46 protein-coding genes, 1 tRNA gene and 1 pseudogene (2 of these 48 only partly in view) are annotated in these 57,671 nt (G+C 62.9%); 23 read left to right on the plus strand and 25 right to left on the minus strand.

Annotated features, from left to right (window positions below; translation table 11 throughout):
* The 5 genes in view from HJ583_RS05630 to HJ583_RS05650 are tightly spaced (at most 23 nt apart) and all read right to left on the minus strand, a layout consistent with a single transcriptional unit that may run on beyond the window.
* Positions 1-785, minus strand: partial view of a cadherin domain-containing protein gene (locus HJ583_RS05630; RefSeq protein WP_170020987.1) — the start only. Its footprint begins 9,337 nt before the window's first position; the window shows 785 of its 10,122 coding nt (coding positions 1-785); its start codon is at positions 783-785; its stop codon lies beyond the left edge, outside the window.
* A gap of 12 nt (positions 786-797) precedes the next feature.
* A complete protein-coding gene (locus HJ583_RS05635) occupies positions 798-1,646 on the minus strand; it encodes an efflux RND transporter periplasmic adaptor subunit (RefSeq protein ID WP_170020988.1) in 849 nt (282 codons plus the stop codon).
* Between the two features lie 23 nt (positions 1,647-1,669).
* Positions 1,670-3,586: a preprotein translocase subunit SecA gene (locus HJ583_RS05640; protein ID WP_170020989.1), complete on the minus strand. Its 1,917-nt coding sequence runs from the start codon at positions 3,584-3,586 to the stop codon at positions 1,670-1,672.
* The gene (locus tag HJ583_RS05645) at positions 3,583-5,730 is read right to left on the minus strand and encodes a PqqD family peptide modification chaperone (protein WP_170020990.1); all 2,148 of its coding nucleotides are present in this window, start codon (positions 5,728-5,730) and stop codon (positions 3,583-3,585) included. The genes HJ583_RS05640 and HJ583_RS05645 overlap by 4 nt, the downstream gene beginning before the upstream one ends.
* A 3-nt stretch (positions 5,731-5,733) precedes the next feature.
* Positions 5,734-7,146 carry an efflux RND transporter periplasmic adaptor subunit gene (locus tag HJ583_RS05650; RefSeq protein WP_170020991.1) on the minus strand — a complete coding sequence of 471 codons (1,413 nt, stop codon included), beginning with the start codon at positions 7,144-7,146 and terminating at the stop codon, positions 5,734-5,736.
* 162 nt (positions 7,147-7,308) lie between these two features.
* Here HJ583_RS05650 and HJ583_RS05655 point away from each other — a divergent pair, with 162 nt between their 5' ends.
* The 8 genes from HJ583_RS05655 to HJ583_RS05690 all read left to right on the plus strand — a co-directional run bounded on the left by HJ583_RS05655 (position 7,309) and on the right by HJ583_RS05690 (position 21,719).
* A complete protein-coding gene (locus HJ583_RS05655; RefSeq protein WP_170020992.1) occupies positions 7,309-7,773 on the plus strand; it encodes a tRNA (cytidine(34)-2'-O)-methyltransferase in 465 nt (154 codons plus the stop codon).
* A 207-nt stretch (positions 7,774-7,980) separates the two neighbouring features.
* A complete protein-coding gene (locus HJ583_RS05660; RefSeq protein ID WP_170020993.1) occupies positions 7,981-8,925 on the plus strand; it encodes a sugar kinase in 945 nt (314 codons plus the stop codon).
* A gap of 225 nt (positions 8,926-9,150) precedes the next feature.
* Positions 9,151-10,659: a tagaturonate reductase gene (locus HJ583_RS05665; RefSeq protein WP_170020994.1), complete on the plus strand. Its 1,509-nt coding sequence runs from the start codon at positions 9,151-9,153 to the stop codon at positions 10,657-10,659.
* A 52-nt stretch (positions 10,660-10,711) separates the two neighbouring features.
* Positions 10,712-12,226 (plus strand): UxaA family hydrolase, encoded by a 1,515-nt coding sequence (locus HJ583_RS05670; protein WP_170020995.1) that lies wholly within the window; start codon positions 10,712-10,714, stop codon positions 12,224-12,226.
* A gap of 410 nt (positions 12,227-12,636) precedes the next feature.
* A complete protein-coding gene (locus HJ583_RS05675; protein WP_170020996.1) occupies positions 12,637-13,560 on the plus strand; it encodes a GGDEF domain-containing response regulator in 924 nt (307 codons plus the stop codon).
* Positions 13,557-17,684: a CHASE domain-containing protein gene (locus tag HJ583_RS05680; protein ID WP_170020997.1), complete on the plus strand. Its 4,128-nt coding sequence runs from the start codon at positions 13,557-13,559 to the stop codon at positions 17,682-17,684. The genes HJ583_RS05675 and HJ583_RS05680 overlap by 4 nt, the downstream gene beginning before the upstream one ends.
* Positions 17,685-17,760: 76 nt before the next feature.
* Complete coding sequence (locus HJ583_RS05685) at positions 17,761-19,998, plus strand: 3'-5' exonuclease (RefSeq protein WP_170020998.1); 2,238 nt, start codon at positions 17,761-17,763, stop codon at positions 19,996-19,998.
* A 113-nt stretch (positions 19,999-20,111) separates the two neighbouring features.
* Entirely contained in the window at positions 20,112-21,719 is a 1,608-nt protein-coding gene (locus HJ583_RS05690; protein WP_170020999.1) for a methyl-accepting chemotaxis protein, read from the plus strand.
* Positions 21,720-21,782: 63 nt separating this feature from the next.
* Here the strand turns inward: HJ583_RS05690 and HJ583_RS05695 are convergent, their stop codons facing one another.
* Positions 21,783-24,026, minus strand: coding sequence for a type IV pilus assembly protein FimV (locus HJ583_RS05695; RefSeq protein ID WP_170021000.1), 2,244 nt, complete (start codon positions 24,024-24,026; stop codon positions 21,783-21,785).
* Between the two features lie 383 nt (positions 24,027-24,409).
* Here HJ583_RS05695 and sucC point away from each other — a divergent pair, with 383 nt between their 5' ends.
* The 6 genes from sucC (at position 24,410) to HJ583_RS05725 (ending at position 31,452) form a co-directional block, all read left to right on the plus strand.
* Complete coding sequence (gene sucC / locus HJ583_RS05700; protein WP_101941110.1) at positions 24,410-25,570, plus strand: ADP-forming succinate--CoA ligase subunit beta; 1,161 nt, start codon at positions 24,410-24,412, stop codon at positions 25,568-25,570.
* 22 nt (positions 25,571-25,592) lie between these two features.
* Complete coding sequence (gene sucD / locus HJ583_RS05705; protein WP_170021001.1) at positions 25,593-26,486, plus strand: succinate--CoA ligase subunit alpha; 894 nt, start codon at positions 25,593-25,595, stop codon at positions 26,484-26,486.
* A 136-nt stretch (positions 26,487-26,622) separates the two neighbouring features.
* Positions 26,623-27,348 (plus strand): TerC family protein, encoded by a 726-nt coding sequence (locus HJ583_RS05710; RefSeq protein ID WP_170021002.1) that lies wholly within the window; start codon positions 26,623-26,625, stop codon positions 27,346-27,348.
* Between the two features lie 162 nt (positions 27,349-27,510).
* Positions 27,511-28,257: an FHA domain-containing protein gene (locus HJ583_RS05715; RefSeq protein WP_170021003.1), complete on the plus strand. Its 747-nt coding sequence runs from the start codon at positions 27,511-27,513 to the stop codon at positions 28,255-28,257.
* Between the two features lie 12 nt (positions 28,258-28,269).
* Entirely contained in the window at positions 28,270-29,043 is a 774-nt protein-coding gene (locus HJ583_RS05720) for a 3',5'-cyclic-nucleotide phosphodiesterase (protein WP_170021004.1), read from the plus strand.
* 60 nt (positions 29,044-29,103) lie between these two features.
* Positions 29,104-31,452 carry a GspE/PulE family protein gene (locus tag HJ583_RS05725; RefSeq protein WP_170021005.1) on the plus strand — a complete coding sequence of 783 codons (2,349 nt, stop codon included), beginning with the start codon at positions 29,104-29,106 and terminating at the stop codon, positions 31,450-31,452.
* Positions 31,453-31,513: 61 nt separating this feature from the next.
* Here HJ583_RS05725 and HJ583_RS05730 read toward each other — a convergent pair whose 3' ends face one another.
* Positions 31,514-32,686: a branched-chain amino acid ABC transporter substrate-binding protein gene (locus HJ583_RS05730; protein WP_235943703.1), complete on the minus strand. Its 1,173-nt coding sequence runs from the start codon at positions 32,684-32,686 to the stop codon at positions 31,514-31,516.
* Positions 32,687-32,817: 131 nt separating this feature from the next.
* Between HJ583_RS05730 and HJ583_RS05735 the strand changes: the two genes are divergently transcribed.
* Positions 32,818-33,744, plus strand: a complete 927-nt coding sequence (locus tag HJ583_RS05735) for a malate dehydrogenase (RefSeq protein WP_170021006.1) — start codon at positions 32,818-32,820, stop codon at positions 33,742-33,744.
* A 19-nt stretch (positions 33,745-33,763) separates the two neighbouring features.
* On the opposite strand, the gene HJ583_RS05740 is transcribed toward HJ583_RS05735, so the two are convergent.
* The 7 genes from HJ583_RS05740 to tsaE form a co-directional block, all read right to left on the minus strand.
* On the minus strand, positions 33,764-34,672 hold the full coding sequence (locus HJ583_RS05740) for a hypothetical protein (protein WP_170021007.1): 909 nt from the start codon (positions 34,670-34,672) through the stop codon (positions 33,764-33,766).
* Positions 34,672-35,241 (minus strand): LemA family protein, encoded by a 570-nt coding sequence (locus HJ583_RS05745; protein ID WP_170021008.1) that lies wholly within the window; start codon positions 35,239-35,241, stop codon positions 34,672-34,674. The genes HJ583_RS05740 and HJ583_RS05745 overlap by 1 nt, the downstream gene beginning before the upstream one ends.
* A 22-nt stretch (positions 35,242-35,263) precedes the next feature.
* Positions 35,264-35,968: a fumarylacetoacetate hydrolase family protein gene (locus HJ583_RS05750; protein ID WP_170021009.1), complete on the minus strand. Its 705-nt coding sequence runs from the start codon at positions 35,966-35,968 to the stop codon at positions 35,264-35,266.
* Between the two features lie 49 nt (positions 35,969-36,017).
* Positions 36,018-36,938, minus strand: coding sequence for an alpha/beta hydrolase family protein (locus HJ583_RS05755; protein ID WP_170021010.1), 921 nt, complete (start codon positions 36,936-36,938; stop codon positions 36,018-36,020).
* A 92-nt stretch (positions 36,939-37,030) separates the two neighbouring features.
* Positions 37,031-38,527, minus strand: coding sequence for a M48 family metallopeptidase (locus HJ583_RS05760; protein WP_170021011.1), 1,497 nt, complete (start codon positions 38,525-38,527; stop codon positions 37,031-37,033).
* Positions 38,528-38,733: 206 nt separating this feature from the next.
* Positions 38,734-40,032 (minus strand): N-acetylmuramoyl-L-alanine amidase, encoded by a 1,299-nt coding sequence (locus HJ583_RS05765; protein ID WP_170021012.1) that lies wholly within the window; start codon positions 40,030-40,032, stop codon positions 38,734-38,736.
* Positions 40,026-40,514 carry a tRNA (adenosine(37)-N6)-threonylcarbamoyltransferase complex ATPase subunit type 1 TsaE gene (gene tsaE, locus HJ583_RS18935; protein WP_217423265.1) on the minus strand — a complete coding sequence of 163 codons (489 nt, stop codon included), beginning with the start codon at positions 40,512-40,514 and terminating at the stop codon, positions 40,026-40,028. Before tsaE ends, HJ583_RS05765 begins: the two co-directional genes overlap by 7 nt.
* Between tsaE and queG the strand changes: the two genes are divergently transcribed.
* Positions 40,509-41,579 (plus strand): tRNA epoxyqueuosine(34) reductase QueG, encoded by a 1,071-nt coding sequence (gene queG / locus HJ583_RS05775; protein WP_217423266.1) that lies wholly within the window; start codon positions 40,509-40,511, stop codon positions 41,577-41,579. The genes tsaE and queG overlap by 6 nt on opposite strands.
* 53 nt (positions 41,580-41,632) lie before the next feature.
* On the opposite strand, the gene HJ583_RS05780 is transcribed toward queG, so the two are convergent.
* The 7 genes from HJ583_RS05780 to tgt form a co-directional block, all read right to left on the minus strand.
* Positions 41,633-42,082, minus strand: a complete 450-nt coding sequence (locus tag HJ583_RS05780; RefSeq protein WP_170021015.1) for a c-type cytochrome — start codon at positions 42,080-42,082, stop codon at positions 41,633-41,635.
* Between the two features lie 76 nt (positions 42,083-42,158).
* On the minus strand, positions 42,159-42,485 hold the full coding sequence (locus HJ583_RS05785) for a DUF2322 family protein (RefSeq protein WP_170021016.1): 327 nt from the start codon (positions 42,483-42,485) through the stop codon (positions 42,159-42,161).
* Between the two features lie 20 nt (positions 42,486-42,505).
* Positions 42,506-43,171, minus strand: a complete 666-nt coding sequence (locus HJ583_RS05790) for a cytochrome b/b6 domain-containing protein (protein ID WP_170021017.1) — start codon at positions 43,169-43,171, stop codon at positions 42,506-42,508.
* Between the two features lie 106 nt (positions 43,172-43,277).
* The gene (gene secF, locus HJ583_RS05795; RefSeq protein WP_101941092.1) at positions 43,278-44,216 is read right to left on the minus strand and encodes a protein translocase subunit SecF; all 939 of its coding nucleotides are present in this window, start codon (positions 44,214-44,216) and stop codon (positions 43,278-43,280) included.
* Positions 44,217-44,233: 17 nt separating this feature from the next.
* The gene (secD, locus tag HJ583_RS05800; protein ID WP_170021018.1) at positions 44,234-46,084 is read right to left on the minus strand and encodes a protein translocase subunit SecD; all 1,851 of its coding nucleotides are present in this window, start codon (positions 46,082-46,084) and stop codon (positions 44,234-44,236) included.
* Positions 46,085-46,187: 103 nt separating this feature from the next.
* Complete coding sequence (yajC, locus tag HJ583_RS05805; RefSeq protein ID WP_101941090.1) at positions 46,188-46,511, minus strand: preprotein translocase subunit YajC; 324 nt, start codon at positions 46,509-46,511, stop codon at positions 46,188-46,190.
* Positions 46,512-46,586: 75 nt separating this feature from the next.
* Positions 46,587-47,696, minus strand: coding sequence for a tRNA guanosine(34) transglycosylase Tgt (gene tgt, locus HJ583_RS05810; protein ID WP_170021019.1), 1,110 nt, complete (start codon positions 47,694-47,696; stop codon positions 46,587-46,589).
* Positions 47,697-47,881: 185 nt separating this feature from the next.
* Here tgt and HJ583_RS05815 point away from each other — a divergent pair, with 185 nt between their 5' ends.
* From HJ583_RS05815 to HJ583_RS05825, 3 genes are read left to right on the plus strand one after another with little or no spacing between them, the layout of a single operon-like run.
* Positions 47,882-48,379 carry a DUF3302 domain-containing protein gene (locus HJ583_RS05815; RefSeq protein ID WP_217423267.1) on the plus strand — a complete coding sequence of 166 codons (498 nt, stop codon included), beginning with the start codon at positions 47,882-47,884 and terminating at the stop codon, positions 48,377-48,379.
* A gap of 1 nt (position 48,380) precedes the next feature.
* Positions 48,381-49,604 (plus strand): HlyD family secretion protein, encoded by a 1,224-nt coding sequence (locus tag HJ583_RS05820; protein ID WP_170021020.1) that lies wholly within the window; start codon positions 48,381-48,383, stop codon positions 49,602-49,604.
* 13 nt (positions 49,605-49,617) lie between these two features.
* A complete protein-coding gene (locus tag HJ583_RS05825) occupies positions 49,618-51,033 on the plus strand; it encodes an efflux transporter outer membrane subunit (protein ID WP_170021021.1) in 1,416 nt (471 codons plus the stop codon).
* Between the two features lie 22 nt (positions 51,034-51,055).
* Here HJ583_RS05825 and queA read toward each other — a convergent pair whose 3' ends face one another.
* On the minus strand, positions 51,056-52,093 hold the full coding sequence (gene queA / locus HJ583_RS05830) for a tRNA preQ1(34) S-adenosylmethionine ribosyltransferase-isomerase QueA (protein WP_170021339.1): 1,038 nt from the start codon (positions 52,091-52,093) through the stop codon (positions 51,056-51,058).
* A gap of 50 nt (positions 52,094-52,143) precedes the next feature.
* Between queA and HJ583_RS05835 the strand changes: the two genes are divergently transcribed.
* Positions 52,144-52,228 (plus strand) — tRNA-Leu (locus tag HJ583_RS05835).
* A gap of 236 nt (positions 52,229-52,464) precedes the next feature.
* Here the strand turns inward: HJ583_RS05835 and HJ583_RS05840 are convergent.
* The 3 genes and pseudogenes from HJ583_RS05840 to HJ583_RS05850 form a co-directional block, all read right to left on the minus strand.
* Positions 52,465-53,005: pseudogene (locus tag HJ583_RS05840) on the minus strand (transposase); the annotation flags it as partial.
* A gap of 210 nt (positions 53,006-53,215) precedes the next feature.
* Positions 53,216-53,578: a pseudoazurin gene (locus tag HJ583_RS05845; RefSeq protein WP_235943768.1), complete on the minus strand. Its 363-nt coding sequence runs from the start codon at positions 53,576-53,578 to the stop codon at positions 53,216-53,218.
* A 235-nt stretch (positions 53,579-53,813) separates the two neighbouring features.
* Entirely contained in the window at positions 53,814-54,797 is a 984-nt protein-coding gene (locus HJ583_RS05850) for an AraC family transcriptional regulator (RefSeq protein ID WP_170021022.1), read from the minus strand.
* A gap of 231 nt (positions 54,798-55,028) precedes the next feature.
* On the opposite strand from HJ583_RS05850, the gene HJ583_RS05855 reads away from it, so the two are divergent.
* The 3 genes in view from HJ583_RS05855 to HJ583_RS05865 are tightly spaced (each overlapping or abutting the next) and all read left to right on the plus strand, a layout consistent with a single transcriptional unit that may run on beyond the window.
* Positions 55,029-56,135, plus strand: a complete 1,107-nt coding sequence (locus HJ583_RS05855) for an ABC transporter substrate-binding protein (protein WP_170021023.1) — start codon at positions 55,029-55,031, stop codon at positions 56,133-56,135.
* The gene (locus HJ583_RS05860) at positions 56,132-57,166 is read left to right on the plus strand and encodes a FecCD family ABC transporter permease (protein WP_217423269.1); all 1,035 of its coding nucleotides are present in this window, start codon (positions 56,132-56,134) and stop codon (positions 57,164-57,166) included. The genes HJ583_RS05855 and HJ583_RS05860 overlap by 4 nt, the downstream gene beginning before the upstream one ends.
* A protein-coding gene (locus tag HJ583_RS05865) for an ABC transporter ATP-binding protein (protein WP_170021024.1) crosses the window boundary here: on the plus strand, positions 57,163-57,671 show its 5' portion. The gene runs 295 nt beyond the window's last position; only the first 509 of its 804 coding nucleotides appear in the window; the start codon lies at positions 57,163-57,165; its stop codon lies beyond the right edge, outside the window. The genes HJ583_RS05860 and HJ583_RS05865 overlap by 4 nt, the downstream gene beginning before the upstream one ends.

The following is a 57,671-nucleotide window of genomic DNA, read 5'->3' on the forward strand; positions in this document are numbered from 1 at the left end:
AGGCTGGTGGCGCCGATGGTGTCGGTGGTGGCGGTGCTGGTGGTGCCGGTGACGATGTTGAGCGTGCCGCTCCAGGCCAGCTCTGCGCCGGTGCCGAGCAAACTGGCGGTTTCGATCCTGCCGGTATGCTGCTCCAGCACCCAGTCACCCCCGGCCGCGCTGCTGCCGGTGAGGTCATCGCTGCTGGCCACATCGGCGCCGGTGAGGCGTGCCAGCGCATCGGCCATCTGCAGGCCGGCCTCGCCGGCGGTGAAGTTGCAGCCGTAGATCAGCAGATCGGCCTCGGCACTCAGTGCCCCCTGCCAGCCGGCCAGTGCCTCGCTATAGCGGGCAAGGCTGCTGGCGTCGAGCAGGGTGTTGCCCAGTTGCAGGCTGCCATCACCGCCGTGCACCAGCAGGTGAATGGCCGAGATGCCAGTGCGCCCCTGCAGGGCTTCGCTGATCTGGGTGATGCCATCACGGTCGGCCGCCAGGAAGATGATCTCGGCGTCCGGCTGAGCACGCAGGATATCGGCCTGCAGGTTGGCGACGTCTTTGATCGAAGCGTCAACGAAGATCAGGGCCTGACTGCTCTGGCTACTCTGGGTGGTGGCGCTTGCATCTTCGTCAGGCTCGGCGAGGCGGATTTCTGCGACCTGTGCCAGCTCGCTGATGCCGGGGGCGAAGTCTGCCGAATACAGCAGGCGCGCCTCGACCTCTTCGAACACCGCCCGCTGCGGACGCGCGCGCGCCGGCCGGGCCGGTGTGCGGCCCAGCAACTGGCGCAGGAGCGGGGGCAGCCACATGGCGGGTGCCGCTCAGCGCGGCCCTTCTTCGAACACGACCTGACAGCGCAGGCCCGACGGAATCCGGTTACCGGGGTTGGGCAGCACGAGGCGCACGCGGAAGGTGTTGCTGGCTGCGTCGACCACTGCATCGATCCGGCTGATCCGGGCCTGGATCGGGCTTGCGCCCTGCATCTCCGGGCTCAGCTGGGCATTCTGGCCGACCCGGAGGCTAGCGAAGCGGGTGGCCGGCAGCACGATTTCGGCGTGCAGTGGATCGAGTTGCACGAGCTTGAGTACCGGCTTGTCTTCCACCCGTGCGCCCGGCTGCAGGTAGCGCTCCACCACGACGCCGGCGAAGGGCGCGGTGATGCTGCGCTGGCGTAGCTGGGCATTGGCCACCGACAGGTCTTCGCGTGCCACCATGCGCTGCTCCTGGGCCTGGGCGTAGCGCATGGCGGCCACCTTGGCTTCGGACACGGCCTGGTCGCGGGCCTGGGGGGAGATGAAATTCTGCAGCAGCAACTCCTCGGCGCGCTCGGCCTTGCGCTGGGCGAATTCGTAGGCAGCCTTGGCGGCGGCCACTTCGGCGCGATTCTCCGAGCGCTGGGTTGCGGCGGAGGCCGCGGCGCGCTCGACTTCATTCATCAGGCGGGCGATGACCTGACCCTTGCGGACGCTGTCGCCGCGGTCAACCAGCACCTGCTCGAGGATGCCCACCACGGGGCTGCCGATCTCGGCTTCAGCGGCCGGCGTGAGCAGGCAGCCGAGGATGTCACCGGTGCGGCTATTCGCTGGTGCGGCGGCCACACTGCCGCAGGCAAGGAGCAGCAACCCCGGGAGCAAGCCGCACAGGGGGCGTGAGTACGAAATTCTTGTCATGATTATTTTCTGCCTGTCGGCGCTCATTCACGGCGCGTGCCAAACAGTTGTCCTCCTCCTTGTTGCGTGTCGGCTACCCGTAAGCGCTGACGGGCATTGCGGGCACGACGTTCGGCTAGCCACTGGGTTACTTTCAGTAGCATTTTGCCTACTACTAAAGGCATAGTGTCGTCTAGCTTTGAGCTAAATAATTGCAATATTTTGTGCCACCTTGTGCCGAGGTAGCGTCCCAGCAAGCCTTCTTCCAGCGATAGCAGGGTGCGCGCGCTGCCCGGCTGGCCCAGGCGTGCAGCGCGGCCGAAGAGCTGGCGGTCGATGCGGCGCGCGCTGTTGTGCTGGCATGACAACACATGCAGGCCGCCGGCGCGGGCGACAGCCTCGTCGATCAGGATGTCGGTGCCACGGCCCGCCATATTGGTCGTGACGGTGATCGCACCGGCTTGCCCGGCCTGGCCGATGAGGGCGGCCTCAGCCGTGTCCTGGCGGGCATTGAGCACCTGATGGGGCAGGCCGGCGCTGCGCAGCAACTGGCTGATGCGCTCGGATTCGCGGACCGAATCGGTACCGATCAGCACCGGCCGCCCGGCCGCCTGCATCTGGCGGACTTCTTCAAGCAGCTTTTGCTGGCTGGCGCCGGCATGGCTGCACACCACCGGCGGCAGCAGGCGCAGGCCGGAGGGGCGACCGACCGGGATGCACTCCACCGTGAGGCCATAGACCTCGAGCAGTTCGCTGCGGGCTTCGAGCAGGGTGCCGCTCATGCCGCCGAGCAGGTGATAGCGGCTGAAGAAACGCTGGAAGGTGATCTGAGCGATCACGCGGGTCGCATGGGTGGGTTTGCAGCGCTCCTTGAGTTCCACCATCTGGTGCAGGCCGCGCGACCAGCTGCGCCCCTCCGCGCGGCGCCCGCTGTTCGCGTCGATGATATGGATCTTGCCCTCGCTGACCAGGTAATCGACGTTGCGACGCAGGATGTAGAGCGCACGTACGGCCAGCTCGGCCATTTCCTGACGGTAACGCGGCACGCCCCATAGCGGGATGTCGCCCAGGGTTTCGGCCTCGATCAGTTCCAGCCCCTGGTCGGAGAAGTGCACGCTCTGGTCGCGCCCGTCCACGCGGAAATCGAAGCCAGGCTTCATTTGCCCGGCCAGTCTCAGGGCCTGCACATAGAGCGCCTGCTGGGTGGATTCGTCGACGTTCTCGGAGAGGATGAAGGGGGTGGCCGCTTCGTCGATGAAAACGCTGTCGGCCTCATCCACGATGGCCATGCACAGGCCGCGCAGCACCCGGTCGTGCGTGCGGCTGCGGTCGCGCAGGTAATCGAAGACCAGTTCGCGCGCTGAGCAGAAGGTGATGTGGGCGGCATAGGCCTGGCGCCGGGCCTCGCTCTTCATGGCCGGATCGATGGCTGCCACGCGCAGCCCCAGCGCCGCGGCGAGCGGCTGCAGCATGGTGGCGTCGCGCGCAGCGAGATAGTCGTTGCTGGTCACCGCATGGACCGGCACCCCGGCAAGGGCGGCGACGCAGGCGGCGAGAGCACTGGCGAGGGTCTTGCCTTCGCCGGTGGGCAGTTCGGCGAGGCGCCCGTCGAGCACGCAAAGTGCGGCCATGACCTGGGCCGGGCGCAGACTACGACCGAGGGTGTTCTCGATTTCCAGGCACACCCGCGCACAGCAGGCTTCGGCGGCGGCCGAGGCGAAGCCGTCGCGGGCCAGCTCGGCCAGCGGCATGGCCGCCGGAGTCGCACGCAGACGCTTGCTGCGTTGAAGGATCCGCGTGGCGCGCTCACTCAGAAGGCGCCTGCGGGGATGGGCGAAGGGGGGCAGATCGGCGAGCAGGCAGCGCAGCCAGGGGAGGTCCGGGTGACGGGCGCGCTCGATGCGTTCGGGGTAGTGCCCCAGCAACAGCCCGGGCACCGGAGGGCGGCTTCGGCTCGTCATGCGCCGGCTCCACCAAAGTGTGGCTCGAAGGCCTGGCGCAGGCTGCGCCACCACTGCACGGCGAGCGGGCGCGGGGCATGGTAGATGTGTACCCGGGCGCGTTCGCCAATGCGTGGCAGGGCTTTGCCCGGGATTTCGAAATCGAGTGTGAATACAGGCTCGAGGGTTCGCAGGCCGTCCGGGTCAGCCGGGTCGGTCAGGAAAGGACCACCGCCGCGCTCGCCGAGCAGCGCGCTGGGCAGTTGGTAGCCGGCCGCAGGCTGCTCCGGCCGGCTGCGGGCTACGAGGCTCTCGCGTGGCCGGCCGGCGATACGGATCTCTACGCGCGGGTCTGTGGCCCGCAACAGCTCGATATCCTGCTGCCCCAGCACCGCGCGGACGGTGAGGGTGGCCGGGTTCAGCACGTTGGCGAGCACATTGCCGCGGGCAAAGAAGCGCCCTTCAAGGTCGCGTGCGTTGGGCATGCCGACGATGCCTGCAACCGGTGCACGCAGCAGCAGGCTCGCCAGCCGCTCTTCCATGCGTGCCTGCTCGGTCTGCAGGGCATGCACTTCTTCGGCCAGTGCGATGGCTTCGGCGGGATTGCTCAGCAGGGAACCTTGATAGGCCTGCTCACGGCTAGCCAGGCGGCTGGCCAGTTGGCTGGCGCGGGCCTTGAGTTCGCGGTTCTCGAGCTCCAGCAAGGGCGTGCCGGCACTGACCGACTGACCGTTGCTGACCAGGATGCGGCTCACGAAGCCCTCTTCCTCGTTGCGCACCCGGGCTTCGTCCGGCACCCACACGAGGCCTTCGGCGCGCGTGATCCAGGGCATCGGCAGCACGCCCAGCAGCACGACGCTCGCCAGCAGCAGGCCTGTGAGACCTGCGATCGCGCGGCCACGCGTGCTGTGCAGGCGGCGCCCGGCAAAGACCAGGCGCAGCAGGCGCCAGCCCGGCAGGAGTGCAAAATGCAGCAGCAGCCACAGGCCCAGCAAGGCGCCCAGCAGCAATTGCTTGCTGCCCAGCCAGAGCGCCATGCCCAGCAGCAGGCTGATGCGGTAAATCAGCGAGGCGGCACCGAATACGCTCAGCAGCAAGCGCTTGTGTTCGGTGCCGGGCGGTGCCGGCAACTCACGGTTACCGAGCAGCCAGCGTTCGCCGAGGTAGCGCAGCCAGGCATCTGCCCGTGCGGCGAGGCCCGGCATTTCGAGGGCGTCGGCGAAGACGTAGTAACCGTCAAATCGCATCAGCGGGTTGGCATTGACCAGCACCGTGGACACCCCGCCGATCAGCATGCAGGCAAAGGCCAGTTCGCGCAGTACACCATCGTTGAGATTGAGCCACAGCAGCAGGGCCAGCGAGGCGATGGCGACTTCGGTCATGACGCCGGCGGCGCTCACCAGAATCCGCCGGTGGCGCTCGGGGAAGGCGGAGGCGGAGGAGGCGTCCACATACGGTACCGGCATCACGAGGAAGAAGGTGACGCCCAGCTCGTGCACATCGCCGCCCCAGATCCGCACCGCCAGGGCGTGGGCAAACTCATGAACCAGCTTGATCGTGGGATAGGTCAGCCACAGCAGCAGCAGGTTGCGCGGGCTGGCTACGTGCAGGCTGGCGTAGGCACGCAATTCGGGCCAGTGCAGCTGGGTGAGGAGCAGTGCGCCGAGTGTCAGCAGCGTCCACAGCAGCACGGCCGGGCGAGTAAAGAGCCAGCGCGTGGCAGGGGCCAGCAGATCCAGTACGGGGGCCGGATTCCACAGCGGCAGACGGAAGGCTAGCGGGTTCAGGCGACTCGCTCCCTGCTGCCGTCGCCGCCGGGTGGCTTCGAAGATGCCGCCAAGATCCGGGCTGCTCTCACTGCGCAGCATGCCGGCACCGGCCAGCTCTGAGAGCACCCGCAGCACTTCATGCTGACTGGGGGCGTCCTGACCGAGTTCGCGGATCAGGCCATCCCAGATGTCCTGCACTGAATGCTGGCCATCGAGGCGGCCGATGAGCTGATAGCCGAGGCGATTGACGCGGAACTGGCGGCCGGAGGCCTGATTGCTCAGTACATACCACTGTTCGTCGCGGAAAACCTGACGGGTGATCCGGGTATTGCCGGCGAGCTGCGGATGCAGATGTGCGGCGCGATACCAGTAAGGGCTGAACAGCGACTCGCTCATGCTTCAGCCGAATATGGACCACAGGCGCAAGCTCAGCCAGTCCGCGAGACGGCTGCCCCAGATGGCCAACAGCGGGCGCCGGCCCATGTGGAGCTGGGCCACGCCTTCCAGGCCCGGGCGGACGGCCTGGCTGCGCCCCTCCAGGGCGGCCTCCACCTCGAAGCCGTTGCGCCCGTCCACTACCCGGGCGACCGGCGTGATGCGGCTCACGCGCAGCGCAAAGCGCTCGCCGGGCAGGGCCACAAAGCTCACTTCGCCGCGCTGGCCGGCGGCGAGGCGGGCGATGTCACGTTCATCAACCTGCAGGATCAGGCGCCAGGCACTGAGTGGCGAGATCACCAGCAGCACGTCACCGCGCTTGACCGGCGCACCGGCCTGCTGCTGCAGATCCCCCCGGATCACCACACCGGGGAAGGGCGCGGTGAGGCGTGTGCGGGCGAGCTGGTCGGTGATCAGATCGAGCTGCGAGCCGACCTCCTCGGCCTTGGCCTGGCTGGCCACCATGCGGGCGCGGTCCTGGCGCGCGAAGGCTTCGGCCAGTTCGCTGCGGTGGCGCGCATGCTCACTCTCAAGGCGGCGTTGCTCACTCTTCAGATCCTGGTCTGCCAGGGTCAGTAGCAACTCGCCTTCGGCAACGCTGCTGCCGGGGCGTACCAGTACATCCTGAATGAAGCTGTCGGCCGGGGCCGTGATGCTGCGTTCAATCTCGCCCTGCAGACGCGCTTCGGCCCGCACTGTGTCGGCCACCGGAATCAGGCCACCGGCAAGCAGACAGCCTGCCACGCCGAGCAGGCCCAGCCACAGGCGCAGGCTGCGCGGCCCCTGAAGTTTTTCCAGCAACTCGCCCGGCTGGCGCAGCAGGCGGCGGCGTAATGGCTCGTCCGCTTGCTGGCGCAGGAGCAGCACCGGGCCAAGCAGGCTGGCAATTTCCTCGGCCATGCTGCGTTCGGCATCGCTCCAGGGCTGTTTCTCGCCGCGCAGCAGGACCACACAACCCACCGCTTCCAGGCGAGCGGGCAGGGGGACGCTCAGGATCGCTGCTCCCAGATCCGCGCTGGCGAGCTCTGCGTGCATCAGGGTGATGCGTGGCGGGTCGCCGGCGGCGGCTGGATAACGCAGGCTGCAGCGCTGATCCACGCATTCATCCATTGCTGCGCCGATCTTGCGCCCGAGCGCCAGTGCTGCCTGCGCATCAGCCAGACCGGACCAGCCCAGCGGCCGCACACTGCGCCCGCGCAGCAGGCCAAGGGCAACCAGCTCGCAGCCAAATACCGCCTGCAATTCGCTGCATACGGCCGCCGCCGCTTCCTCGAAACGACTGTAGGCCAGGGCTGCGTTGAGACAGGCGAGCAGGCGCTCGCCCTCCTCGCGTGAGGCGAGCGGACTTTCGGCGAGGCGCTGGGGGAGGCTGTTCATTATTCCTTGCTTCGGCTCTTACTCGAACCAATTCAGATACTTAGATACGACTTTGGTCGTACTTTAATTGCTTTAACGGTTGTGCCGGTTGACAGCTTGATGGCCGGCACTGGATTGGCGACAGAACTGTCGTACAGGCGCAACCGGAGGGATAATGCCGGCATGATCGACATTGTCCTTTTCGAACCCGAGATTCCGCCCAATACGGGCAACATCATCCGTCTGTGCGCCAATACCGGCGCGCGTCTGCATCTGGTTGAACCGATGGGCTTCGAGCTCTCCGACAAGCAGCTGCAGCGCGCAGGCATGGACTACACCGAGCTTTCGGTCGTCACCCAGTACCCCGACTGGGCCGCCTGCCGGGCCAAACTCGCGGGACGGCGCTTCTTTGCCCTGAGTACGCGGGGCACGGTGCGCTATGACATGGTGGCCTTCCAGCCCGGTGACGTGCTGGTTTTTGGTCCCGAGTCGCGTGGCCTGCCCGCCGAAGTGCTGGCCGAGTTCGCCGCAGAGCAGCGTTTGCGCCTGCCGATGATGCCCAATGTGCGCAGCGTGAATCTCTCCAATACGGTCGCCGTGGTGACCTACGAGGCCTGGCGGCAGCTGGGCTTTGCCGGCGGGCTATGACCCCACTCGTCATGCTTCCTGCCCTTATGCTCGGTGGTCGGGTGCTGAATCAGCTTTGGCAATGGCACAATGGCGAAGCGATTGATTTAAGTCATCGCCCGGCAGCAAAGCCCCGGTGGCACGGCGTTCCGCAGTGCGAACTTGTTTAGAATTTTGATCGGGCGGCGACCCCCTCGTCGAACCCGCGAATCCAGCAGGAAAAAACACATGGAAAAGAAATGTCGGATCGCCCTTTTCGGCGAATGCATGATCGAGCTGCGCGGCGAGATGTTTGGCACCATGCAGCAAACCTTTGGCGGCGATACCCTGAACACCGCCGTGTATCTGGCCCGTCTTGGCGCGGATAGCGGCATCCAGGTTTCCTACGCCACCCAGCTTGGCACGGATGCCTTCAGTGCCAAGATGGTCGAAGCCTGGCAAAAGGAAGGTATCGATACGCGCATGGTGCGCAGGGTCGAGGGCAAGATGCCCGGCCTTTACACCATCCAGGTGGACGACACCGGCGAGCGCACCTTCTTCTACTGGCGCGACATGTCGGCGGCCAAGGACTTCTTCGTTGGCCAGGAGCACAACAGCCTGCTCGAGCAGAATATCGACGACCTTGATGTGCTGTACTTCAGCGGTATCTCGCTGGCGGTGCTGCCGGATTCCGGTCGCGAGACCCTTTTCGAGCTGGGCGATCGCCTGCGCAAGCGCGGCGGCAAGGTGTTCTTTGACAACAATTACCGGCCCCGCGTGTGGCGTGGCGATCCGCGCACGACCGAATGGTACGACCGCGCCTTCGCCAACGCTGACCTGACCCTGATCACGCTTGAAGACAATGCCGCGCTCTACGGTCTGGATGAAGAGTCCGCCCTGGCCCATGCCTACTCACTGCCCTGTGAGGAAGTGGTGGTCAAGCGCGGTGCTGACCCGACCCTGATCCGCGTGCGCGGCCAGGAGCCGATCATGGTGCCGACTTTCCGTGTGGACAAGGTCGTCGACACCACCGGCGCTGGTGACTCCTTTGCCGGCGGCTATCTGGCTGCCCGTCTGGCGGGCCAGCCGCCCGAAATCGCCGGCCGCTACGGCAACAAGCTGGCCTCCATCGTGGTCCAGTATCCGGGGGCGATCATCCCGCTCGCGGCGATGCCGGTTTTCTTCTTCGGCTAAGGACTATCCCTGCCCGACCAAACGGCCTGTTTCCTCGCGGAACAGGCCGTTTTTCGTTAGCGTCGGCGCTCATCTCGAGGCTTGTTGCCGGCCCGTGATCAGGGTTTACATCTGCTTGAGTTGTCAGACAACTTAAACTAATATGCGTCAAATTCTTCAATTTGTCAGGCGTATTGGCCGCTTTTGTGGCGCTGAGCCGCGTGACTTCATTTCGGGAGACAGTCCGTGCTTGCATTGAATCGTTCGACCCTTGCCACCACCCAGGTGCGCGCCGAGTACTCGCTGGAAGCTGGGGCGGGCAAGCCGCCGGTGAAGATCCTGCAGATCGGTGACGGCAACTTCTTGCGCGGGTTTGCCGACTGGTTGATCGATATTGCTAACGGAGCAGGGCATTTCAATGGCCGCGTGACTATCGCTCAGCCGCTGGCGCGCGGTATTGCCGACCTGATCAATGCCCAGGATGGTCTCTACACCGTGCTGCTGCGCGGCGTGCAGGGCGGCCAGACCTTCGAGTCGCGGCGCATCGTGAGCTGTGTGGACAAGTGCCTGAACCCGTATGCGCAATGGGATGAAATGCTGGCCCTGGCGGCTGATCCGGCGCTGCGTTTCGTGATCTCCAACACCACCGAAGCCGGCATCGCCTACGTGGCCGAAGCTCAGGGGGTTGCCTGTCCGGATAACTTTCCGGCGAAGATCGCCGCACTGCTGTGGGCGCGGTACCACGCTTTGGGCGGCACAGCTGCATCCGGCCTGGTCTTCCTGCCCTGCGAGCTGATCGAAGCGAATGGCAGCAAGCTGCGCGCCACCGTGCTCCAGCATGTTGAAGCCTGGGGGCTGCCGGCAGCGTTTGCCGAATGGATCAAGGCTCACAATCACTTCTGCAATACCCTGGTCGATCGCATCGTGCCGGGCTACCCGGCTGCCGAGGCGGCCAAGCTTTGCGAAGAACTCGGGTATGAAGACAAGCTGCTGGTTGCCGCCGAGCCCTTCCTGCTCTGGGTGATCGAAGGCCCGGCGCATCTGGCCGATGAGATTCCGATGCACAAGGCCGGGCTGGACGTGGTGTGGACAGATGATCTGCAGCCCTACCGCACGCGCAAGGTACGCATTCTCAACGGCGCACATACCGCGTCTTCACTCGCGGCTTACTGCGCCGGGCTGGATACCGTGCAGCAGATGACCGAAGACCCTGTGGTGTCGAAGTACCTCAAGCAGGTGATGTTCGAGGAAATCGTGCCCTTCGTGCCGCTGCCCGATGCCGAGCGCAAGGCTTATGCCGATACCATCATGGAGCGGTTTGCCAATCCGCATATCCGCCATGAGCTGATTTCGATTGCCTTGAACTCGGTGTCCAAGTGGCAGGTGCGGGTGCTGCCCACTGTTAAGGATTACGTTGCAGCGCATGGCAAGGCGCCCGCCGGGCTGTCTTTCTCGCTGGCTGCCTTGCTCAATTTCTATCATGGTCAGTTCGACACCAAGGGTGAGTTCAATGGCCAGCGCGATTCGGGCGGCTATCCTATTCGCGATAACCCCGAATTGCTCACCACGCTGGGTGAAGCCTGGCGCGGCTGGCAGGCAGGCGAAGATCTGGTAGCCCGCGTGCGCGGCATGCTGGGCGATGCGCGCCTGTGGGGTGAAGATCTGAACGCCGTCGCTGGTTTGACTGAACAGGTGACAACCGCACTGAGCGCCATCAAGGCCGGCGGTGTGAAATCTGCAATGGCTGCCATCTGATTGCCGGAGCGGCCTCTGGCCGCTCCACCCAACGTACAGCAAGGAATCAATCATGGACGCTTCCATCGCTATCCGCCTCCACGCCAATGATGACGTGGTGATTGCCACCCGTCAGCTCATGCCGGGCAACGCTATTCCGGGCGAAACCTGCACGGTGCGTGATCTCGTGCCGCCCGGCCACAAGGTCGCCGCGCACGACATCAAGCAGGGCGCGCCGGTACGCCGCTACAACCAGATCATTGGTTTTGCCAAGACCGACATTGCCGCCGGCCAGCATGTGCATGTGCAGAACCTCGCCGTGGGCGAGTTCGAGCGCGACTACGCGGTCGGCACCGCCCGCTTTGATCCGCCGAAAGTCGCTCAGCCCGCGCTGTTCAAAGGCTTCAAGCGCCCCAATGGCAAGGTTGGCACGCGCAACTACATCGGCGTGATCGCCTCGGTGAATTGCTCGGCCACTGTGGTGCGGGCGATTGCCAACCATTTCAGCCGCAGTGTGCTGGCGGCCTATCCGAATATCGACGGCGTGGTGCCAATGCCGCATCCGCTCGGCTGCGGCATGAACAGCTCGGGCGAGGGCATGCTGGCGCTCAAGCGCACCATGCTCGGCTATGCCCAGCATCCGAACTTTGCCGGCATCCTCTTCGTCGGTCTGGGTTGCGAGATGAATCAGGTCCAGCCGCTCGTCGAGCAGATCGGCGCCTATGAGCCGGGCATGCTGGAGAGCGTCAACATCCAGGAACTGGGCGGCACCTCCAAGGCCATCGCCAAGGGGATTGAACTGGTCGAAGCCATGCTGCCCAAGGCCAATGCCTTCCAGCGTGAAGACGCGCCGATCAGTCATCTGATCGTGGGTCTCAACTGTGGCGGCTCCGATGGTTACTCCGGCATTACGGCCAACCCGGCTCTCGGCGGTGCGGTGGACATGCTGGTCGCGCACGGCGCGACCGCGATCCTCTCCGAAACGCCCGAGATCTACGGCGCCGAACACCTGCTGACCTGCCGCGCGGCGACCCCGGCGATTGCCGACAAGCTGATTGGCCGCATCGCCTGGTGGAAGGACTACACCCACCGCAACGGCGGCGAAATGGACAACAACCCCTCTGTTGGCAACAAGGCTGGCGGGCTCACCACCATCCTCGAAAAGTCGCTTGGAGCCGTCGCCAAGGGTGGCACCACCACGCTGCAGGGCGTGTATGAGTACGCCGAGCAGATCGACGCCAAGGGCTTCGTGTACATGGATACTCCGGGTTACGACCCGGTCTCCGCCACCGGCCAGGCTGCCGGCGGCGCGCAGCTGATCTGCTTCACCACCGGGCGCGGTTCGGCCTTCGGCTGTGCCGGTGTGCCGACCATCAAGCTCGCCACCAACAATGCCTTGTGGAATCGCCAACGCGAGGACATGGACGTCAATTGCGGCGACCTGCTCGACGGCGTGCCGATGCAAGACATCAGCCAGCGCATCTTCGACGCGATTATTGCCTACGCCTCGGGCGAAAAGGCCCAGAGCGAGAAGCTGGGTTACGGCAACGACGAATTCCTGCCCTGGCAGATTGGCGCCGTCATGTAAAAAAGTCGGTGGCAAGCTAAGCGCGGCCCAATCTCGCGACTGCGCTTCTCGCCGTGCTTCAGTACGGCTGCGATGCTCCTCGCGACCTTGAGCCGCTCGCTACGCTTGCCACTCGATTTTTGCGTCGGGCGATGTTTGATTTAAAAGCTTCGCTCCGGTGGGCGTGATCTTGCAGGAGCGGCCTCTGGCCGCGAGCCTTCACGGCCAGGGGCCACTCCTACACAATCTGGCGCACCCAGCACCCAGCACCCAGCACCCAGCACCCAGCACCCAGCACCCAGCACCCAGCACCCAGCACCCAGCTCAGGCTGCCCATCCCGCCCTTCCATGCAGTTCAAGTCTCCCCGCTCGCATCCGATAAACCGCTAAGCAGCCTGTTTCGGGCTGCCGGCTTGGAGATGCATGCGCGCATGACTGCCCACCCGCTCGAACGCGAAGCGAAGATCCTGATCATCGACGATTCGCCCACCAGCATTCGTCTGGTGAGCCATTTCGTGCGTGACATGGGCAGCGTGCACTTCGCAACACGCGGCGACACCGGGCTCAAGATGGCCGTCGAGCTGTTGCCTGACATCATCTTGCTGGACGTCGAGATGCCCGGTATCGACGGGCTTGAAACCTGTAGCCTGATCAAACGAACGCCGGAGCTGGCTGATGTGCCGGTGATCTTCATCACCGCTCATACCGGTGTCGATCACGAGGTGGCGGGACTTTCCGCCGGGGCGGTGGATTTCATTCCCAAACCGCTTTCCGAGCCCATCGTGCGGGCGCGCGTCAAGACTCATCTCACCCTCAAGCGTCAGGGCGACCAGCTGCGCGAGCTGGCTATGCGCGATGGCCTCACCGGCATCCACAATCGCCGTGCCTTTGATGAACAATTGCTGATTGAATGTCGCCGCCATCGCCGCACGCCAGGCCCGCTGGGGCTGGCGATTGTGGATATCGATCATTTCAAGCCTTTCAATGATTTCTACGGTCACCAGGCCGGCGATGCCTGCCTGCGCCAGATCGCCCTGTGCATCGAGGAGTCGGCGCGCCGGCCTGGAGAGATGGCGGCGCGCTATGGCGGTGAAGAGTTTGCGGTGATCCTGCCCAGTACCGAACGCGAAGAGGCCTGTCGCTTCGGCGAGTTCCTGGTTGAACAGGTACGCGCACTGGCGCTGCCCCACGAAATTTCATCGTTTGGCATGGTGACCGTCAGCGTTGGCGTAGCCGCTGGCAAACCCGCTATCGACGGCTGCAACAATGAAATCGTTGCCGCGGCGGACTCCGCGCTGTACCGGGCCAAGGCCGAGGGGCGCAACCGGGTGGTGCTGGCAGGGAGTGGCGCATGAGACAGCTCTCAGGATCGTTGGCGGACGCGGAGGTCCGACGGCGCCTGAGGGATGCGATTCCCTGGGTGGTCCTGGTGTTCGGATTGATCTTGAGCCTGGTGGCCTGGCAGTCCTTGCTGCGCTATGTCGAGGGCGTGCGTCAGCACACCTTCGAGTTGCGGGTGGCGGACGCTCATCGTCTGATTGAGGAGCGTATTGATGCCTACCGGCAGATCCTGCTGGGTGCCACCGGCCTCCTGCAGGCCAGTGACGATGTAACCCGTGAGGAATTCTCAACTTACTACCGAGGCCTGGATCTGGAGCGACGCTATCCGGGAATCCTGGGGGTTGGCTATATCGAGCTGGTCCACCGGCATGAGCTGACGAATCATGAGCGGCTGATGCGCCAGAGCGGTCTGGGTGAGTATCGGGTCCGTCCTGAAGGTGATCGAGCGCGCTATGCCCCCATCGTGTTTGGTGAGCCTTGGTCGCGCGCAGCGCAAGAGCGCGTATTGGGCCTCGATCAATTCATCGAGCCGATACGCAGCGAGGCCATGGAGCTTGCTGTGGATACCGCCAGCAGTGTCATTACCGGCAAGGTCGAACTGTTTCTGGACAAGGGGGAGGGGAGGTCGAGCGCCATCATGTTCGCGCCCGTCTACCAGAGCGGCATGGCGCTTGAGTCGCTGAGTGATCGTCGTCGGGCGATCCGCGGCTTCATGTTTACGGCCTTTCACGTGGCCGAGCTCATGGAAGGGATTTTCGGTCATCAGGAGAATAGGTTGCTGCACCTGCAGCTTTTTGATGGCGCCAATACCAGCTCTGCGCATCTGCTCTACGCCTCTGACACGGGCAGGGAGCCGGCGCTGGCTGCACGCACGGATCTCCTGAGTAAGATGCAGCTCGAGCTGCCAGGGCGGCGCTGGCAGGCCGTATTTACGCCCAATGAAAATTTCATGGCCGAAACGGCGGACAAGTTGCCGGAAGTAGTGCTGGCGAGCGGCATCCTGACTTCCTTTTTATTGTTCGCCTTGCTGCTGTTGGGGGCGCGCTCTTCCCGCCTGGTGATTGCCCAAGCCGAAGCCAAAGCCCGCGAAATGACGCTTGATTTGCGCAAAAGCGAGGCGCGCTTCCGTCAGGTGATTGATGCCAGCCCCAGCGGCATCGTGATGGTGGATAGGCAGGGGCGCATGAGTTTGCTCAATGGGCGGCTCGAAGCCATGTTTGGCCACGCCGAAGGCACCCTGCTCGGACAGCCGCTGGAAACCCTCCTGCCCGAAGGCGCGCGAGCCTTGCATCAGCGCCTGCGTGAAGGTTTCGAGAAGGCTCCTGCGATGCGGCTGATGGGGCAGGGGCGTTATCTCACGGGGCTGCGCGCCGATGGCAGCGAGTTTCCGCTTGAAATTGCCCTGAGCCCAGTGGATACCTCGGAGGGACATCAAACCTTGGCCATGGTCAGCGATGTCACTGCTCGCTACAGCGCCGAGCAGCGCATCGAAGCTACCCAGAATCAGCTCCAGGCCATCATCAATGCGGCCAGTGAGTTCTCCATCGTGGCGGCAGATACCGAGGGCCTGATCACCGTCTTCAATACCGGCGCGGAGCGCATGCTGGGCTATTCGGCTGGCGAGCTCATTGGCCGTGCGACTCCTGCCATCTTCCATTTGCCAGACGAGCTGAGGCGTCGTGGGGCGGAGCTTTCGCAACAGACCGGTTTGCTCATCGAAGGTTATGAAGTTTTCGTGCACAAGGCCCGCTGTGGTGAAGCTGAAGCGCGCGAATGGACCTATGTGCGCAAGGATGGCTCCACGCTTGCAGTGATGCTGACCGTGACGGCCCTGCGCAATGTGCAGGGCGGAATCGCAGGCTTCATGGGGATTGCTTACGACATCAGCGCGCGCAAACAGACTGAACGCATGCAGCGCGAGGCACGCGAGGCCGCCGAATCGGCCAGTCGCAGCAAGAGCGAATTTCTTGCCAACATGAGTCACGAGATCCGCACGCCGCTCAACGCGGTACTGGGCATGGCCCAGGTGCTCGGCTTCGGGCGCCTGGATGCCGAGCAACGCGAGCAACTGCGCCTGATCGAAGTCTCCGGCAAGGCCTTGCTGGGCATCCTGAACGATATCCTGGACTTCTCCAAGATCGAGGCCGGGCGCATGGAGCTGGCTCCGGTGCCTTTCCACCTCAGTGATGTATGCGATGCGCTGGCTGGCATCATGGCCGTCAGCGCGGCGGACAAGGCCATTGATCTACATATCCAGGTCGACCCGGCGCTGCCACGCATCCTGCTGGGAGACCAGTTGCGCCTGCAGCAGATTCTCGTGAATCTGGCCGGCAATGCGATCAAGTTCACCGGCAACGGTGAAGTGTCGGTTGGCATCGGCCTGCTGCAGCGAGAGGGCAACGAAATCATCCTGCGTTGCGAGGTGCGCGACACCGGCATCGGTATGAGCGAGGAGCAGATCGGGCGCCTGTTTGCTCCGTTTACCCAGGCGGATACCTCCACCACCCGTCGCTATGGCGGTAGCGGGCTGGGCCTGGTGATCTGCAAACGGCTGGTTGAAATGATGGGCGGCACCATCGGTGTCACCAGCATGCCGGGGCAGGGCAGCCGCTTCAAATTCACCGTGCGCATGCAGGCTCTGGCCGAAGGGCAGGCCTCGCAGACGCCGCCGTTGCAGGGCTTGCAGATCCAGGATCTGCTGGTGGTGGATGGCAGCGATAGTTCCAGCGGTGCCCTGGTGGCGGCTGCCGAAGCTCTGGGCGTGAGTTGCGAGAGCTGCGCCAGCGAGTCCGAGGCCATGGCCCGTGTGATCACCCGTGGCCGCAATCCCGATATCGTGCTGATTGACTGGAACATGCCCGATCGCGGTCGGGGCCGCCTGCTCCAGCAACTGAGCCAGCGCAAGCCGGATGCCTTGCCGCCGATCGTGCTGGCCGTTTCCAGCGCGCACGGGCGGGACCAACTCAATGCCGATCCGCTGCTGGTGTCGCTTGATGGCGTGCTGATCAAGCCAGTCACCAGTTCCACGCTGCTCGATTCGGTGATGCAGGCCTGCTCACGCCGCGACAACAACCGCGATCTGCGCCGCATCATGCAGCTGCCCGAAGTGCAGTTAAGGGCGCGCTCCCTGCGTGGGGCCCGGCTGCTGCTGGTGGAAGATAACGCCATCAACCAGATGGTGGCGCGTGGCATCCTCCAGCAAGCTGGTGCCATCCTCGATGTGGCCGGCAACGGGCAGGAGGCGCTGGATCGCCTGCGGGCCCATCCGGAGTTGTACGTTGCCATTCTCATGGACGTACAGATGCCGGTGATGGACGGCTGCACCGCTACCCGCCTGCTGCGCAGCGAGCTGGGCATCAAGCTGCCGGTGATTGCAATGACGGCTGGCGTGCTGCAGCGCCAGCGAGAAGAATGCATGGCCGCTGGCATGAATGATTTTCTCAGCAAGCCGCTGGACGCTGTGCTGACCATCAAGACCCTCGAACGAGCCCTCGGCCACAGCCTTTCCCGCGCCGTGGCGGCGTCGCCCGAAGATGCGGGTGAATCCACGCCGGCCGGCGAGGTGATTGCCATCTCCGGTCTCGAGACGAGTGAGGCCCTGGCCCGCATTGGCAACAACCAGGCGCTGTTTCGCGAACTGCTGTTGCAGTTCTGTATAGAAGCGACTCCCTTGCCTGAAGCCTTGCGCCATCATCTTGAGCAGGGGCGCTTCAAGGATGCCGGGCGGATCTTTCACACCCTCAAATCGACAGCGGCCAATATCGGGGCGAATGCACTCTCTGAGCAGGCCAGGCTCGGTGAGGCCGGCATGCAGCAGGGCGATGCTGATGCCGCGCTGGCTGTGCTCAATGCGGTCGAGATCAGTCTGGATCTACTCCTCCCCGCCATTACCGCTCACCTTGAAACCCGCAAACAGGCAAGCAGCCCTGCCAGCGGAGCAGATCGTGTGGCGCTTCAGCAGTTGCTGCGTCAGCTGCATCAGCACGACATGGATGCCCTCGACAGCTTCGAGTACCTGCGCGCCGGCTTGCCGAGCGCATGCGGCGCCGAGCTGGCCGAGCAACTGACCGTACTGATCTCGGCGCTCGATTTCGATGCGGCCGCCCAGCTACTGGAGGGACGGCTGGCCGAGGCCTAGGGTGAAATCTTTGTCTGCGCCCCGGCTGTGGCTGGCAGCCCTGTAAAATGCGCGCTTCGTCTGAAGTTGCGCCTCCATGTCCAAGCTGCTCGAAAACCTCAACGCCGAACAATTCGCTGCCGTCACCCTGCCGCCGCAGGCCGCCCTGATTCTGGCCGGCGCCGGCTCAGGCAAGACGCGCGTGCTCACCACCCGCATCGCCTGGCTGCTGCAGACCGGCCAGGCCAACCCGGCGAGCATTCTCGGGGTAACCTTCACCAACAAGGCCGCCAAGGAAATGCTCACGCGCCTCGGGGCCATGCTGCCGATCAACACGCGCGGCATGTGGATCGGCACCTTCCACGGCCTGTGCAACCGCATGCTGCGCGCCCACTACCGCGAAGCGGCGCTGCCACAGACCTTCCAGATTCTCGACACCGCCGACCAGCTCGCCGCCATCAAGCGTCTGTTGAAAACTCTCAACGTGGATGACGAGAAATTCCCGCCGCGGGAACTCCAGCACTTCATCAACGGCAACAAGGAGGCCGGCCACCGCGCCGCCCAGGTCGAGGCCTGGGACGACTACACGCGTCAGCGCGTGGGCCTTTACAAGGAATACGAAGACCAGTGCCAGAAGGAGGGCGTGGTCGATTTCGCCGAGCTGCTCCTGCGTTCCTACGAACTGCTCAGCCGCCACGAGCCGATCCGCCGCCACTACCAGCTGCGCTTCCGCCACATCCTGGTCGACGAGTTTCAGGACACCAACCGCCTGCAGTACCTGTGGCTCAAACTGCTTGCCGCACACGGTGCCGAGACGCCGGCCGCCGTCTTCGCCGTGGGCGATGATGACCAGAGCATCTACGGCTTCCGTGGGGCGGAAGTGGGCAACATGCGCGACTTCGAGCGCGAGTTCGGCGTCGCCAACGTGATCCGTCTGGAGCAGAACTACCGCTCGCACGGCAACATCCTCGATGCGGCCAACGCGATCATCGCCAACAACTCCAAGCGTCTGGGCAAGAACCTGTGGACCGATCAGGGCAGCGGCGAGCCGATCCGCGTGTACGAAGCGCCGGGCGACATGGACGAGGCGCGCTGGATCGTTGAAGAGATCCAGCAACTGATCCGCGACGGTGCTTCGCGTTCCGATGTGGCCTTGCTCTATCGCAGTAACGCGCAGTCGCGCGTGCTGGAGCACCAGCTCTTCTCCAGCGGCGTGGCCTACAAGGTGTATGGCGGCTTGCGCTTCTTCGAGCGCCAGGAAATCAAGCACGCGCTGGCCTATCTGCGTCTGCTGGCGAATCCGGATGACGACACCGCCTTCCTGCGCGTGGTGAACTTCCCCACGCGGGGCATCGGCGCCCGCTCGCTCGAACAGTTGCAGGACGCCGCGCGCAGCTTCAACACCAGCCTCTACGCCACCGTGCCGCATCTGGCCGGCAAGCCCGGCGTGGCCATTGGCGGCTTCCTGCGCCTGATCGAAGAGATGCGCCGCGCCACCGATGGTCTGCCGCTCTACGAAGTGGTCGATCACATCCTCGACGCTTCCGGCCTGCGTGCCCACTACCGCGCCGAGCGGGAAGGGCAGGAGCGGCTGGAAAACCTCGATGAACTCGTGAGCGCTGCGCGCTACTTCATGAACGAAGCCGAGCAGCCCCCCGCCGAGGGCGAGGAAGCGCTGCCGGGGGACCCGCTGTCGCGCTTTCTGGCCCATGCCTCACTGGAGGCGGGAGACCATCAGGCCGAGGCCGGGCAGGACGCGGTGCAGCTGATGACAGTACATGCGGCCAAGGGCCTGGAGTTCGATGCCGTATTCATCACCGGCGTGGAGGATGGCCTCTTCCCGCACGAGCAGAGCATGAACGACCTCGCCAGCCTTGAAGAGGAACGACGCCTGATGTATGTGGCGGTGACGCGGGCGAGAAAGCGCCTCTACCTCACGCTGGCTCAGAGTCGCATGCTGCACGGCCAGACGCGTTACGCGATGAAGAGCCGTTTCTTCGACGAGATTCCGGAAGGCCTGCTTAAGTGGCTCACGCCGCGCGTGCAGGCCGGTTTCGGCGCAGGGGCTTATCACACCCCTTCGCGCAATGCCGCCTGGAACAGCCAGCACAGTAGCCCGGATGCAGCGAAGCGGAATCCGGGAGCCGGCGCCGTGCAGAAAAGCCGCGATCTCGCAGGCCTGCGCATCGGCCAGCTGGTGCGCCATGCCAAGTTCGGCGACGGCGTGATCATCGCCGCCGAGGGTAGCGGGCAGGATGCCAAGCTGCAGATCAACTTCGGCTCGGCCGGCGTGAAGTGGCTGCTGCTGAGCCTCGCCAAGCTCGAAGCGGTATGACAGGTTTGAATATGACCACTATTGTTGTGTGGCTATAAAGTCAGGCGGCATCGGGCCGTTAGGGTTGAAGGCGGGCGGATCAGACCCGTCATCGCAGCCAACCCGATGCCACCATGAACAAGAATCAGCCTGTCACTCGTCACGAAGTCAAACTTCCCGCCAACGCCTATCTCGTTTCACAGACCGACCTTCACGGCAAGATCACGGATGCCAACGAAGCCTTCGTGGCCATCAGTGGTTACGCCCGTGATGAGCTGATCGGTAGTCAGCACAACATCGTGCGCCACCCCGACATGCCGCGCGCCGCCTTTGCCGCCATGTGGGCCGATCTGAAGGCCGGTATGCCTTGGCGAGGCACGGTCAAGAATCGTTGCAAGAATGGCGATCATTACTGGGTGGATGCGCTGATCGTGCCGATCACGCGCAATCGCAGCACCGTCGGTTACATGTCGGTGCGCCGCCGTCCGACGCAGCAGCAGATCAGCGCCGCCGAGGCTGCCTATGCCGGCATGGATGCTGCGGCCCGCGGGGCCGCGAGGTCTTCGTCGCCGCTGAGCTTGGCCGCGCAGTGCTATGCCCTGTTTGCCCTTATCGCCCTTCCCCTTTTGCTGAGTCTTCTCGTGGGCGCATTGGCCTGGCCGGCCTGGACGGGCCGCGCAGCGACGCTGCTCGCCTTGCTGCTTCTGCCGGTCGGTGCGCTGCTGATGCGCCAGCGTCTGTTTAGCCCCTTGCAGCGGCTGAATGAAGCCATCGTGCCGATGAGTGAGGGCGATCTCTCGCATCGCTTCGATATCGCCCGAGCGGACGAAATCGGCCGCTTGAGCAATGCACTCTCGGTGATGCAGACACGCTGGCTGGTCAGCATCGATCATATCCGCGAAGCCATGCGCACCAGCCTGCACAACACTGGCATGGCCAATGCGCATGCCGATGCGATCAGCCAGCGTATCGACGAGCAGTACGATCGCATCTCGGCGGTGGCCGCGGCGACCGAGGAGTTCTGCCAGTCAGTGGTGGAGGTGGCTGGTAGTTCAGGTGAGGCGGCGCAGGCGGCAGGAGAGTCTCGTGAGCAAGTGGCGAGCGGACGCGAAATCGTGGCCAAGGGCATGTCCAACTCCGAGGCTGCGATGGCTGCAGTACATAGCGCACGCGCCGAGATTGGCGAGCTGAACGGGGCGGTGGCCGAAATCGGCAGCATCACTCACACCATCAAGGAGATTGCCGATCAGACCAATCTTCTCGCGCTCAATGCAGCCATCGAGGCGGCGCGGGCCGGTGAAGCCGGGCGCGGCTTTGCAGTGGTGGCCGATGAGGTGCGCAAGCTGGCCGAGCGCACCACGCGCAGCACCGCTGAGATCAACACCATGGTTGAGGACATTCAGCGCCTGACCGCTTCGGTGGATATGGCCATGGATCAGACTTCTCATGTCGCCCGGGCCAGCACTGAAACCATGCGTTCCAGCGTTGATTGTCTGCTGGCCGTCCAGTCCGCCAGCGATCGCACGCTTGATCTGGCTCGCCATATTGCTGGCGCCTCGGATCAGCAGACGCTGGCCGGGCAGGAGATTACCGGCAACATGGAGCAGATCTCGAGCCTGGCCCAGGTGAGTCAGGAGGGCTTGCGCGAACTCTGGCAATCGATGGAGACGATGACCCGCTCATCGCGCAAGGTTGATGATTCCCTGAAGGTTTTCCGGCTCTTTGGCGAGAGCACGGTCTGAGCCGCGCTGCATGTGTTGTTGGCCGCAAGACTGAGCCCGCGACACGGCAGAGCTTAGGCAGGCTTAGTGGCGTGATTCGTCCGGCGCGATGGTGTCGCCGCCGAGTTCGTCCAGATTGATGTGCAGGGTCTTGCTCAGATCGGTCATGTCCAGCTCGAAGTCGAGCTGCCCAAGGCTGTTGCTCGAGGAGAAAGGCAGTGCTTCGGGTTTGGCTAGCACCGCTGCGGGGGCCGGCTTGGGCTCTGGCTCACGTGGGGCAGGGCGGGTGGCCAGCTCTTCAGGCACGATTGACGGTACCGCCAGTGGGGCGGTCGGTGCAGTAAAGCTGGCGCTGCGCGACAGGGTGGCGATTGGCGTAAGGGTCGGGTCCCCCGGCTCTGGCCGGTAGGGGCCGATCTGGGTCTCAAGAATGCCCAGCAGGAGCAGGATCTCGTCGATGATGACAAGCGGGAAGCCTTGGCGAGTGCCCTGACGGTTGTCGCGCAGCAGTTCGTGGAGCAGAGCCTGGCATTCACGGCGGCCCCAGGTGTCATGCAGGCGCGCCAGAATGTGCGGCATGTGTTCCAGCGATTCCGGTGCCTGGCGGGCAATCTCGAATTCGTCCCAGGCCACTGTGCGTACGTTGAAGGTCTTGTTCAGCTGGCTGGTAAGCGCATCGAATTCGCTGCGCATGTCGGCCGCGCGATAGACCTCCAGCAACTTGATCCAGGGCTTCACGGCCTGCTTTGGATTGGCTCGGATGAAGTCCGCCAGAGTTTGCGCCGCACCCTGAACACGTCCAAAGGACATCATGATTTCGGCCAGTTCGACAGCTGAGTCATGCTCTTCGACATCGTCCTCCACAATCTGCAGCATCGAAGCTGGCCCCAGCCCGGAGACGGATAACTGGCCAAGTGCCCCCTCCATACTGGCAGCCAGGCGCGGATTGGTCCGCGGTGCACGGCCTTCTTCGTCCGGCCAGATGTCGGCTTCGGACAGCGGTTCGATCAGGTGCCCGGTCAGCCCAGCCTCGTTGCCGGCGGGTAGCGGCAGCGTTTCACCTTCAAGTGGACTGTGCCGGCGGCGAAGCCAGGCCCAGCGGGCGGCTATGAGTATTGCGGCAAGGCCGGCCGCTACGGCCAGCCACAGCAGCGGCTGGAGATACCAGGCGCTGTGCGTCCCGGCGGTGGGCGTCACGGCCGGTGTGGGGGCAGGCGGTGCGACGGGCACTGCGAGCGGTGTGCTGGCGGCGACTGGGCCGGATTGCTGCAGGGCGCGCTGGGCGCGCAATTCACTTTCCAGGCGATCCGCGTCTTCCTTGAGGCGGGCTTGCAAGGCTTCGAGTTGGCGCAGGCGATCAGCCAGTTCGAGCTGGGTGGCAATCTTTTCATCCAGCGTGGCAATCAGTTGCATCTCGGTACGCAGGCGGCCACGCTGGTCTTCATTGAGTTCGCGACGCTTGCCGATCGAGGTGGATAGCTGCAGCGCAGCTTCGTCACCCGCAGCACTGACAACCAGACGGTCGTGGCCCTTGCGCGGCGGAGGCTTGGGGGCTCCGGCAACTGGTTTGCGTTCTGCCATGGCAGCGCCCGGTGCAGGCGGCGTGCCAGGTTCGCGCGGAGGGGGCGCGGCGAGGCTGGCGGGCAAGGCCGGGATTTCAAGCGTGAGACCGGCAGGCAGGCGGTCGTAGGTGCCGCTGCGGCCATTCAGGCGACTCGCGTTGTGGGCCAGCAGCGCACGGGCCATGCGGCGCTGGGCAGAGCTGTCGGCAGGGTATAGGCGGTTGGCAATGCTGCGGGCCGTGTCGCCCTCGAGCGTCGTGAGCGTATTGCCTGTCGGCAGGCGGGGCGTAGCTGAGGCCTCCACGATGGGGGTCGAGCGCAGGGCTGGCGCCTGGATGTCGGGCTGCAGCTCAGGCGCCGGAGGCAGGATCAGCAGGGTGTAGTCGCGGCGCATCTCCATGCCACAGCTCACCTGCACGCCCAGCACCAGCGCCGGGTGGCTGTTGCTCGGTGCGCTGATCACCAGCAGGCGACGGCCATTGCGTTGCTCAATGCTCAGCGTGGCTTTGCTCAGCCAGGGCAGGTCATCACCGTAGTCCGACGGCCGGGAGGCCAGGCGCAGACAGGAAAGTTCGATGCGCTCGGCGTCATCCGCCTGAACCGGGATTTCGATCCGCAAGGGGCCGCCGACCCGGCTGGTGGTACTGGCAGAGCCTAATCCCATGGCCGATACCGGTACGCACATGGTGACCGCGCCCAGGCTGGCAAGCAGGGCTGGCAGCAGGCGTCGGGCGTGGGGCGTGATGCGGATGTTTTTATCTCTCATCAGTCCCTCATTTTAGGGGCTCAGGCGCCTGTTTGATACGGGGAAAAGCCCGGAAAAGGTTGCAATGCGTGGCTTATTACGCAGTCCTGCCTGTAAAGGGATTGTCATTGCCGTCAAATCCCGTGAAGACCGTCCGGAATCTTCCTGTAAGCGCATTCCCGCATTTGCTGCGCCGCGGCGTTTGCGTACTCTTATATAAGATTCGGTATAGAATCCAACTACCCTGCAGAGATACACGTGCCCTGATTTGATGGCCGCAGTCATGCGGACAGACGATGGAGGTCGTGAGCCCGGGGTTCCGTCGTGCGTTTCACTCCATAGACGACTCAAACCGTACCAGTACCCCGCTTGCAGAGGGTGCGGTGCGACACAAGGGCAAAAAAATGAAGATCCATGAGTACCAAGCAAAAGAAATCCTGCGCAAGTATGGTGTAGTCACTCCGCGTGGCATTCCGTGCTTCAGCGTTGAAGAAGCAGTCAAGGCTGCCGACGAACTCGGCGGCTCGATCTGGGTTGTGAAGGCCCAGATTCATGCCGGTGGTCGCGGTAAGGGCGGTGGCGTGAAGCTGGCCCGCTCCAAGGAGGAAGTGAGCAAGATCGCCGGTGAAATCCTCGGCATGCAGCTCATTACTCATCAGACTGGCCCGGAAGGCCAGAAGGTGCGTCGCCTGATGATCGAAGAAGGCGCCGACATCAAGAAGGAATACTACGTTGCAGCGCTGACTGATCGCGCCACCCAGAAGGTCGCCATGATGGCCTCCTCTGAAGGCGGCATGGACATCGAGGAAGTTGCGCACAACACCCCGGAAAAGATCATCAAGGTCTTCGTTGATCCGGCCACCGGCCTGACCGACGCGCAAGGTCTGGAACTGGCGAAGGGTATCGGCGTGCCGGAGGGCTCGCTGGACAAGGCTGTCGATACCTTCAAGAAGCTCTACACCTGCTACATGGAAACCGATGCCTCGCTGGCGGAAATCAACCCGCTGATCCTCGAAGGCAACGGCAACATCAAGGCACTGGACGCCAAGTTCAACTTTGATCCGAATGCGCTCTTCCGTCACCCGGATATCGTCGCTTACCGCGATCTGGATGAAGAAGATGCGGCTGAAATCGAAGCATCCAAGTTCGATCTGGCTTATATCTCGCTCGACGGCAATATCGGCTGTCTGGTCAATGGCGCCGGTCTCGCGATGGCGACCATGGACACCATCAAACTGTTCGGCGCCGAGCCGGCCAACTTCCTCGACGTGGGCGGCGGTGCCACCACCGAAAAGGTGACCGAAGCCTTCAAGATCATGCTCAAGAACCCGGCCGTGAAGGGCATTCTGGTCAACATCTTCGGCGGCATCATGAAGTGCGACACCATCGCTAATGGCGTGGTGACCGCAGCGCGTGAAGTCAAGCTGGCTGTGCCGCTGGTGGTGCGCATGAAGGGCACCAACGAAGACCTGGGCAAGAAGATCCTTGCCGACTCCGGTCTGCCCATCATCTCTGCCGACACCATGGCAGAGGCCGCCCAGAAGATCGTTTCCGCTGTCGCTTAAGCGATCGCGAGGAGTTCAAGACATGTCCATTTACATCAATAAAGACACCAAGGTCATTACCCAGGGCATCACGGGCAAGACCGGTCAGTTCCACACCGAAAAGTGCCAGGAATACGCCAACGGCAAGAACTGTTTCGTGGCCGGCGTGAACCCGAAGAAGGCTGGCGAGTCGATCTTCAATATCCCCATCTACGGTTCGGTGAAAGAAGCTGCCGCTGAAACCGGCGCCACCGTGTCCGTGATCTATGTGCCGCCGGCCGGCGCTGCGGCTGCCATCTGGGAAGCCGTCGAAGCTGATCTGGATCTGGCAATCTGCATCACCGAAGGCATTCCGGTCCGCGACATGCTGGAAGTGCGCAACCGCATGAAGGCCAAGGAAGCCGCCGGTGGCAAGCGCACTCTGCTGCTCGGCCCGAACTGCCCCGGCCTGATCACCCCGGACGAAATCAAGATCGGCATCATGCCGGGCCACATCCACCGCAAGGGCCGTATCGGCGTGGTGTCGCGCTCTGGCACCCTGACCTACGAAGCCGTGGCACAGCTGACCGAAATCGGTCTGGGCCAGTCTTCAGCCGTTGGTATCGGTGGGGATCCGATCAATGGTCTGAAGCACATCGACGTGATGAAGGCCTTCAACGATGATCCCGACACTGACGCAGTCATCATGATCGGCGAGATCGGCGGTCCGGACGAAGCTGAAGCTGCGCTGTGGTGCAAGGAAAACATGAAGAAGCCGATCGTGGGCTTCATCGCAGGCGTGACGGCTCCGGCTGGCAAGCGCATGGGCCACGCGGGCGCGCTGATTTCCGGTGGTGCGGATACCGCAGATGCCAAACTCGCCATCATGGAAGAGTGTGGCTTCAAGGTGACGCGTAATCCATCCGAGATGGGCAAGCTGCTCAAGGCTATGCTCTGATCCTCCCCGGGTGTCACAAAAGGCCGCGCAAGCGGCCTTTTGTTTTTCCGGGTGTTTGCCCTGTGTCAGATCAGCCGTTTGGCGGCAGACTCGGGTAAGCTCCGGCCTTCTTTGTCTTGTTACTCGCTGGAAGAAAATGGAGTTCTTTTTACACGCTGAATTCTGGCTCGCTGTGGGCCAGATCATCATGATCGACATCCTGCTCGGGGGCGACAATGCGGTGGTGATTGCATTGGCCTGTCGCCAGCTTGCGCCTGCGCAGCGCACCAAGGGCATCATCTGGGGCACGGTGGGCGCCATCGTATTACGCGTGATCCTGATCTTCTTCGCGCTGACCCTGTTGAAGATTTCCTTCCTGAAACTGATCGGCGCGGCCTTGCTGATCTGGATCGGCGTCAAGCTTCTGTTACCCGAGGGCGATGACGAGCACAGCAACATCCAGGCGAGTGACAGGCTCTGGTCTGCGGTGAAGACTGTGATCGTGGCTGACTTCGTGATGAGTCTGGATAACGTGATCGCAATTGCGGGCGCTGCAGAAGGTGCTGGGGGCGATCACAAGATGCCGCTGGTGATTTTCGGTCTGCTGGTGAGCATTCCGATCATCGTGTGGGGCAGCCAGATCGTGATCAAGTTGATGGAACGCTACCCGGTCGTGATCCTGCTGGGGGCCATGCTGCTGGGCTGGATCGCGGGCCATATGGCGGTGACCGATCCGGTGCTGCAGCCCTGGACAGCGGATGCGACCGGTGAGCCGATCAGTGTCATCAAGTACGCCGCCAGCGTTGGCGGAGCGCTGCTGGTGTGGGGCTTGGGGAAAATGCTCGGCGCGCGCAAACCCGAGGTCGGCAAGACCGACGTCTGAAGCCTGCTGGCCGTTTGCTCCCTGCAGACGGCTCGCAAAAGTGTGAAATCTGCCGGATTGCGTGCAGCGATGCCATACTAATGGCTAGGCTCCGCGCAAACTGGAGCGATATTCGCCCCGGCTCAAAAAGCCCGGGCGCATACAGGACGCAATGAGGACAAGATGCCGAAGCTGATTCTGAGCATGGACGGTCTGGTACTGAAGGAAATCCCGCTCACCAAGGAGCGAACCAGCATCGGCCGCAAGCCGCACAATGACATCCAGATTGATAACCTGGCGATCAGTGGCGAGCACGCGGTGATCGTCGCCATTCTCAACGATGCGTTTCTGGAAGACCTCAACAGTACCAATGGCACTTATGTGAATGGGCAGTCGGTCAAGAAGCACGTGCTGAAGGACAACGACGTCGTCGAGCTCGGCAAGTACCGCATCAAGTTCCTCAAGGATGTCGTGGACACCAGCCTTGGCAATTCCTTCGAAAAGGCTTTCATCAATCCCTCCGAAGCCAACAAGCTGGGTGGCGCGCCGCGTGCCCACACCGAAACCATGGTGGGTTTTGGCGCCGAGGCCTCGATTACCAATGGTGAGGACTGGAGCACCCAGAGCGAGGCTGCTCCGCTGTCCGGCAACGAGCCGATGGGCGTGGTGCAGATCATCAGCGGTCGCAATGCCGGGCGCGAACTTGAACTCTCCAAATCGCTCACCACACTGGGCAAGCCGGGCGTGCAGGTAGCCGTGATCACGCGTCGTCCGCATGGCTACTTCATCACCCATGTGGAAGGCGATTCTTTCCCTATCCTCAACGGCAAGCAACTCGATGCCCAGGCGCATCTGCTCGGCGACCATGACGTGATCGAGATTGCAGGCGTGAAGATGGAGTTCTACCTGCGTGCAAATGGCGCTGCCTGAGTCCTTCCCGGCATGAAGATCCGGGTTCTCGGCTGTAGTGGAGGGATTGGTGGCAAGGCCAATCTCACGACTTCGCTGCTCGTTGACGAGGATATCCTGATCGATTGCGGGACAGGCGTGGGCGAGCTTTCGCTCGAAGCGCTGATGGCGATTGATCATGTGTTCCTGACGCACTCGCATCTCGATCACCTGGCCATGTTGCCGATGCTGATCGACACCGTGGCGGACTTGCGTTCGCGTCCGATCACCCTGTATGCCAGTGAGGACACCCTGCGCATCCTGCGTGCGCATCTCTTCAACTGGCTGATCTGGCCCGATTTCACTGCCATTCCGGATCGCCTCCATCCCTTGCTGCGGATGCAGCCGGTGAAAGTGGGTGAAACCGTGCATCTGGGGGAACGGGCCATTTCACCGGTCCCGGCCCTGCACTCGGTACCGTCCCAAGGGTATGCACTGCGGGGGCGGCAGGGTACGCTGGCGTTCTCTGGCGACACCACGGTATGTGACGAACAGGTAGCCGCCCTGAATGCCATTGAAGATCTGCACTATCTTTTGATAGAAGCGGCGTTTCCGAATGCGCATCAGGATCTGGCGCACGCAGCCCGGCATCTTTCGCCGAGCATGCTGCACCGGGTGCTGGATAGGCTGAACGGAAGCCCGGAAATTTTCGTTACGCACTTCAAACCGGGCCATGCCGACTTGCTGGCCCGCGAAGTGCTGGCCTACGACGGGCGTTTGCGCCCGCATCTGCATCTGCTCGGGAACGGCCAGACTTTCGATCTCTAGAGGTCCGGAAGCACATCTTGGTGTGTGGCTTGGCTGCGTTCCCGGTACGGGAGGCTGGACATGAATACTTCCCTGAAATCCGGTACCGCCATTTCGCGTCGGCTGGCCTTCTTCAAGAGCCTGCAAGGGCTCAATACCCGCATCCACGACACCGCCAATATCGACGAGATCATTTTCGAGGTTTCCACCGATATCTGTGCGCTGTTCGGTGCCGAGCGACTCACGATCTATGTGGTGGATGAGGGCGGCACCAGCATCAGCACACGCGTGAAAACCGGCCTGCACATGGCCAAGAAGCTGCGCTTGCCGATTTCGGACAAGAGCATCGCCGGCTACTGCGCGCTGCATCAGCAGATGCTCAACATTCATGATGTGTATGACGCGGAAGAGCTCAGGCGCATCTCGCCAGCCATTGAATTCCGGCATGAGGTGGATGAACGCAGTGGCTTTCACTGCAAGCAGATGCTCGTGGCGCCGCTCGTGCAGCCGGGCAGGGCTGAGCTGCTGGGGGTGATCCAGCTCATGAACACCCAGGATGGCGACAGTTTCAGCACGGTCGAGGAGGAGGGCGTGCTGGCGCTTGCCCAGACCTTTGCCATCGCCTTCTCGCAGCGCCTGCACGAGACCGTGCCTCTGCGTTCGCGTTACCACTGGCTGGCCATCAAGGGCCATCTGCCGGTGGATGACATGGAGCATCTGGGCGAGCTGGCGCGGCAGCGGGGCATTACGCCGGAGCAACTGCTAATCGAAGACAGGCACTGCAAGCTTGCCGAAATTGGCGAATCCATGGCGCGCTTCTATGGTGTGGCCTATGAGCCCTGGCGGGCAGATCGCATCAAGCCGATGGATCTGCTGCGCCATATCAAGCGCGATTACGCGCTGCAGAATGGCTGGCTGCCGCTGGAGGAGACGCAGGAGGGGGTGGTAATCCTCGCGGTGGACCCGGAGCAGGTAATCGGCAGCCGGGTGGCCTTGAACGTGTTCCCAAATGTGCGTCTGGCCTATCGGGTGACGACTCAGGCCGAGTTCGAAAAAACTGTTGGCCAGTATTTCGAGCATACAGACGACGAGCTGAGCGTGGGCGACCTGCTCTCGGATCTGGCCGAAGAGGGCGAAAGCAGCACCAGCGAAGACATTACTGCGGCGGCCGACAACGAGCTGGTGAAGCTGGTCAATCGCATCATCATCGACGCCCATCGTCAGGGCGCCTCGGATATTCATATCGAGCCGCGCCCGGGCAAGGAAAAAATGCTCGTGCGCTTCCGCAAGGATGGCCTGCTGGTGCCTTACATCGAGGTGCCAGCGGCCTATCGCAACCCGATGGTGGCGCGCATCAAGATCATGTGTGATCTGGATATCTCGGAGCGCCGCAAGCCGCAGGATGGCAAGATCAAGTTCCGCAAGTTCGGTCCGCTCGATCTGGAACTGCGGGTGGCCACCATCCCGACTGCTGGTGGGCTGGAGGATGTGGTGATGCGCCTGCTGCAGCAGGGCGAGCCGATCCCGCTCGACAAGCTGGCCCTGTCGGCCTACAACCTCACGCGCCTTCAGACCACGGTTTCCAAGCCTTATGGCGTGTTCTTCGTGTGTGGGCCGACCGGCTCGGGCAAGACCACCACCCTGCACTCGATCCTGAAGTACATCAACAAGCCGGAAACCAAGATCTGGACGGCCGAGGACCCGGTCGAAATCACCCAGCGCGGGCTGCGGCAGGTGCAGGTCAATCGCAAGGCCGGGATGGACTTCCCGACCGTGATGCGTGCCTTCCTGCGCGCCGACCCGGATGTGATCATGGTTGGTGAGATGCGTGATGCGGAAACCATGCATATCGGCATCGAAGCTTCACTGACCGGGCATCTGGTGTTCTCCACGCTGCATACCAACAGCGCGCCGGAATCGGTCGTACGTCTGCTCGACATGGGCATGGACCCCTTCAATTTTGCGGATGCCCTGCTTGGGGTGCTGGCTCAGCGTCTGGCGCGGCGCCTGTGCCGCCATTGCCGGGCGCCCGAGGAGGCGAGTGACGAAGAGGTTACCGCCTTGCTCGACGAGTATTGCGAAGATCTGCGCAAGAGCCGCCAGTTCCGCGACAACCCGAACGAGGCGCGTAACGAGATCCTGGCGGACTGGCACGAGCGTTTCGCGGCGCCTGACGGGCGCATCGTGCTCTATCGCGCCTCAGGTTGCCCGGAGTGTAACCAGAGCGGCTATCGTGGCCGCATCGGCCTGCATGAGCTGATGCTGGGCAATGACGAGATCCGGCATCAGGTTCATCAGCGCGTGCCGGCCAGCGAGCTGATGGTGACGGCACTTGAAACCGGCATGCGCACCTTGCGTCAGGATGGCATCGAGAAGGTCTTGAGCGGGGATACGGATATTCAGCAGGTGCGTCGGGTCTGCATCCGTTGAGTGGCGCAGGAAAAGAAAAAAGGGCCGGCATTGCCGGCCCTTGGCATTTCTGTGGGGCGCCTTACTCGGCGATGGTTTCCAGCACTTCCCACTTGCCGCCTACGACCTTGTAGACCGTGATGCCGCCGTTGGCGAGATCGCCCTTGGCGTCATATGAAATCTTTGGCGCGGTCACGCCGGCATGTTCGATGGCAGCCAGCACCGGCAGGTATTTCGCGGCCTCGGTCGAGTCGGCCTTGAGCATGGCAGCGATCAGGATGCGGGTCGCATCATAACCATAGGGCGAGTAGATCTCGGGTTCGCCGAATTTGGCCTTGAAGCGGGTAATGAAGTCCGGGCCCCCCGGCATCTTATCCATCGGCAGGCCAGCCAGAGAGGCGATGCTGCCCTCGGCGGCGTCACCGGCGAGCTTCAGGAAAGTGTCCGAGCGGGTCATCTCGCCCGATAGCAGCGGGGCCTTGAGGCCGATCTGCTTGAGCTGCTTGGCGAGTGGGCCGGATTGCGCATCGGTACCACCGAAGAAGATCACGTCCGGCTTCTTGCCCTTGATGCTGGTCAGGATGGCCATGAAGTCGCTAGCCTTGTCGGTGGTGAACTCGCGCGCCACCACACTGCCACCGGCGGCCTTCACGGCCTTGTCGAACTCGTCGGCGAGGCCCTGGCCGTAGGCCGTACGGTCGTCGATGACGGCCACTTTCCTGGCGCCGAGCTTGGCTACCACGAACTTGCCCATCACCGAGCCCTGCTGGGTGTCGGAGGTCATCGAGCGGAAGGTGGTCTTGAAGCCTTGCTGCGTGAAGGCTGGTGCGGTGGCCATGGCGATCTGCGGCATGCCGGCGTCTGAATAGACCTTGGAGGCGGGGATCGAGGTACCTGAATTGAAGTGACCGATCACGCCTGCGATACCGGCATCCAGCACGCGTTGGGCGACCTGGGTGGCGGTGCGCGGGTCGGCCATGTCGTCTTCGGCCACCAGCTCGAACTTCACGGCCTGGCCGCCAATCTGCGGGTTCAGCGCATTGGCATCATCGAGGGCGAGTTGCACGCCGTTCTGATAGCCCTTGCCGTAGTGAGCCTGCGGGCCGGTAAGTGGGGCGGCGAAGCCGATCTTCACCACGCGTGCGCTGGTGGCAGCGTTGGCGCCTTCTTCCTGTTTCGGCTTACAAGCGCCCAGGGTAAAAGCTAGGGCGACGGTAGAGGTGGCGAGCATGAACTGCGAGAGGCGAGCGTGCATGGCAGGGGGTCCGGGCAGAGGATGCGTGAAAAGCCAGATCTTGCCGCATCCGTCTCCGTACGGCTACGGATAGGATCAAGCGACCTGCAGGTTTAGACTGCCTGCAGGGCACTCAGATGAAGGGACAGGGCATGAAGGTATCCGTGATCGGCATGGGCGCAGTGGGCACCGAGATTGTCGGTTTGCTGCTCAACATGAGCGAGGTGACCGAGATCGTGGCAGTCGACAAAAACCGCGGCAAGGCCGAGGCCGAGATCTGGGATTTCGCCCATACCACGGCCTTTACCTATGCCAAGAATCCGGCCCTGGTGGCCGGCGACTATCCGGATACGCGGGGCAGCGATATCGTGGTGATCACGGCTGGGGCCCAACTCCAGCAGGGGCAGACGCGTGACGACCTCACGCGCATCAACAGCGGCATCCTGCGCGGCATCATTGGCGAGGTGGAGCGCCATTCGCCCGGCGCAATCGTGATCAACGTGACCAATCCGGTCGACGTGATGACCCAGGTGATGCTGCGGGCATCCTCCTACCCGAGGGAACGCCTGATCTCGGCCGGCACCCTGATTGACACGGCGCGCCTGATCCGCATCGCGGCCGAGCATGTGAAGGTCGATCCCAAGAATGTGGTCGGCTATCTCCTGGGGGACCATGGCGCGACCGGTTTCGTGCCCTGGAGCCTGGTGAATGTGGCCGGGCTGGATATCGACAGTTACTGCCGCCTCAACGGCCTGCCGCCGCCGGATCATGCGGCGATCCGCCAGCAGACGCTGGATGCGGGTTTCCGCATCTTCGAGCGCAAGGGCAATACCAATCACGGCATCGCGGCCAGCGTGTTCCGCATCATCCGCGCGATCGAGGCCAACGAACACTCGGTGTTGCCGCTGGGGGTGCTGCTGCAGGGCGAGTACGGTGTGGAGGATCTGGTCATGAGTGTGCCTTGCGTGATCGGCCGTACCGGCGTGCAGCGGGTGCTCAACTACGAATTCACGCCGGCGGAGCAGATTGATTTCCGCCGTTCAGAGGCGCATCTGCGCGCCTTGCTGGCACTGACCTGAACTTCCCGTGTGAGCCTGCTCAGGCGTGGCTTGCCAGCCGGGCCGTGATCAGCAAAGCGAGGAAGAAGACGGCCAGCATCACTTGGTGGCGACGCTGCAGGCGGGCGATAACCTGTTCGCGCGGGTGATCGGAGATCACGAAAGGGCGGCCGTCAGCGGGTTCGCGCAGGCAGTGGTAGGGCGGGAAGTCGGCGGCCGCTTCGCGCTCAGCCAGCACTTCCGCGTGTGCGGCAGCCCGGGCGTGCTCCCATTCGGCCACATCCAGCTCGCCGTTGCGATCCGTATCGAACTGCATCAGGCTGCTGCGGTCCCGTTTCCAGTCACTGAGCTTGTCGCGCAGCTCGGCTTCGGCTGAGGCCCGGTCTTCAATCGGACGGCGGGATTCGAAATGACCGATGGCGAACAAGCGGGTGCCCGGGATCAGCAGCCACTGGGTGCTACGGCAATCATCGAGGCGGATCTCATCCTTGTGCACCGCCTCGATACGTGCATCGCGTGGATCGATGCTGCAGCGGCTGCCATCCTCGTCTTCGAGGATGAAGCTGGCGTCGCTGGTTTCATCGCGCTCCACATGCCAATGCCCTTGGCCATCCTTTCTCTGCTGCACGATGCGATACCACAGGCAGGGCAGGTAGTTGAGCGGTGAGCGCAAGGGCTCGCCCGGCAGGGCACGGCCAACGCCTTCGATGGCGATGTAGCCCTGGGGCGCGCTGGCGATCGGGGCGCCGGGCGTATCGGCGTAGTGGCGGTAGCGGCGATAGGCGCCCATCCACAGGCAGAGCAGGCTGGCGGCCAGCAGCAGGGCGAGCTGCCAGGCCTGTGGGCGTTGCGCTTGCAGCCCGAGCCACAGGATGTAGCCCAGCGCCGCAGCCAGTGCCGGCAGCAGATCGCGCAGGAGCGAGCCGAGTTCGGGAGGCGCCTGGCGCATCAGCCCTTGAAGAGCTGGGCGATATTCACGTCAGCCTTCTCGGCGGCAGCGAATTCGAGCAGAGGCTGCAGGCCGAAGCCGCACAGGCGGGCGATCAACAGGTCCGGCAACTGTTCGACGCGCACGTTGTTGAGATTGACGGCCTCGTTGTAGAGCTCGCGGCGGTCCGCAATGCTGTTTTCCAGCCCGCTGATGCGCCCCTGCAGCTGGCGGAAATGCTCGCTGGCACGCAGCTCAGGATAGGCCTCGGCGACGGCGAAGAGCTGGCCAAGGCTGGTGCGCAGGCTGTTTTCGGCGCTGCCCAGAGCGGGGATGTCGCGCTGCTCGCGGGCGCTGGCTACGCCGGCGCGGGCACTGATTACGCGCTCCAGGGTCGCCTGCTCGAACTGCTGGTACTGGCGGCAGACTTCGACCAGCTTGGGCAGCTCATCATGGCGCTGACGTAGTACCACGTCGATGTTGGCCCAGGCCCGGGCCACGCCGTGCTTGAGGTTGACCAGGCCGTTGTAGAGCAGCACGCCGTAGGCGAGCAGGAAGATCAGGATTCCAAATGCGATCCAGCCAGTCATGAAGGTTCTCCGGGTGCGGGGCTCAGGCAGCGGCCGGGCCGATGCGGGTCGTCAGGCGGCCGATGCCGGCAATTTCACCGACCAGCAGGTCGCCCGGCTGAATCGGCCCGACGCCAGATGGCGTACCGGTGAGGAGGATATCGCCCGCCTGGAGATCGAAAAAGGCTGAAAGGCGGCTGATGATCTGCGGCACATTCCAGATCATGGCTTTGAGATCCGAGTCCTGCTTGATTTCGCCGTTGACCGTGAGGTGGATGCGGCCGCTGTCCGGATGACCGACGCTGCTCGCCGGATGGATGGCCCCGCAGGGCGCGGAATGATCAAAGCCCTTGGCTACATCCCAGGGGGCAGCCTTGGCGCTGAGCTGTTTCTGGATGTCGCGACGGGTCATGTCCAGCGCGACCGCATAGCCGAATACGTGATCGAGAGCGGTGTTTTCGGGGATGTTGTAGCCACCGGATTGCAGCGCGACGGCGAGCTCCAGTTCGAAGTGATAGTTCTGGGTCGCAGATGCGTAGGGAATCGTTGCGCCATCCTGCTCGATGGCATCGCGCGGCTTGGTAAAGAAGATCGGGGGCTCCTTCTCGTCGTTGCCAAGCTCGCGGATATGCTCCAGATAGTTGCGCCCAACGCAGTAGATGCGGCGTACCGGGAAATGCGCATGGCTGCCGGCTACCGGCAGGGAAACGACGGGCGGGACGGGCAGAACAAACTCGGTCTGGCTCATGGCAGTTCCTGATTGGAGGCAGCCGCCATTATGCCTTGGCTGAAGGCGCTCAGCCTTCCTGGCCGGCTGTGGGCTGGCCGACGATGCGATGCTCGTGGCGCAGGCCGAGGCGGGCAAGGAAGTCGTCAAGAATGGGTTGCCAGATGTGCTCGCCGCGCGTGAAGAGGGCGTGGCCGTTATCGCCGAAGGCCGGCAGCAGGCGCAGTTCGGCCCGCCCGCCGGCGGCGGTGTAGGCGCCATGCCAACGCTGTGCCCATTCCGGTGCGAAGAGGCGGTCGTTCTCGGTGTATAGCCACAGGCTGGAGGTGCTGGCCTGGGCGCCGAACTGGCGAAAAGCCTCGGCGAGGGCTTCCGGGTTGCAGGGTTGGCCCGGGTGTTGTTCAGCATCTCCGCCATGACCACCGGCAAAGTTGATGGTGGCGGTGAGGTCCGCAATGCCGCGTGCGCTGCCGGCGAGGCTGCTCAGTCCGCCGACGGACTGGCCGAGCAGGATCAGGTGTTGCGGGTCGATCCAGCTTTCCTGACGCAGACGCTCGACGACGCGGGCGATCTGCGCCCCGGCAGCATCCAGAGCCGGTTCGTAGGTGCTCAGGGCGCAGCGGTTGCTGATGTTCTCCGGATCGCCTGCGGCGGCACTGGCACCGTAACCGAGACGGGTCGGCACGGCCACGGCAAAGCCACGGCTCAGGAAGTAGCGGCTGGCGGATTCGAAGCGATAGCGCTGAACGGCATCGCGACGCTGGCTGTCACGACCGTGATTAATTACGACCAGCGGAAAAGGGCCGGCGCCCTCCGGGCGGAACACCGTGACAAGAAGTTCGCCCTGTACTGCCCGCCCGAGCCAATCCTGGCTGCTGACCGGCTCGCGCAGCACGCTTTCGCTATAGCGTAGCTCCCCGGCTTGGGCGCCTGCACTGAGCAGGCGGCTGGCCAGAAGGAGGGCAGTGAGAAGGCGGAAAGCGAGGCGCATGGGCGACTCCGGGATTACATGCGAGCGACTCTAGCGCACAAATCGTATGCCCCGATGGGCAACAAATGAAAACTATGGTGTCGTACCCGCGCTCAGGCGGCTCTGTCGTTGAGGCGCTCGCCCCATAGCCGGGCACTGTCTTCATCGCCCCGCTGGCGGTAGAAGTGTTCGGCTTCCAGGCAGGCGTCGGCGCACAGTTCGCGGTTGCGTCGTACCGCGAGCTGAAGATAGTGGGTGAGGGCTTCGTCACCACGCTCGCGCAGTAGGCGGGCGGCGGCCATGGCGCTGTCAGCCGAGCCATGTGGATGGTCGGCCGCCTGGCAGAGCAGCGGCAGGGCTTCGTCCTTGCGACCCAGTGTGTCCAGCGCCAGCGCGTAGTGGCTCAGCTCTTCCGGGCTGAGGCTGGTGGCGTCGCGCCCCTGCATGCGCTGTACGGTTTCACGGGCCGAGGCGGCCGCGTGATGGTGCAGGCGCCAGGTTTGTTCGTTGTGGCTCAGCCAGAGTTCGTCGAACTGTTGCTGCAGGCGCGGCAGAAGGTCGCCGAGCAGGGACTGGGCCGCGCTGTGAACCGCGTTCGGCGGCAGTTCGGTGCCGGTATCGAGGGCCAGGATGCGGTCGCGCAGGCTCGGATGGGTGTCCTGGGCGCCGGTGTAGTGTTGCAGCGCTTCGTCGAACCAGCGCTGGGCGTCTTCCTGCGACAGGCCCAGATGCAGAGCGGTGCGCATTGCGGTGTGCGGCAGGTAAGGGGGGTGCTGCTTGCTGCTGGCCTGTGACCACAGGTCCTGCCAGAAGCGCTCTTCGATGAAGCGGCCGCGGATGGCCTGGGCGATCAGGGCATCCGCCATGGTCTGCGCGCCGACCACGCTGGCGGCCAGGCGATCGGCCTCGTACTCGTCGCGACGGGCCTGGACCAGGCTGTAGGCCTGGAAGAGCGGGATATAGCCACGCAGGAAGCGGGTCAGCATGGCCTCGATGAGACTGCTGTCGTGGCGGAAGGAGGCCTGGACTTGCGACCACAGCAGGCGGGTGTGGTAGATCCAGGTATCCAGGCGGCCGTGCTGGCGCGAGAGATGGGCGTATTCGTGCGCCAGGATGGCGGCGAACTCCTTGCGCGACAGCGCCTGCATCAGCGGCAATCCGATGATCAGGGTATTGCGGTGCCAGCCAAAGATGCCCAGCCGAGGCGCCTGGAAGATGGCCGCGTTGAAGAGGTCATTCACCACCACGCGGTGGATTGGCGGGCCGCCGAGCTTGCGACGGATCTTTTCGATCACCCCGAAGAGTTGCGGCGCATCGGCGGGCAGCAGCGCCTGGCCTTGCGGTGCCGGCAGGTTGATACGGGTGGAGCGCCACAACATGATGGCGGCAATGCTGCCCAGTAGCAGCAGCTTGGCCCCCTGGAGGGCTTCGTCATGGGCGAGCTCGGTCAGCCCCCACAACAGCAGCAAGGATGACAGCAGCAGCAGCGCAAGGATGTAGAGATGACCCAATGCCGTGAGGGCGAGCAGCTTGATCCGGTAGAGTTCCGGGCGCTGCTCGCTTTCGCGGTTGAGGCGGGCGACAAGTTGTTCGAATTCCCGAGGCGGCATGGGTGGGTGTTGCGAAATGAATGCAGATCCATCCGCAAGCCCTGTGCCATGCAGGTGGTCGTGATATTTATCACGCGTTTGCGCCTGCAGACGGCCATGTGGGTCATCCGGCTTGCCGTCAGGCGGAAGCCGGGGTGACGAAGAGCGTCACAATTTTGCCAAATTTCCTGTTGCTGAAGAATTTGCGCGGGTGTTGCGCGGGCTTCTCAGGCCGGGCGGGTGCTGGCCAGCGGCGGATTTTTTGCGAAGTAGCGCTTGATGCCGCGCAGCATGGCTTCGGCGAGGCGGTCCTGATAAGCCTCGTCATTGAGGCGCTTTTCTTCTTCCGGATTGGAGATGAAAGCGGTCTCGACTAGCAGGGACGGAATGTCCGGTGCCTTCAGCACCGCGAAGCTGGCCTGCTCGACCTGGCCTTTATGCAGTTGATTGACGTTGCCAAGCTCGCCCAGTACGGACTTGGCGACCTTCAGGCTGTCATTGAGGGTGGCCGTTTGCGACAGATCGAGCAGGGTCTTGGCCAGATGCGCATCCTTGACGCCGAGATTGACGCCGCCCACCAGGTCAGCCGCGTTTTCCTTGTTGGCCAGCCAGCGTGCGGCAGTGCTCGTGGCGCCCTTGTCGGACAGTACGAAGACCGAACTGCCGCGTGCTTCCGGGCGGATGAAGGCATCGGCGTGAATGGACACGAAGAGGTCCGCCTGGACGCGGCGAGCCTTTTCGACGCGCTGCTGCAGCGGCACGAAGAAGTCCGCGTCGCGCGTGAGCATGGCGCGCATGTTCGGCTCGGCATCGATCTTGGCCTTGAGGCGCTGGGCCACATCGAGGGTGATGTTTTTCTCGAAGGATCCCTTGGCGCCTACGGCTCCCGGATCTTCGCCGCCATGGCCGGGGTCCAGCGCGATGGTGATCGGGCGCACGTTACCGCGTGCCGGCTTGATCGCATCCTTCTCGGCTTGTGCCGGTCGAGGTGTGTCGTGCGGGTTTGCTGCGGCCGCTTCGGGGCTTGTGGCAGCAGCTGGCGAATCCTTCTCGAGCAGGGCCAGCAGAGGGTCGACCGGCTGGGTCGGGTAGAGGTCCAGCACCAGGCGCGGACCATAGCTGCCGGCTGGCGGCAGGGTAAAGACCTGCGGATTGATTTCGGCTTTCAGCTCGACCACCAGACGCACCACGCCCGGGCGATTGCGGCCGGCACGGAGCAGCTTGATGTAGGGATCGCTGTCCGAAATCTTGCCGGGCAGGCTCTGCAACACGCTATCGAACTCGACGCCTTCAAGATCGACGACCAGACGTTCCGGATTCTTCACGATCTGATGGCTGTAGCGCACCGAGTCCGCATACTCGAGGGTGATGCGGGTGTAATCACGGGCCGGCCATACGCGTACCGCCAGCACACGAGAGGCGCCCTGAGCGAGTCCTGCCGGAGTCACCAGCAGCGTCATCAGACCGGCAGCGGCCTTCAGCAGGCGGCGGCGGGGCGGGGCAAAACGCGTGTCTGAATTCAGCATGGCAGGCAGATGTCCTTCAGGCAGGCTGCGCCGCGCGGGCTGCGGGCGACAAGGCTGGCCAGGCGCGCTTCACCGGCCACTTGCAGGTGGATCTCGAGATCGGGCTGTGGAACGTAGGGCAGAGCTTTGTCGGCCCATTCAACAAGACATACGCCCTCGCCACCAAAGTATTCGTCCAACCCCGCTTCGAGAAATTCATCTGCATGCGTGAATCGATAGAAATCAAAGTGATACAGCGCAATTCTAGAAACAGCATAAACTTCTATCAAGGTGTAGGTGGGGCTCTTTACACTTCCTGTGTGGCCCAACGCCCGCAACAGGCCCCGTGTCAGCGTGGTCTTGCCGGCACCCAGGTCACCCGCGAGCCAGATCACCAGGCCGGGCGCCAGCACGGGTGCGAGTGCCGCACCGAGGGCTTCAGTGGCCGCTGCATCGGCAAGTGGCAGGCGCTGGGCGCAGGTATCATCGCTGGCGTGATGCATCCCGATTCCTTGATTCCTCAAACTGATGAACTGCTCCGGCAGATCCGGAGCTGGGCCCGCGAGCTGGGCTTTGCCGGGCTGGGCGTGAGCGGCGTTGACCTTGGCTCGGCCGAGCAGGGTTTGCTCGACTGGCTGGCTGCCGGCTTCCACGGCGGCATGGATTATATGGCTCGTCACGGGCTCAAGCGTGCCCGTCCGGCAGAACTTGTGCCGGGCACTGTCAGCGTACTCATGCTGCGCATGGATTATTGGCCGGAGCCAGATCTGACGGAGGCTATCCGCCTGCAAAGCGAAGCTGGCCGCGCCGCGATCTCGCGTTATGCGCTGGGGCGTGATTACCACAAGGTCTTGCGCAATCGCCTGCAGAAGCTGGCCGAGCGTATTGCTGTGGAGGTTGGTGAATATGGTCACCGGGTTTTCGTCGATTCCGCTCCGGTGCTGGAGGTGGAATTGGCCAGCCGGGCCGGTCTGGGCTGGCGCGGCAAGCACACCTTGCTGATCAACCGCGAGGCCGGCTCCTTCTTTTTCCTGGGCGAGATCTATGTGGATCTGGCCTTGCCGCCGGATACCCCGGTCCGCGCGCACTGTGGCAGCTGTACGGCTTGTATCCCCGCCTGTCCGACCCAAGCCATCGTGGCGCCCTACCGGCTCGATGCGCGGCGCTGTATTTCCTATCTGACTATCGAGCACGCCGGCCCCATTCCGGAAGCCTTGCGGCCGCTGATCGGTAACCGTGTCTATGGTTGCGACGATTGCCAGCTCGCCTGCCCCTGGAACCGTTTTGCGCGGCTGACTCAGGAGCCGGATTTCGCGGTGCGCAACGGGCTCGACCGGGCCACTCTGGTCGAGCTGTTTGCCTGGCGTGAGGATGAGTTTGCGCAGCGTCTGGCGGGTTCCCCCATTTACCGTATCGGCCATGAGCGCTGGTTGCGCAATCTGGCGGTCGGACTGGGCAATGCACCAACCAGTCCAGCGGTGCTCGAAGCCTTGCAAAGCAGGGCTGACGATCCGTCAGCACTGGTACGCGAGCACGTGGCCTGGGCATTGGCACAGCACGGACGCTGAAATGAAAAAAGCCGATGCGCGGGCATCGGCTTGGGGTTTGCTGCTTATCCGGCTTACTTCATGCGGTAGTCGTCGTGGCAGCCCTTGCAGGTCTTGCCCAGATCGGCCAGTGCAGTCTTCAGGGAGTTCAGATCGCCGGCGGCGGCGGGCAGGCTGCGCGCCGAGGTGCTGAACTTGTCGAAGGCAGCCTTGAACTTGTCGGCTTCGCTCCAGATCTTCGGATCAGCCTTGGTCGGCGCACCCTTGTCGGTGCCGGGGCCATAAGCACCCGCGGTGAGCGGCAGGTCAGAGAGATCGGCAATCGTGCTGGCGTGACGCTGGGCGAGTTCCTTGTTGAAGGGCAGATCGCCCTTAGCCATGGCACTGAGTACGCCGACGCTGCGGGCGGTGACCGTCATGGCGGACTGGCGGTATTTGATCTGGTCTTCCGGCTTGGCTTGCGCAAAAGCGGCGCTGATCGACAGGCTGGCGATAGCGATGGCGGCGAGATGCTGGATCTTCATTGCGTGTCCCTCTTGGGTAGTGGCTGCTGCTGGAGTCAAAAGTGCCGGGGGCGGCACCCTTCAAAACGGCCCTGCTTCAGGAGCCGGATTCTGCAAAGACATGGCGTACGCGCAGAACGTTCCCTTCGCGGGCCACCGAAATCAGACGGTCGATGTTGGGATGCTTGCCCGGGTTCTGACGTGCGTCCTCAGTATGTTCAGCATAAAGCTCAAGCCCTTTGCTGGCGGCCTCGGCGTTCACGGCGCCGAAGAATTGGGCTAGATGGTTGTAGACGGCGAGCGAGCCGATCTGGCCCGGCTTGTGTTCGATGGTGGCGATGACATTGCCTTCTGCGTCGAGCAGTTGCAGGGCCGTCAGATGGGATACGCCGGGGAGTTGCTTGAGATTGTCTGCGAAAGCCATTTTCGGTCAGGGAAACAAAGTTACAGGGTGACGATGAACCACACCACGCCGGCAGCTACCGCCAGCGTGATCAGCCCAAGCAGGGCGGAGCCGCCGTTGGCGTCCTGGACCGGCGTTTCAGCCGGCACTTCCTTGCTACCGGTTAGCATCGGCGTGATCAGGTTATCGCGCTTGACGAAGCGGTAGAACAGGATGGCCGCCAAGTGCAGGCCGATCAGGGTGAAGATGATGCCAGCATTGGCCTCATGGGCTTCGGCCAGGAAGCCCGCGATCTCACCGCTGACGAACTTGAACAGCGGCCCTTCGAACATGATTTCATCGGAGAGGAAGAGACCCGATCCGGCCTGGAACAGTAGCACGGCGAGCAAGCCCAGCACTGACAGGGCGCCCAGCGGGTTGTGGCCGACGGCCGGACCTTTCTCGTCTTTCATCCTCTTCACGTAGCCGAGGATGCTGGCCGGGCTGCGCAGGAAATTTGCGAAGCGAGCGTGCTGTCCGCCGACGATGCCCCACAACAGGCGGAACACCAGCAAGGTCAGCACGGCGATACCGAAGCGCTGGTGCCAGTCGATGTTGTCGGCAACTTCAATGCTGATCACAGCGCCCGCAACACAGAGGAGAAGGCTCCAGTGGAACAGGCGAAGAGGCAGATCCCAGACCTTGATGCGACGAGTGCTGACAGTCATGAAAGATTCCTTGTGCATTCAGTCTTATAAATGATGGCAGAAGAGCTGTAAAAGACAAACGGCTCCCTTGTGGAGCCGTTGTTGCGTGAAACGGGACAATGCCCGCTCAGACGACGGCTTCTTCCTTCTCTACCTTGGCCTTGATGAACTGCTCGCGCGACACGCCCAGCCACATTACCAGCGGGGCTGCCACCAGCACCGAGGAGTAGATGCCGAAGCAGATGCCGATGGCCAGTGCCAGAGCAAAGAAATGCAGGGTGGGGCCGCCGAAGAAGAACATCGACAAGGCCATCATCAGGGTACAGGCGTGGGTGATGATGGTGCGGCTGATGGTGCTGGTGATGGCGTGGTCCAGCACTTGTGGCACTGTCAGGCCGCGCATGCGACTGTTGCGGAAAGTTTCGCGTACGCGGTCGAAAACCACCACCGATTCGTTCACCGAGTAGCCCAGCACCGCCAGCACGGCGGCCAGCACCGGCAGCGAGAACTCCCACTGGAAGAAGGCGAAGAAGCCCACGATGATGATTACGTCGTGCAGGTTGGCGATGATGGCCGATACGGCAAAACGCCATTCGAAGCGGAAAGCCAAGTAGATCACGATACCCAGCACGACCATCAGCAGCGCCATGGCGCCATCGGTGGCGAGTTCTTCGCCGACCTGCGGGCCAACGAACTCGACCCGGCGCAATTCGCCCTTGGGGCCCGGTACCGCGGCCAGGGTAGCCATGACCTTGTCGGAGACCTTGCTCGAGTTTTCGGCGGCGCGGTTCGGCACGCGCACCATGATGTCGCGCGAGGAGCCGAAGGTTTGTACCTGGGTGTCGGTGTAGCCGGCCGCCGTCAGCGCGTTGCGCAGCGGATCGAGCTGCGGTGCTTCGGCGTAAGTGACTTCCATCACGGTGCCACCGGTGAACTCCACCGACAGGTGCAGACCCCTGTGGAAGATGAAGAACACGGCCAGTACGAAGGTGATCAGCGAAATCGCGTTGAACACCAGCGCGTGACGCATGAAGGGGAGGTCATTCTTGATGCGGAACAGTTCCATGTTTTCTCTCCTGGCGCTTATTCAGCAGTGGCACGCCAGACCTGGCCGATGGCGAGCTTTTCAAGCTTGCGGCGGCTGCCGTAGACGAAGTTGGTGATCATGCGCGAAACCATCACGGCGCTGAACATCGAAGTCAGGATGCCCAGGCAGTGCACCACCGCGAAGCCCTTGACCGGGCCGGAGCCGAAGGCGAGCAGGGCGATACCGGCAATCAGGGTGGTGACGTTGGAGTCCAGAATCGTATCGAAGGCGTGCTCGTAACCGGCCGAGATGGCTGCTTGCGGGCTGGCGCCGTTGCGCAGCTCCTCGCGGATGCGTTCGTTGATCAGCACGTTGGCGTCAATGGCCATCCCGAGCGTCAGTGCGATAGCCGCAATCCCGGGCAGGGTCAGGGTGGCCTGGAACAAGGACAGCAGCGCAATCAGCAGCAGCACGTTGGCGCCCAGGGCCAGCGTCGAGATCAGGCCGAAGAGCATGTAATACACGCACATGAACACGGCGATGGCGACGAAGCCCCACAGTGTCGACTCGAAACCCTTCTTGATGTTCTCTGCGCCAAGGCTCGGGCCGATGGTGCGTTCTTCGATGATGTCCATCGGCGCAGCCAGCGAGCCGGAGCGGATCAGGATCGAGAGGCGGTTGGATTCTTCGGTGCTGAAGGCGCCACTGATCTGGAACTGGTTACCGAATTCCCCCTGGATGGTCGCGACCGAAATGGCTTCACCCTTGCCCTTTTCAAACAGGATGATGGCCATGCGTTTCTTGAGGTTCTCACGGGTGGTATCGCGCATCACGCGGCCACCGGCTGCATCCAGGCGCACCGAAACGACCGGCTGCTGGTTCTGCGAGTCGAACGAGGCCTGGGCGCCGACGAAACGGTCGCCGGTCAGCACGACCTGTTTCTTCACGACTACCGGGTAGCTCTCGGTGCCCCGAGTTTCCGGGAAAACATCGGTGCCGGCTGGCGGGCTCATTGGATTGGCGTCCTCCGCTACCAGGCGCACCTGAAGGGTGGCGGTACGGCCAATCAGATCCTTGGCCTTGGCGACGTCCTGCACGCCAGGCAGCTGCACCACGATGCGGTCCGCCCCCTGTTGCTGGATGACCGGTTCGGCCACGCCGAGTTCATTGACCCGGTTGTGCAGAGTCACCATGTTCTGCTTGATGGCGTCTTCCTGAATGGTGCGGCGACCCTTTTCGGTCAGGCTGCCGATGATCAGGAATTCGCTGCCATCCGTGCGTTCAACCAGCTGGAAATCGGTGCCGCGCGCATCACGGATGTAGCCGCTGGCTTTCTTGCGGTCGTCTTCGCTGCGCAGGCGTACGACAAGGGTTTCGCCTTCGCGGTTGATGCCGCCATGGCGCAGGTTCTTCTCGCGCAGCAGGCTGCGCAGGTCGCCAGCCGTGGCGTCAAGCTGCTTGGTTACTGCGCCCTTCATGTCCACCTGGAGCAGGAAGTGCACGCCACCGCGCAGATCGAGACCCAAATACATCGGCAGCGCGCCCATAGAGGTGAGCCATTGCGGGCTGGCCGACAACAGGTTCAGCGCCACCACGAAACCGGGGTTCTGGGCATCCGGGTTCAGAGCGTGTTCGATTACATCACGCGCCTTGAGCTGGATGTCTTCGTTGGCCAGGCGCACACGCAGCCCCGCCGGATCGCGAATCAGGCCCGTGGGTTCGATGCTGGCGGCGGATAGTGCCGCAAGCACCTGGCGTTCGATGTTGCTATCGACCTTGGTGGTCGAGCGGGCAGCCGAAACCTGAACGGCCGGTACTTCACCGAAGAAGTTCGGCAGGGTGTAGAGCAGGCCGAGGACCAGCACAAGGCCGATCAACAGGTTCTTCCAGAGCGGATAACGGTTCATGGTGAATGACTGGATAGGAAGTGACGCGAAACAGAACGCGAAGCAGGACGCGGCGTAGCGCTAGGGCAGCATGCAAACGGGGGCTGGCGCCCCCGTCAATGCATTACGCGCCCTTCAGCGTGCCCTTGGGCAGCACGGTGGCCACGGCCGGTTTCTGCACCGAGATTTCCACGCCGCTGGCGATTTCGATCTTGACGAAGTTCTCGCCCACGCTGGCAACCTTGCCAGCAATACCGCCGCTGGTGATTACTTCGTCGCCTGCAGCCAGTGCGTCGAGTAGCGACTTGTGTTCCTTGGCGCGCTTCTGCTGCGGGCGGATCATCAGAAAGTACAGCACCACGAACATCAGGATCATGGGCAGCAGGCCCATCCATCCGCCGGTGGGGTCGGAAGAGGCGGCGGTCTGGGCGAAAGCGTCGGAAATCATGGTCAGGCTCCGTAAATGGGGTCTTTGAGGCGGCCGAGTATAACAGCCCTTGCGGGCAGGTCGGCCTGAGCGAAATCAGGCGCCGCGCTGCCGCTCCGTCGCAAAACGCAGCTGGAATCCGGCGTAGTCATCGGCTTCGATGGCGGCACGGATTTCACGCATCAGATGTTGGTAGTAATGCAGGTTGTGGATGGTCATCAGGCGCGGCCCGAGCATTTCCTGGGCGCGATCCAGATGGTGCAGATAGGCGCGCGAGAAATGGCGGCAGGTGTAGCACTCGCAGCTCTCGTCGATTGGGCGGGTGTCCTGCTTGTGCTTGGCGTTGCGGATCTTGAGATCTCCCCAGCGCGTGAACAACCAGCCGTTGCGGGCATTGCGGGTAGGCATCACGCAGTCGAACATGTCGATGCCCTGTGACACGCCATATACGAGATCTTCTGGCGTGCCAACGCCCATCAGGTAGTGCGGCTTGTCCGCCGGCAAGCGCGGGCCGGTGTGGGCCAGCACGCGGTAAAAATCTTCCTTGGGCTCGCCAACTGACAGTCCGCCGATGGCGTAACCGTCAAAGCCGATCTGCTGCAGGCCTGCTAGAGATTCGTCGCGCAGATCTTCGTACATTCCACCCTGGACGATGCCGAAAAGGGCGTTGCGGTTCTCGAGTTTGTCGTGTTCGTCACGCGACCGGCGTGCCCAGCGCGCCGACATGCGCATCGATTTGGCGGCCTCATCCACGCTGGCGGGGTAGGGCGTGCACTCGTCGAAGATCATCACGATGTCGCTGTTCAGGCCGTGTTGGATCTGCATCGAGATCTCGGGGGTGAGGAAGAGCTTGTCGCCATTGATCGGCGAGGAAAACTTCACGCCCTCCTCGGTGATCTTGCGCAGAGCTCCGAGGGAGAACACCTGGAAGCCGCCCGAATCGGTGAGGATGGGTTTGTCCCAGCCCATGAAGCCGTGCAGACCACCGAACTGCTTGAAAACTTCCATTCCCGGGCGCAACCACAGGTGGAAGGTATTCCCCAGACAGATCTGGGCGCCGATTTCCAGCAACTCGTGCGGGCTCATGGCCTTGACGGTGCCATAGGTACCTACGGGCATGAACACCGGCGTCTCGACGATGCCGTGCGCGAGTTGCAGGCGGCCGCGGCGGGCTTGGCCTGAAGTGGAGAGAAGCTGGAAATGCATGGCTGGGCGTGGGCGACAGGCATGTCGCCAAGACTTGAAACAGGTTCGCAAGGATACAGGATCTCGCTTGCGGGGCGCTCTAAACCGGTGTTGCGGCGCGGCGACACTAGGTCGGGAGCATGCGAGTGTTGAATTAGTATCCCGCTTGGGTGCCGTCCTGTTTGACCATGACCGGAGAGTTGCTCATGAAAACCTTGTCGCTGCAGCGCTTGCTGCGTTGCCTGCCCTTGTTGTTGATCGGTGCCCTGCCGCTGGCTGCTGAAGCCAGCTTCCTGCACGGGGAAGCACTCGATGCCGTGGCCGATTTCATGGCCGTTGTGGTGCTGATCATCGTGCCGCCGAGTGCGATTGCCATTTTCTGGATCGTGCACGTGCTGCCGGAGAAAATCGCCCACAAAAAACACCATCCGCAAACCCCCGCGATCACTACGCTGTGTCTGTTGTCGTTGGTGTTTGGTGGTTTGCTGTGGCCGGTTGCCTGGCTATGGGCTTTTACCAAGCCGGTGATGCACAAGATGGCTTATGGCACTGACAAGAGCGAAGAGTTTCATGCGCTGGAAGAGGCAGGTAAAGCAGCCCTGGAGCGTATCGAGGCCTCTGAAAAGGCTGATGTTGCAGCATTGATGAACCGGATCGCAGCGCTGGAAGCGCGTTTGAATCAGACTCAGGGCGGAGCACGCTGACATGGAACTCATTCTTCTTGGTATCTATTCGGCCATCGTCTGGTTCATCTTCATCAAGAAGCAATGGTTGCCCTGGGTGCTGGCGACCCAGGTCATCGTGGCGATCATCCCCATTGTCGGCCTGACCGTCCTGATCCTTACCCTGAACGTGGTGGCACCTTCTTCCTCGGATGTGCGTGTGTACAACTACACCGTGCCGATCGTGTCCCAGGTCAAGGGCCGTGTGATCGAGGTGCCGGTGGAGGAGGGGAATCGGCCGGTCAAGAAGGGCGACGTGCTGTTCCGCATCGACCCGACGCCTTACCAGCAGACAGTGCGTGGCCTTGAAGCTCAGCTCGCCAACGCCGAAGCCAGCCAGCGCGAGCTGACAGAACAGCTCAAGGGCGCCAAGGGCAAGGTCAGCGAGGCGCAGGGGGCCATTCAGGCTGCCAGCTCGCGGGTGCGCGAAGTGCAGGCCAAACTGGAGCTGGCCCGCAAACGGGTCGAGCAGAATAAGGAGCTCGTGGCAACCGGCGCGGGCAATCGCTTCGATTTAGAGAAAGCCGAAACCGACCTGAAGGAAGCAGAGGCCAATCTGGATGCCGCTCGCAGCTCTGAAGCCCAGGCCCGCAGTGCCGAGGTTCAGGCACTGGCCTCCGAGCAGCAGATTCAGCAGAAACTCTCTGCCAAGGTGAATGGCGAGTTCGCCCAGGTGGCCCAGATCAAGGCGCAGCTGGACAACGCACGCTGGGAACTGGAGCAGACGACGGTGCGCTCCCCGGTGGATGCCTATGTGATCAACCTGCAGCTTCGTCCAGGGGCCTTCGTGGCGGGCATGCCCTTCAACGCAGTGATGACGCTGGTGGAAACGCATGGTCAGGTCGTGGCGCTGTTCAACCAGAACGAGCTGCACAAGGTGAAGGCCGGCAATGAGGCTGAATTCACGGTCTTTACCGACCCCGGCACAGTGATCAAGGCCAAGGTGGATTCCATCATCTGGGCGCAGGGGCAAGGTCAGCTGCCTGCCAGCGGCACCCTGCCGATGACGGGTGTGCTGAATGCTCCGCCCGGCCGCTTCGCTGTGAAGTTCGACATTGCGGAGAAGGACAAGGAAGTGTTCCTGGCCGCCGGCGCCGCAGGTCATGCGGCCGTGTATACCGATTCGGTGGCGGCCATCCATATCCTGCGCAAGATCATTGTGCGTGTGGGCGCCTACACCAATTACCTTGTGCTGAAGCTGCACTGATCGGGAGAGCCTGATGCGCACCATCTCATTCAAGCAACAAGCCCTGTTGCTGGCGCTTGCGTCAGCGCTGGGGGCTTGTGCCCTGAGCACCCCGCCTGCGGCCGACGAGCTTTACCGCCAGGCCCTGCCAGCGGCGCCCTTGCCGGGCCAATGGCAAGGGGCGACAGCGACCGGGCCCGTGGTTCCGGGCTGGCTGGAAAAGTTTCAGGATCCACAACTTTCCGCACTGGTCAGTGAAGCCCTGCTGAACAATCCTGACCTGAAGGTGGTCGCCAGCCGTGTCGAGCAGGCTGCCGCGTACGCCAAGGTGGCTGGCTCGTCGCTGGCGCCGCAGGTCAATTTCATCGCCAAGGACGGCTTGGCTCAATCCGGCGGAGACGGCTCCGGAATCAGCGTGGTGGGCTTGTTCGCCAGCTGGGAGCTGGACCTGTGGGGGCGGGTGCGTGGCGGGCGTGAGTTTGCGTCGCAGCAGTATGCTTCGGCGGCGGCGGATGCGGAGTATGCGCGCCAGTCGCTGGTCGCTCTGGTAACCAAGAGCTATTTGCAGGCAATCGAAGCCGGCCAGCAGAAACAGCTTGCCCAGCAGATGCAGGCTTCTTCAGCGCAGTTGCTGAAATACGCCGAGGAGCGCCAGCGCATCGGGCGCGGTGACGGCCTGGAAGTCGCGCAGGCGCAGGCGGCGCTGCAAGGCTATATGGATGCCGTGCAGCAGCTGGAACTGGCGGAGACCCAGGCCGTGCGTGCGCTGGAAGTCTCTCTCGGTCGTTACCCCGGCCAGACCCTGAAATTGCCCGCCCAGCTCCCGCGGGTCGCAGGCGATATTCCGGCCGGTCTGCCATCCGACCTGCTTGAGCGGCGCCCGGACGTGATTGCGGCCCAGCGCCGTGTGGCGGCGGCGTTTGCGCGTGTGGATGAAGCCAAGGCGGCGCGCTTGCCGCGCCTGTCGCTGACGGCAAATATCAACACTGTCTCCAGCGACGTGTTCCTGCTCAAAGATCGCGACAATCCGTTTTGGGGGCTGGGCGTGAGTCTGCTCGCACCGATCTTCACTGGCGGGGCGCTGCAAGGGCAGGTGGAAGTCCGCAGCGCCGAGCAGAAACAGGCCGTGGCTGAATACGCCAAGGTGGGGGCGCGAGCCTTCGCTGAAGTCGAGAACGCATTCTCTGCCGAGATCTCCGCCCGCAAGCGCACGGCCATCCTCACTCGCAGTGCGGCCGAAAACCAGCGTGCGCTGGATCTGGCCGGTGTGCGGGTAAAGGTCGGCTCGGGCGATATGCGTGCCCTGCAGCAGCAGCAACTGGCCACCTATGCGGCGCAGTCTGCCCTGCTGCGCATGCAGAGCGAATTCCTGATGCAGCGCACGAATGCCTATCTTGCGCTGGGTGGCGGCTTCGAAAGCCCGGCTGCAGACGCTGCCGGGAAATCCTGAGTCAAACCTCTTCCGGGCGCGCTCAGCTCGCCCGGCTCAGAAACATCGCGTCACCGTAGCTGAAGAAGCGATAGCGGCTTGCGATGGCATGAGCATAAGCCTGGCGGATCGTATCGATGCCCGCCAGCGCCGAAACCAGCATCAGCAGGGTCGATTTCGGCAGGTGGAAGTTCGTGATCAGCGCGTCCGCCACGCGGAACTCGTAGCCGGGCATGATGAAAATACCGGTTTCGTCGCTGCCAGCCTTCACTTCTCCGCGTTGCGCGGCAGATTCCAGCGCGCGCAGCGCGGTTGTTCCCACACAGATCACGCGCCCGCCGGCGGCCCGCGTGGCGGCTATTGCATCCACCGTGTCCTGCGGAATGCTGTAGTACTCGCGATGCATCTGATGCTTTGAGAGGTCATGCTCGCGCACCGGCTGGAAGGTGCCTGCGCCAACGTGCAGGGTCACAAAGGCGCGACGTACGCCCTTGGCATCCAGTGCGGCAAACAGGGCGTCATCGAAATGCAGGCCCGCCGTGGGAGCTGCTACGCTGCCCAGCTCCCGCGAATACACCGTCTGGTAACGGGTTTCGTCGCCCGCATCGGCGCTGTGCTCGATATAGGGCGGGAGTGGCAACTTGCCGTAGCGCTCGATGTAATCGACGGCCGAAGCGTCTGCCGGGAAGCGCAGCTGGAAGAACTCCTCATTCGCTCCTGCACGCCCGATCACCTCAACATCAAAGGCATCCATCAAGCGGATGCGACTGCCCGGTTTGGGTGATTTGCTGGCACGGACCATGGCCAGTACTTCGTGGTCGCCGATAGGGCGCTCAACCATCACCTCAATCTGACCACCGCTTTCCTTGCGCCCGAAGAGGCGTGCATGCAGTACACGGCTGTCATTAAGAACAAGCAGATCGTGGGCTCGCAGCAATCCGGGAAGGTCGCGGAATACGCGATCTTCAAGGCTGTCAGGGCCTGCGACGAGCAGGCGCGAGGCTGTGCGATCGGGCAGCGCAGTTTGCGCGATCAGTTCCGGGGGCAGAAAATAATCAAAATCGTCGAGCGTGAGCATGATCCGGCTTGAGTTACAGCGAGGCTTGAGCCATAATCCGCGCCTCCTCCCGTGCCGGGATGGCGGAATCGGTAGACGCAGCGGATTCAAAATCCGCCGCCGCAAGGTGTAAGGGTTCGAGTCCCTTTCCCGGCACCACTAGCTGCAGCAAGCTTTCGCAACATCTTGGGGTAGGTAAGTTCGTCCCGGATGATACCGGAAGATCCCGGATTTCCTCGGTCAAATTTGACCAGAGTTGACCAAGCGAAGTTGTATCTCAGGCCAAGCGCAGCCTTCTCCTCAAGACTTTTGTTGCCGACTGGTGTCGTGCAGTATTGCTCAGCTTTTTTCTTCCCCACTCCAAACAAATAGTCGGCCCTGAACGAATCAGCTGTTCACCGGACCGGAATGATCGTAACTCCGATACCCTGACGATCAAGCCGGTGTGACCTGCAGCCAGCAAGCCACTCATACAACAGGCGCAGGCTGTGGCCGGCACTGCACAACACGGCATGCATTGCGCGCCCTTCGGCACCTTTGAGGTGACAGCGCCCGAGCAGTTCGTCGCTCTTCATGTGGCAGATGTGTAGCTCGATGGCGCTGCGCCGCTTGATCCAGAGCCTGAGCTGCGGTGACCCCCCGCTTCTGGCCTGAGATGTACATCGTGCAGCCCTCAGGCACGTCAGCGCCCCGATAGCCACGATCCATGAACGCCTGCTTCGGGCGAACCCCGGTGAGGGTATCGACCTGTTCGAGTTGTTCGCCAAGCGAGTGGCCGTCGTAGGGATTGCCCAGCATGGAAAGAGCACCCACCACGAAGCCTTCCTTGGCGGTCACGGCCAGACTGACTTTGACACCGAACTCGTAAGGTTTGCGTGCCTTACCCTTGGCGATGCATTCGACTTCCGGCGCATGCCAGGCGTAGAGCTTGTCCTTGACTGCGCTGTTTCTACAAATTCAGGGGCGATTTAGTTACCTCAAAGGAGCGGAAGGGCGCGCAATGCATGCCGTGTTGTGCAGTGCCGGCCACAGCCTGCGCCTGTTGTATGAGTGGCTTGCTGGCTGCAAGTCTCACCGGTTTGATCGTCAAGGCATCTGCTTAGCGATCAACCCAGTTCTGTGAAAAAGCTGATTCTTCAGGGGCGACTACTTGATGTGTGCCAGGGCTTTGCTGAAGCGATCCTTCCCCATGACGAAGGTGGCTTGTTCCTTTTTGGCTAGGGCTTGTGCTTCGGTCAGATTGCCTGGCTTGCCGACCTGGAGGACGCCGACCATTCCCATGCTTTTGTGCGGATCGCAAATGTAGAGATACACCCCTTCCTTGGTCAGTTTCACGCGATGTTCCGCATCTGGAGCGCTGCGCCAACTGCTCGCGCCTGCCGGCAGGAGAAGCGAAGCGCTATTGTGGGCGCCTTTCTGGGCTGGCTGGAAAACGACCGTGTCGCCTGGCGTAAGTTTCAGAAAAGCTGGTTCGAAGACCATCATTCCGTCCTTGCCTGTATTAAGCATCTTCACGGTGTGTTCGGCTGCCTGGCCTGGGGTAACCAGCAGCGGGGCCAGGCAGCATAGTCCCTGCAGGAAGCGCCGGGCTTGCAGGTTGATTAGGGGTCGGATTTGTTTGTCATGCATGGTGGTTACTTGCTTGTGAACAGGAAATGGTTCAGGGCGAGTCCGTGTAGCAACAGGCCAATGAATAGAAGGGATAGCCCGCAACCTAGGCGCAGGCGTGTATGCCAACGAGGTTTCATGCGCGGCGTGTTTCTTTGGGTGAGAAGCCGAAACAGCGGCGGAAGGCCGTGGCGAAATTGGCGGCGCTGCCATAGCCAGCCTGCCAGGCGGCTTCACTGATACTCAGCGCCCCCATTTCCAGAGCGTGGCGCGCACGCTCAAGGCGATTGCGCCGCAGATAGCCGAAGATGGTCACGCCATACGCGGCACGGAATTGTTGCTGGAGCGAGTAAGGGTTGATCCCGGCATGCTTGGCGATCTCGCTGAGGCTCAGTTCGTTTGCGGCGCCGGAATCCAGCCATTCGCGCAGTTGCTGCAAACGGCTGGTGGAGCGTGAGACTCTGGTGTGGGCTGTTTGCAGATGGCTAGCCTGTCCGAAGGCCTCGCCCAGCAATTCGATGGTGCGGCTCTCAAGGAAGAGTTTGCGTAGCGCCGGTGCGCATTGTTCGTTGTCGTCGAGCATCTCGGCGACGATGGCGCAGGCTCGCAGGCTAGGCGTCCATCGCCGCAACTGCAGATGACTGCTGCAGAGTGGTTTCAGCTCCGAATCGAGCAAGCCGCTATCAGCGAGCCAACTGTTCTCCACCGAGATGGATATCTTGCGTTCATATGAGCCGGGGTGCGTCTTGCGCCGGAAGCGCTCAGGTTCTGTCACGTTGAACAGCAAGGCTTCGGCCTGGTGGCGATCCTGCCGTCCGAGGGAGACTTCTTGTTGCCCGTAAAAGCCGGAGGCACGTCCTTCGAGCAACACGATTAAATGCAGACTGCTGCCGATCTGGGCGTCGATGCTCATTTCGCTGAGTTCGATTAGATCGGTGCATTTGAGCTGCAGGCCCGGTCGCAACTGATGGTGGTTATAGAAACCAGCCAGCACCTTCGGGTTTTCGTGATGGTGGGCGTGCTTCAGTTGATAGTCCGGGCTGCTTTGACGCCCAACCTCAAGCAGGGTGTCGTGATCAAGCGTACGGGCGTGTTTGGGAAGTGTCTGGCTGCGCAACATGGCTTTCTCCTGCAAACGAAATACTTGCTTGCGCAAACGCAGGCTGGCGTTGGCAGGGAGATAATAGTCTTGTTTGATCTAAATGCAAATCGTTCGCAATTGATGTTGGTCGTGCTGCACGGCTTGGCTGCTCTAGGCTGGTGCGGGGCTGCGCGTCGGGCTCTGATTCATCGGTGCTGGGTGCCCAAGCCTTGTTTGCGACCTTGTCCTGCATTGTTTTCCGGAGGTTGAATGTTGAGAGTGTTGCTCGCCAGTGTGGCGGCTTTGTTGCTGTGCTCACCGGCTTTTGCCGTGCGCTCATTGACTGACCTTGCCGGGCGTACGGTGAAGTTGCCCGATCGCGTTGAACGCGTGGTGATCGGTGAGGGGCGCTTTCTGATAGCCCTGGGTTTGCTGGAAGGCGCAGCTCTGCCGCAGCGCGTGGTGGGCATGATGGGTGAGTTCGAACGTCTCGATCCGGATGGTTTTGCGCATTACCTGCAGCGTTTCCCCGCGCTAGCGAAAGTCGCGCGCGTCGGTCTTGTTGGGGTGGATAGTTTTAGCGTTGAGCAGGCCATAGCACTGCGTCCGCAACTGGTTGTCTTCGGTTCCGGCGGGCATGGCCCATCACCGCGTGATACTGGTGTGATTGCTCGCTTGGAGGCTGCGGGTATCGCAGTGATGTTCATCGATTTCCGTTCCGATCCGCTGCTTAACACGCCGCGCAGCATGAGGTTGCTGGGAGAGGCGTTGGGGCGTGAGAAGGAAGCGGCTGCCTATGTGGCTTTTTACGAGGCTGAACTGGCCAAGATAACGGCAGGGCTCAAGGGCGTTACGCAAAAGCCGCGCGTGTTCCTGGAGAGCCGCGTGGGTTTGCGTGAAGAGTGCTGTGAAACCATGGTGGGAGGAATGATGGGTCGCTTTGTTGATGCGGCGGGGGGTGACAATCTGGCGCGGCCTCTGGTGCCGGGTGAGGTCGGACAGGTGAATCTGGAGTACCTGCTGAGCCAGCAGCCGGAAGTTTATGTGGCGACGGCCGTGGGCAACTCCACTACTACCGGTTCGCGACGCATCCTGATGGGTGATGGCGCTGCCCCCGAGGCCGCACGTGCCTCCTTGCAGCAGTCCCTCAAGAGGCCTGGTATCAGTGGCTTGAGAGCGGTGCGTAGTGGTAGGGCACATGCCATCTGGCATCATTTTTATGATTCGCCGCTGAACGTGGTCGCGGTGCAGGCCTTTGCAAGCTGGTTCCATCCGCAACGCTTTGCCACGCTGGATCCGGTGCTTACCTTGCGCACACTCTATGAGCGCTTCCAGCCTCTGCCGCTGACGGGTACTTACTGGGTGTCGGTGAAGTGAGTCTGGCTTCGGACTATGCCCGCCAGCGCGGGCGGCGTTTCATGTTACTGGTTGTTGGTGCTCTGGTTCTCCTGGCGAGCCTCGCCTGGGATGTGCTCAATGGCCCGGCCGGGCTCGGCTGGCGTGAGCTGAGCTTGGTGCTGACAACATCCGAACAGCTTGATGTCGGTCTTCGCGTGATCCTGTGGGATATCCGCCTTCCCTTTGCCCTGATGGCGTTGCTGGCGGGCGCGGCACTGGGGCTCGCCGGCGCTGAATTCCAGACTGCATTGGATAACCCACTAGCCAGCCCGATGACCCTTGGCGTCAGTGCTGCTGCCACCCTCGGTGCGGCCCTGGTGCTGGTTTTCGATCCGTTGCTGCCGGACGCCATCGAGCAGTACGCGGTGTCCACCGGTGCCTTCGTCGCGGCCATGACCTGTGCCCTGTTGGTGCAGGCCCTCGGGCGTTTTTTTGGTGGTGGCGCTGGGGCTATGGTGTTGCTGGGGATCACGTTTTCCTTTGCGCTAGAGGCTCTGGTGTCGCTGGTGCAGTTCGTGGCCGAGGCTGGTGCCCTGCAACAAGTGGTTTTCTGGCGTATGGGTTCGCTGGCGCGGGCAGACTGGCACAAGCTGGCGCTGTTATCGGGCGTATTGGTGCTGTGTCTGCTGTGGGCATTGCGTCAGGCCTGGGTGCTGACTGCTTTGTGTGCCGGCGAGGAGCAAGCTCGGGCGCTGGGGATCGATGTGGGCCGCCTGCGTCTGCATACCTTGCTGCGTGCCAGCTTGCTGGCTGGGGTGGCGGTGTCGCTGGTGGGGACGATCGGATTCGTGGGGCTGGTGGCTCCGCATCTGGCGCGTCTGGTGCTAGGCCAGGAACAGCGTCATTTCCTGCCCGGTGCGGCGCTGGCCGGTGCGCTGGTACTGTCACTGGCTTCTATCGCAAGCAAATCCATCATTCCCGGTCTGATCGTGCCGGTGGGCATCGTCACTGCAATGGTTGGCGTGCCGCTTTTCATTGGCTTGATCCTGTTGCAGCGGAGGGCCTTGTGAGTGGGCTGACGATTCATGCGCTGGACGCTGGCTATCGCAAGCACCGCGTCATTCACGCCCTTGATCTGCCGACACTCGCGCCGGGCAGCCTGCTGGCGCTGGTCGGTGCCAATGCGGCCGGCAAGTCCACACTGCTGCGCACGCTGGCCGGCCTGCTGCCGGCTCAGGGGGGGAGGGCTACTCTGGGAGAGGCCAATCTACTGTCGCTAGATGCCTTGGAGCGTCGCCGCCTGCTCGGTTACCTGCCGCAGAGCCTGCCTAGTGCGGCATCCTTGTATGCCTGGGAGACGGTGCAGGCAGCGCTGCGCGCTACGCGCCCCGGGATCTCGCGCCGCGAGGCCGATCGGCTTGGTGAGCAGCTGTTTGAGCGCCTTGGTTTGCAAGCGCTGGCCATGCAGCGCATGAACGTGCTGTCTGGCGGCCAACGCCAGATGGTGGGTCTGGCGCAACTGATCGTGCGCGAACCACAACTCTTGCTACTCGATGAGCCGACCAGTGCGCTCGA

Origin of the sequence: Uliginosibacterium aquaticum, from assembly GCF_012972705.2 — a bacterium.
Classification (GTDB): Bacteria; Pseudomonadota; Gammaproteobacteria; order Burkholderiales; family Rhodocyclaceae; genus Uliginosibacterium; species Uliginosibacterium aquaticum.

Excerpts from the sequence above, each read along its gene's own strand:
- secD (WP_170021018.1), bottom strand. The coding sequence starts at position 46,084 with ATGAACCGTTATCCGCTCTGGAAGAACCTGTTGATCGGCCTTGTGCTG.
- HJ583_RS05815 (WP_217423267.1), top strand. The coding sequence starts at position 47,882 with ATGAAAACCTTGTCGCTGCAGCGCTTGCTGCGTTGCCTGCCCTTGTTG.
- HJ583_RS05725 (WP_170021005.1), top strand. The coding sequence starts at position 29,104 with ATGAATACTTCCCTGAAATCCGGTACCGCCATTTCGCGTCGGCTGGCC.
- HJ583_RS05820 (WP_170021020.1), top strand. The coding sequence starts at position 48,381 with ATGGAACTCATTCTTCTTGGTATCTATTCGGCCATCGTCTGGTTCATC.
- HJ583_RS05640 (WP_170020989.1), bottom strand. The coding sequence starts at position 3,586 with ATGACGAGCCGAAGCCGCCCTCCGGTGCCCGGGCTGTTGCTGGGGCAC.
- HJ583_RS05745 (WP_170021008.1), bottom strand. The coding sequence starts at position 35,241 with ATGACTGGCTGGATCGCATTTGGAATCCTGATCTTCCTGCTCGCCTAC.
- HJ583_RS05780 (WP_170021015.1), bottom strand. The coding sequence starts at position 42,082 with ATGAAGATCCAGCATCTCGCCGCCATCGCTATCGCCAGCCTGTCGATC.
- HJ583_RS05730 (WP_235943703.1), bottom strand. The coding sequence starts at position 32,686 with ATGCACGCTCGCCTCTCGCAGTTCATGCTCGCCACCTCTACCGTCGCC.
- HJ583_RS05695 (WP_170021000.1), bottom strand. The coding sequence starts at position 24,026 with ATGAGAGATAAAAACATCCGCATCACGCCCCACGCCCGACGCCTGCTG.
- HJ583_RS05825 (WP_170021021.1), top strand. The coding sequence starts at position 49,618 with ATGCGCACCATCTCATTCAAGCAACAAGCCCTGTTGCTGGCGCTTGCG.
- HJ583_RS05650 (WP_170020991.1), bottom strand. The coding sequence starts at position 7,146 with ATGAACAGCCTCCCCCAGCGCCTCGCCGAAAGTCCGCTCGCCTCACGC.
- HJ583_RS05675 (WP_170020996.1), top strand. The coding sequence starts at position 12,637 with ATGACTGCCCACCCGCTCGAACGCGAAGCGAAGATCCTGATCATCGAC.
- HJ583_RS05740 (WP_170021007.1), bottom strand. The coding sequence starts at position 34,672 with ATGCGCCAGGCGCCTCCCGAACTCGGCTCGCTCCTGCGCGATCTGCTG.
- queG (WP_217423266.1), top strand. The coding sequence starts at position 40,509 with ATGCATCCCGATTCCTTGATTCCTCAAACTGATGAACTGCTCCGGCAG.
- HJ583_RS05760 (WP_170021011.1), bottom strand. The coding sequence starts at position 38,527 with ATGCCGCCTCGGGAATTCGAACAACTTGTCGCCCGCCTCAACCGCGAA.
- HJ583_RS05660 (WP_170020993.1), top strand. The coding sequence starts at position 7,981 with ATGGAAAAGAAATGTCGGATCGCCCTTTTCGGCGAATGCATGATCGAG.
- HJ583_RS05635 (WP_170020988.1), bottom strand. The coding sequence starts at position 1,646 with ATGACAAGAATTTCGTACTCACGCCCCCTGTGCGGCTTGCTCCCGGGG.
- HJ583_RS05735 (WP_170021006.1), top strand. The coding sequence starts at position 32,818 with ATGAAGGTATCCGTGATCGGCATGGGCGCAGTGGGCACCGAGATTGTC.
- sucC (WP_101941110.1), top strand. The coding sequence starts at position 24,410 with ATGAAGATCCATGAGTACCAAGCAAAAGAAATCCTGCGCAAGTATGGT.
- HJ583_RS05690 (WP_170020999.1), top strand. The coding sequence starts at position 20,112 with ATGAACAAGAATCAGCCTGTCACTCGTCACGAAGTCAAACTTCCCGCC.
- HJ583_RS05845 (WP_235943768.1), bottom strand. The coding sequence starts at position 53,578 with ATGCTTAATACAGGCAAGGACGGAATGATGGTCTTCGAACCAGCTTTT.
- HJ583_RS05785 (WP_170021016.1), bottom strand. The coding sequence starts at position 42,485 with ATGGCTTTCGCAGACAATCTCAAGCAACTCCCCGGCGTATCCCATCTG.
- HJ583_RS05710 (WP_170021002.1), top strand. The coding sequence starts at position 26,623 with ATGGAGTTCTTTTTACACGCTGAATTCTGGCTCGCTGTGGGCCAGATC.
- HJ583_RS05850 (WP_170021022.1), bottom strand. The coding sequence starts at position 54,797 with ATGTTGCGCAGCCAGACACTTCCCAAACACGCCCGTACGCTTGATCAC.
- HJ583_RS05655 (WP_170020992.1), top strand. The coding sequence starts at position 7,309 with ATGATCGACATTGTCCTTTTCGAACCCGAGATTCCGCCCAATACGGGC.
- tsaE (WP_217423265.1), bottom strand. The coding sequence starts at position 40,514 with ATGCATCACGCCAGCGATGATACCTGCGCCCAGCGCCTGCCACTTGCC.
- HJ583_RS05720 (WP_170021004.1), top strand. The coding sequence starts at position 28,270 with ATGAAGATCCGGGTTCTCGGCTGTAGTGGAGGGATTGGTGGCAAGGCC.
- HJ583_RS05715 (WP_170021003.1), top strand. The coding sequence starts at position 27,511 with ATGCCGAAGCTGATTCTGAGCATGGACGGTCTGGTACTGAAGGAAATC.
- yajC (WP_101941090.1), bottom strand. The coding sequence starts at position 46,511 with ATGATTTCCGACGCTTTCGCCCAGACCGCCGCCTCTTCCGACCCCACC.
- HJ583_RS05750 (WP_170021009.1), bottom strand. The coding sequence starts at position 35,968 with ATGAGCCAGACCGAGTTTGTTCTGCCCGTCCCGCCCGTCGTTTCCCTG.
- tgt (WP_170021019.1), bottom strand. The coding sequence starts at position 47,696 with ATGCATTTCCAGCTTCTCTCCACTTCAGGCCAAGCCCGCCGCGGCCGC.
- HJ583_RS05765 (WP_170021012.1), bottom strand. The coding sequence starts at position 40,032 with ATGCTGAATTCAGACACGCGTTTTGCCCCGCCCCGCCGCCGCCTGCTG.
- HJ583_RS05790 (WP_170021017.1), bottom strand. The coding sequence starts at position 43,171 with ATGACTGTCAGCACTCGTCGCATCAAGGTCTGGGATCTGCCTCTTCGC.
- HJ583_RS05645 (WP_170020990.1), bottom strand. The coding sequence starts at position 5,730 with ATGAGCGAGTCGCTGTTCAGCCCTTACTGGTATCGCGCCGCACATCTG.
- HJ583_RS05755 (WP_170021010.1), bottom strand. The coding sequence starts at position 36,938 with ATGCGCCTCGCTTTCCGCCTTCTCACTGCCCTCCTTCTGGCCAGCCGC.
- HJ583_RS05855 (WP_170021023.1), top strand. The coding sequence starts at position 55,029 with ATGTTGAGAGTGTTGCTCGCCAGTGTGGCGGCTTTGTTGCTGTGCTCA.
- HJ583_RS05685 (WP_170020998.1), top strand. The coding sequence starts at position 17,761 with ATGTCCAAGCTGCTCGAAAACCTCAACGCCGAACAATTCGCTGCCGTC.
- sucD (WP_170021001.1), top strand. The coding sequence starts at position 25,593 with ATGTCCATTTACATCAATAAAGACACCAAGGTCATTACCCAGGGCATC.
- HJ583_RS05680 (WP_170020997.1), top strand. The coding sequence starts at position 13,557 with ATGAGACAGCTCTCAGGATCGTTGGCGGACGCGGAGGTCCGACGGCGC.
- secF (WP_101941092.1), bottom strand. The coding sequence starts at position 44,216 with ATGGAACTGTTCCGCATCAAGAATGACCTCCCCTTCATGCGTCACGCG.
- HJ583_RS05670 (WP_170020995.1), top strand. The coding sequence starts at position 10,712 with ATGGACGCTTCCATCGCTATCCGCCTCCACGCCAATGATGACGTGGTG.